Below are 57,671 nucleotides of genomic sequence, written 5' to 3'. Positions count from 1 at the left end.
GAGGTGGAGCGGTTATGTCGGTCAGAGCCGGAGCCAGGGCGACACGCACCTGCTCATTGACCAACTCAATGGCTGAGGTACTTGTGGCCCCTGTATTCAATATGGCTGTTGCAGCAATTTCGGTCAGTGTTGTGACCCCAACTTCAGACTGAAAAGCCCCCAGAACAGCACGTAGCGTGGCATCAGCCGGTAAAGCCAGAAAGGTACCTTTGGCCTCATCAAAGTATTCAGCGTTTCCTCCGCCAATTACCTCGACAATAAAGGGCTCGGTAATTGCTGACGAAAGCGATATGGTTGCAACGCCGGACTCTCCGGTGTTACCGGTAGCCCCTTCAATTGGCGTATTATTGGCAAGTAGAACAAGCCTGACTGTGGCATTTCGGGTTAGCCCCAAAGCCGGGCTCACTTTGATTTCTGTGGTTTGTGCAGTTGTGTCTGGCGTTTTAGTATTGTCGTCGTCATCGTCTCCCAGGCAGGAGGCAAGAATGAAAACTGACAATATAACAAGCCAGTTGCGCAGCTTGTATATCTTCATGGGTAATTCCTGGTTTCGACGGTTACTGATATTGCTATGCACAGAGCCTGACAATCGGTTCTCCGTGACACAGCAATGACAGTTTAGTTTAATGAAATAATTAACGCCTATTTTTTAACCAGAAAAATTCATTTTTTATTTGTCTCCCTCAAACGGATACTGATGATGAATTTGACTGTGGCAGATCATACCCAGGTATTCACAGGTTCTTTGGAATACCTCAATAAAGCACTTTGGTGCAGCTCCTTTAATCGAATTTGAAAGTATCGAAAACCTTTTATTACGCAGCTTTCTCAATTCTGGCTGCAGTGCTTCGTCATCCATAAACTCGGTGATACGGTCAAAGAATGCCTTCATTCTGGGCGTCATTGCATACCAGTAAACTGGCGACGCAAAAACAATATGATCATAGTTCAGTAAGCGACGAAACAAGGTGCGAAAACCATCATCACTATTGGTGTGATTATAGCAATAGTCATTAATTTCATAATCATCGAGATAAATACAATCAGCTTGTAATTCTGGTGCCAACGTTTGTACCGAATGCGCAGTATTCCCATATTTTTTTGAACTTGAGTATAAAATGACTGATTTCATAGTGGTTCTCCATTGTATTATTTGCTGTTAGTCTAAAACCTCAACCAAGATTCAGGTAAAGCAAAACAATGACGACAAACAATAAACCGGAGCGGGACGAACCTAGACTCAGTGTCGGACAGGTCGCGAAACGTGCAGACGTCGCAGTGTCAGCACTTCACTTCTATGAAAACAAAGGCCTGATCCGCAGCTGGCGTAATACCGGAAATCAAAGACGATACAAAAAAGATGTCTTACGCCGCATAGCCATTATTAAAGCGGGACAAAAAATGGGGATCACTCTGGCTGAAATCAAAGAGACGCTGATGGCATTGCCACACAGCGATACCCCAAGTAAACAAGACTGGGCAAATATGTCCAGACAATGGCAGGCAAAGTTGGATGAAAAAATCGCCTACATGCAACGTGTCCGTGACATGGTGGATGGCTGCATAGGGTGTGGCTGTTTATCCATGAGCCGCTGTCCCATGTACAACCCGGAAGATGTAATGGCTCAGGCAGGCACAGGAGCTGTCCTTATTGATAGCCCGGTGCAGGCAAAGGCAGTTAAATCTTGTTATGATAAGAAAAACCATATAAAAGGAACAAGCGAATGAAAAAAACGGTGATCAGCCTTTCTCTGGCGACCATCTTTACCCTTGCAGGCTGCGCTCAGACTCAAGACCAATCACAGACACAATCAATGGCCTCAGTAACCAGCCAACAGCAACAAGATGCCGCTTTTAAAACCTTTTCAGACCAGTTTATCGAACAATTATGGCAACAATATCCCGAGCTGTCCGTATATCGTGGATACGGCAAATACGATGATGTGATCACCATTCCCGATGCGGCAAATCGCGCAGCAAATCTAACTTTCATCGATGCCCAGCTGGCCAAGCTGCATTCATTTGATCCAGAAAAACTCAGCGACAATCTGAAAATTGATTATTACCTGATTGAAAACGAATTAAAAAGTACCCGCTGGGATCAGGAAAAATTCAAACGCTGGCAGTGGGATCCGAGCAGTTACAATGTGTCATACGGTTTTGCAAACATTCTAAACAGTCGCTTTAAATCCGAAGAACAAAAGCTCCGTCAGGTCCTTAATCGGCTACAATACGTCCCTGACTATTACCGTGCCGCACAGGCCAACATTGATGATCCGACGCAAGAATACACTCAACTAGGGATCCAGCAGAATAAAGGGGCATTTAGCGTACTAACCGATGATTTGCTCACTCGTGCAGATGCACTCTCTTCTTTCAGTGCACAGGAAAAAGCGCAGTTTAAACAGCGCTTTGCCAACGCTAAAACCGCAATTAACGGCTACATAGATTTCCTGTCAGGGCTTGAGCTGGAAATGCTGAAAACCGGTAAAGCACGCAGTTTTCGGATTGGTGAAGCGCTCTATGAAGAGAAGTTTGCTTTTGATATCCAGTCGGGCTACACCGCTAAACAGATGTATGAAAAAGCACTTGCCGACAAAGCACGGGTCACTGCGGAAATGGTCACGCTGACTAAGCAGCTTTGGCCGAAATACTTCCCGCAAACCGCACGCCCTGAAGATGACAGCCAAGCCATTGCGACACTGATAAAGCACCTGTCTCAGCGCCATGTCGATAAGTCTCAGTTTGTAGATGAAATCAAACGCCAGATCCCGGAACTGGAACGCTTTGTCATGGAGAAGGACTTGTTAACTTTAGATCCGGAAAAACCTCTGGTAGTTCGTCAGACTCCAGACTACATGCAGGGTTTTGCGCTGGCATCCATTTCGGCACCGGGTCCTTATGAGACAAAAGAAAACACGTATTACAACGTGGAGCCACTCGACGGTCTGACTGATGAGCAGGCTGGCTCTTTATTACGTGAATACAACCACTGGATATTGCAGATCCTCAACATTCATGAAGCAGTACCAGGCCACTACACTCAGCTTGTTTATTCCAATACCTCTCCATCTCTGGTCAAAAGTATCTTCGGTAACGGCGCCATGGTTGAAGGCTGGGCTGTGTATACAGAACGCATGATGCTTGAAGAGGGCTATGGTAATTTCGAGCCAGAAATGTGGCTGATGTACTATAAATGGAACCTTCGTGTGATCTGTAACACCATTTTGGATTACGGCATTCAGGTTAAAGGGATCAGCAAAGAACAGGGCTTAGATCTACTCATGAATGGGGCTTTCCAGGAGCAGGCAGAAGCAGAAGGCAAGTGGCGACGCGCAACACTGAGTCAGGTACAGTTAACCAGTTATTACAGTGGGTTTCGTGAAATTTACGACCTTCGCGAAGAGCAAAAGACAAAACTGCAGGACGACTTCAACCTCAAAGCATTCCATGAGCAATTTCTGAGCTATGGCAGCGCCCCGGTCAAATTCATCCGTCAGCTTATGAACTAACCAGACATATTGCACTATGCCGGGTGTATCACCCCGGCATAGCCTTCTGACATTACTCATTATATTTTCCTGTACCAGGTTAGTGTGCAAGCACTGGCAATCAAATTAGTAAAATCAATTGACCAAAAACACATCAAAAGCTACATTTTATTTTCATTAAAGCAACATGTAAGGTCACAGGAATGAAACCACTAAACTTACTCGCGAGGATCATCACGCCGTTGTGCATTTCAGCTTGCAGTGTTTCGGCACAGCAGCTAATTGCAGAGCACAATAATGAGGTTGAACTGAACAGTTATCACCAAATCATCGTCAACTGCCACAATGATCCACAGGCACTCAGGCGTATGCTTGATTATCTTCATTCATTATCGCTTGAGATGACTGTTGAGTTTTCCGGACAATGTGACGGACCGATCCTCATTGAGCGAGACGGAATCACGCTAACAGGCAGTGCTCAGGACAACGCAACCATCTCACTGCACGCTTCACATCAACAAAAAACAGCCATTGTCGTCAGTTCAGCTGTATCGTCACTCAGAAACTTTACTATTGATACGCCGGATAAGGCCCGGGTGCTGCGCATTGAAGCCAATGCCACTGTCACCATTGATGGCCTGAAAACAGCCTACGTGTTCAACCCAAAAGCACCGTTTTACCCCTTTGTTACTGATGATAATAGTACCCTGTTTGCCAGGAACCAAAACAGCTTTCAGCTTCGGGTCTCAGGGAGTTCAGTGGCAAATCTAATGGATTGAAATCAACAGGTTGCACTTAACGTCTTGGACACATCAATGGCCCGAACGACCAGCAGCAATCAGTTTAACGACGTCGAAGTCTCTGGTAACGGGTATTTTCTGGGCGACAATCAATCCAGTATTAAGTTGCTCAAAATCTGGAGCAAAGCCGTTGCAGAAGTTGACAACCAAAGTACCGTTAAGGAAATCATGATGGGCGGTCAGACCCTGTTTGCAGCTTACAATCAGTCCTCCATTACCGGTCCTTACTGGCTTTGGGGCAATGTGGTTTTTGAACTTAAAAACGCCTATGCAAGCGGGTGGCAATCTGTCGATAAACCCAACTCTATTATTTCTGGCCTCAATGCCACGGTAAATGGCACATTTTATCCCAACTGGGACTGGCACGGACAGGATGGGCAGTAGCACTCATACTGTTTGTCGCTTTGTATTGTGGTGCGCTCATCTGGCGCCACAATACGCCTAAAGACATGGAGATTTTTCTTCCCACTTGCTTGCCTAAAGTTCACACTATGTTACCATTCGCTCGCTTTATAATTAGTCTAAGTGGCTATTTAATATACATATAAAATTGCAATCTCCACCTTCTATTGAAACGCTAAAAGGTCACACTCAGCATTGTGATCATGTCAGCAGACAGGGACAGATATTCGGAGTAATAGCAATTTTCGCGATATACGACGAGTAATCAGGGAATCTAATGGAAGTCAAAACGTTCACTTCACGTCAGTTTGTGGGGATCACTACCCGCACCAATAATCATTATGAGCAAACAGAGGCAGACGGTAAAATTGCCCAGTTATGGCAGAAGTTTTACCACAATTATACTTCTCTGATAGAAGACCAAGCGACGCTCTACGGTATCTATTCACATTATGAGTCAGATCAACATGGTGACTATAACGTCACGGTGGCCTGTGATTCGCCCGGTCTACTAGAGCGAGTCGATAACGACAACGCACTACAGATTTGCCGTTTTTCTGGCGGGCGCTATTTAAGCTTCGCAGCACAAGGCGAAATGCCCCAGACGGCGATTCGACTTTGGGAGCTGGTCTGGCGTTACTTCGAACAAAGTGACTGCCCGCATCAACGTGCCTTTGGCCAGGACATAGAAATTTATCATCAGAGCAATGAAGTCGAAATCGCGATTTCTATTCTCTAATCATAGCACCCAGGTTGTCGGGGACAGGCCTTGCCGCGCGTACAAATAACGCGTACATCGTTGGCAATGCCCCGCTCTATCCAGTTGATATTGAGAATCTTAGCGACACTTTGCAGCTGCTTTTTCAAATGCCACGGCACCACACTTGCCCCCCCTTGTTTAATACACAGGGCCTGTAATTCCTGCACCACTTCATTGGCATCTAAGCCCTGCGCTGCAATCGCCGGATTTAAATCAATACCGGCACACAGCACATGTGGATTATCTGCTACATCGTTGACTTTAATGGATTCACAGCAATATAGCCTGGGTTGATTGTTGACATTAAGCACGGAAAGCTGCGCACTGGCTTGCATCGCCTGCTGCTGAAATTTTCTGAACACAGCCCAATGCTGGCAGGGATCCGCAACACTGCGCATATTGCCCCAGGGCAACGGAATACCATTGCCACGATATACGGCCTTGAGTTTACCAGGCAAATAAGCATCAAAGTAATGCCAGTGGGGATAAGGCGATGCAACCGTCATCCTGCGCATGGCAACCGAAGGCGAAATTCCAAGCGCCTGGTGGATATGTGTTTCATATCCATAGGAGTCCAGAAGCTGCCGATAAGCGACTTTGGGACACAATAACGCGCCAGCAAAAAAGCTGGATTCGAAATCATGCCAGGCCGACAAAATATCCTGTGCATTAGGTGCAGATTCATCGCCATTCGTTCCACCACTGACGCCCCCGGAACCGAGCACGCACTGAAGACCTTCTCTGTTGTGCAAAACAGCATGACCAAGGTGCACCGCTAAGTCATATTTCAGCCTGGGCTGATTGTGCTGTAGCATACGATTGACATGCACTTCATTTGGGGGCGCAAAATAGGAAGTGATCACACGCTGAAACATATGACCACTCTCATCAATCACCTCTCTGGGCGCCTCATCAAACCAGTGCACAACCAGGCCCTGTGCCTTTAACATGGATAACAGGGTTTCAGCGTTTAGATAAAGGTCTTTGCCACCAACCTCTTCGGCTGCACGCTCTAAGTCTGGAAAGTGATTCTGGTGATGTTCCTGGTGAGCACGGATCAATAGATGCGCAAACTGACGTCCACTAATCCCCGTTTGAGATAACATTTCAGGAATGGCAATCTGCAAAATCTCGTTATCAAACAAAAAATTGGGTTCCAGTGCCATTCCGCTGATCCCGCCATGGCGACCCTTTTGAGGTGTAATCTCATTCACTTCAGGCTCGTTATCCAAAAACCAGTCAACCGGTTTCTGAAACACCTCCGCAAGATTCTCTAGCATTTCACTGCTGGGCGTGCGCTTTCCCCGCTCAATCATTGACAAATAGGACACAGAAGGCGCTGAATGCGGGTCAACCCGGATGCATCGGGTGGACAGATCCTCGAGTGTTAAATGATTTCGCTTGCGTAAATTGCGAATTTTGGTGCCCAGAAAGTGTGACTTTCTCATGAGTTCTGAATTTTTTTTCACCGCTTCATTCCTGTTTACGTCTGTGAGGGCGCTAACCCGCGCCTCACTACTATGCCACAACACATGGTCAGACCAGTTTTTGTAAAATTTACACTGTAAAATTCTTTTTGTGAAATTTACCGGCTTTTTTTCATACACTGAATTTGTCAACAGAAGAACCTGCATGCCGACAGGACTGTGCAGGATGTCAATAATAGTAGCGATATTTAGACGTGTGACGACAACCGGTGATTTATGAGCCAATCCGCTCTCACCTCACACTGACAACAGGTATCGGGTAACAATGGTAACTGGGAATACACACATGAAAGCACAAATTCAGCAGACAGAACTAGAAAACACCAGCACAGAATGCCAAAAGCTGATCGTCGCAAAGCAATATCTGGATCAACACTGCCCTTTGGAGTTCGGATCTCATAAAGATGTAAGTTCTTACGTTGTTTATTACAACCATCTGATGGTGTTTTTCGCCGACGGACAGCACTGTGGCTTGAAAGACTGTAAGCAGTTTGTCGCTTTGTGTGGTCACCGCGAATCGCCTAGTGCGATCTTATTGAAAAAGGCCGATGCCATGCATATTGAACTGAGTTTTGATACCGCATGTGAGCCGGGCCGTCACGATCGCGCCCATTTAAATGATGTGCAATATGAAACGCCCCTCAGTCCGGTCACGGGTGAAGGGGAACAGGGCAGCCGTATGTGGATGAGCTTTGTATCTGGTGTACAGCATGCCCTGGTCACACAACAAGACCGTAAGTGCTATCGGGCAAAAAATGGTGATGATTACAGCCTGTAACAATATCTGCAAATGCGATACAAATTCGGTATGAAGCTTGTGCCCGTAATGATACAGGCACAAGCAAGCCAAAGGAAATGCATGAAACTTGCAGTGAAGAAAGAATATGAACAACCTGACTTGAAAGTACTTCTGCCGTTTTTAACGACTCCGCCACAGAACAGAGCTGTGTGAAAACGCGCCAAACACCAGGTTAAAAACACACAGTTTACCTCTCTTGAGCATTCAATACGCCTAGAAAAAACCACCAGGATTATCAACTTTTTTATAATAATTTAAAACAAAGGTTGATAATTTATTTATTTCTAGTATCTTCAGTTCTGCCCACAATACGTTGGGTGCTAAAAAATCAAAGGATCTAAATTATGAAGCTTGTTATCAATAAAAAGAAAATGAAAAACCTGTCTATCAATGCCTCAACTTTGGTAAATGACGCAACACCTCAGGTCGCTGGTGGCCTGCGTTACACAGCTATGGACTACTGTAACACCAACGCATGTACAGCCACTTGTACACCGAGTGTAGGCGCAACATGTGGTACATCTGCAATGTGCTAATCGCCCTACCGGCCAAATTACGAGTGATGTAATTTGGCCACTTAATTCAATCACTTTCCTCCTTCTTTACACTGCATTCAGATTAATTTCAGCTAACCTCAATATAATCTCGCTCTTTTTATTTCGCGCACTGGGATTATGAAACTAGTTATCGATTGGTTAAAACGCATCAATTGGATGCTGTGGGCACTGCTGTTAGGTATAGTGTGTGGCCTGGTTTTTGGTGAACGGGTTGCATTTTTAAAACCCCTTGGCGAAGGCTTTGTTAAGCTGATGCAAATCACCATTTTCCCTTATATTGTCGTTAGTCTGGTCGTTGGCCTGGGAAAATTTAATCCGGATCAGGTTAAGTCTATTCTAATTAAGGCAACCACAGTGATGATCAGCCTGTGGCTCGTTGGGCTGGCTGTAATCTGGGCTTTTTCCCTAACCTTACCCAGTCATGATGCCGGTACTTTTTTCTCGCCCGCATTAGTTGCCAGTGCACCCGAGGTCGATTTTGTCAGCCAGTATATTCCTGCCAACCCCTTTGCTTCGATGGCCGAAGGGAATGTACCCGCACTCGTTATCTTCTGTATTGCGCTGGGACTTTCCCTGATTTCAAATGGTCAAAAGAATAACCTGCTTGATGTGCTGGAAGTAGTCGGTCAGGGTTTATCTCTGATCTCTAAGAAAATTATCAAGCTCTTCCCTATCGGGATCTTCGCCATGACTGCAAGCACCGCAGGCACCATTAGCATGGAGGAGTTAAACAACCTGCAAATTTACCTGGTGTTGGTGGCATGTCTGGGCTTTTACCTGATGTTTGCGCTGCTTCCTATGCTGGTTGCAGCATTTACCCCAGTTAAATATCGAGACCTCATCATGGTCATGCGCAATGCCTGGATCACAGCATTCAGTACGGGCAATGTTTTTATCGTATTACCGGTAATAACGGAGGGAATTAAGGCCCACCTGGCAAAAATTAAGCGCAGCGATGAAGAGTCAGACCACATTGCAGAAGTGTTGGTACCCATCGCCTATACTTTCCCAAGCCTCGGAAAACTCACCACGCTGATGTTTGTGACCTTTGCAGCCTGGCTGACTGGTAGCCCGGTCACTCTGGAACAGATGCCAAATGTAACGCTATCGGCCATGTTGAGCTATTTTGCGAATGTACATATTGCTATTCCTTACTTGCTCGATAGCCTTAAAATCCCCGCAGACAGTTATCAGCTATATCTGTCTATGTCTGTGCTGACGGCTAAAATCGTCTCACCAACCACTGTGATTTATATTTTCTCGTTTGTGCTATTGAGTATTTTCTACACCAAACGCCAGCTACACTTAAAGCGGATCCGCTCGGTCTATTACGTGACCTTACTCAGCGCCCTACTCCCGGCTTTTATGCTGCTGAGTTATTCTGCCAACAACCATTTGGCCCGGAGTACACAGGCCGCAGATGAAGTCATTGCCAATATGGTTGTATCCGATAAAGTTCCGGCGGAAGTACTCAATCATGTACCTAAAGCCTATCAGAGTGGTGAACTCTCACTGACCAATATTGAAGTGATCAAGAAGCGGGAGCTGCTCAGAGTTGGCTATCTGGTAGACAACGTCCCTTTTAGCTACTTTAACCAAAAAGGGGAACTGGTGGGCTTTGATATCAGCCTGGCACATAAGCTGGCTGCGGATCTGGATGTTAAAGTCGAGTTTATTCCATTTAAAAAAGCACAACTGGCGGAATATCTGAACAAAGGTTTTTTTGATATCGCTATGTCAGGATTAGAAATTAATATTGCAGACCTCAGCCAAGTCAGATTCAGTGATCCGGTACTTGAGTTGCAATTAGCCCTAATAGCCAAAGATCATCGCTTAAAGGATTTTGCGACACGAGAGCAAGTACTGAACCATACTAACTTGCGTTTGGCTCATGTTGAATATACCCCACTGATGCAAGATCTGGCCAAAAAATATAAACATATTGATGTTTCAGCTCTTTCAAGCCATCAGGCATTTTTCGACGCAGATGAAAAATTTGATGCCATGGTCATAAGTGCTGAGGCAGGCTTTGCCTGGAGTATGTTCCACCCAGAGTTTGGCGTTGTCGTACCAAAAGGCGCCGAACTAAAATACCCAGTTGGATTTGCTGTCGCCAAGCGCAACCTGGATATATTGAGTTTTGTCGATGCCTGGTTAACAATTCAACACAGTCAGGGCCAAATAAACAAAAGCTATGACTACTGGATCCTTGGCAAAGGCACGCAAAACAAGCAACATCGCTGGTCTTTAATCGACGAGCTTGACTACGATTTTAAGCTAGAACTCAATTAGCATGTAGCGCGTCAGGCAGCGATCTGGCGCGCTACATGTACAGTCCTATTAGCATACTTACCAATCCTACAACTTGAAATAACAAGAGCATCAGTAGTTTTAAGAGGAATGATAGTTTAGCAGTTTTATGCTTTACAATTTGCATACAGAACAGGGTTGGAATATGCAATGAGCAGGCTGATACCAAGAGTAACTGTCGCTCAGAGATCCGCTCTGTCCCTTGCTTTGATAACCTTTTATCTTTTGCGTAAACACCAAATACAATGGCACTGGCTAGCAGCAGATAAGCCACTATTGACCAGTCAGGTATTGCGGCAGCAATCAGGCTGGGAATGAGTACAAATGTGAGTAGTACGGTGGACAATAACCACAGTACATCGAGTAAAGTGCTGATTAAGTATTTATTATACTGACCTTTGATTTTCGCCATTTATTTGTTATTTTCGGTACAGCCTATCAGGCAATTTTAAATCACAAAGGAAATGGAATTTACACTAAACAAGAAAAAACTAAAAACCTTACCTGCTCATCGAGCCGTTATTCTTGATTTTCCAGTCTGACTTGATTGATCAATATAAATAACTGTGCCGTGGCTTCTGCGTCGGCCATCGCTCTGTGGTGCTGAGTCAATGTAATTCCCAACTCTGCACAGATCTTGTTTAGCGCATAAGATTTCATACCTGGCAGCCATTTTCTGCCCAGCTGCACGGTACATAGCTTTGGCTTTTGAAAAACCTGGTCAATTCGGGCAAACTCGGCTTTGATAAACCCCATATCAAAGTTGACATTATGCGCGACAAAAATGGCATCCTGCATAAAGTCTTCGACTTGCTGAGCAACGTCAGAAAAGAGGGGCGCATCCGCCACCATTTCGTTGCTAATACCGGTTAACTCCGTGATATATTTTGGGATCCGCCGCAATGGGTTGATAAGGCTTTGCCAACGTTTGACCACTTTGCCATCAACTATCCTAACCATGGCAATTTCTGTAATACGATCAAACTCCTTCTTGCCCCCAGTGGTTTCCACATCAATGACGACATAGGCCTGTTGTGGCGCGATTTGCCAGCACACTTGCTGAATGTCGACCTTAAAGCCCGACTCAATCAGACGCCTTATTGTCACCAGCTGATTACGCCTCAGACTATCTCCTGGTGCTTTTATTTCAACAAATGACACATCGCTGTCATCAATGCATATCAAGTCAGGATAGCCATCTTTCAGCATTTTATAGTCTTTACACATGGCAACCAGGTGTGTTTTGAGGGCCGTGACGGATATCAGCCGAGCGACCACCAATAAAAGGTCCAATGTCGACCTGTGCCAGAAGACCAGTCGATTCGGTTTGCCAAAGTGGGCACTGGCCTGACGCAGCAGCCAGTCGAATAAACTTTGATTATCTGTAATTTTTCCAAGGATCTGTTCAATATGATCGCTATGTACTTCATAAAATTGATTATATTTCAGGCTTCGCGGAGTTAAATCAAATTCATTGCTGGGTGCACCAGTTGTCGATTCGTATAGTGCTGGCCAAAAAACCAAAACAAATAACATGCGCCAGAACTGATTTTCTCCATGATAGGCTTTGTTCCCCTGGCGGTGATACCAGGCAATTGCTCCCTGCTCGGGATAACCAACATAGGCTTCGTCCAGTGCGATAGGCGGGCCGCTTTGACGCAGTATGTCTGTCAATACGGAGGTACGCTTGGTAGTGAATTTCAGCGCTGAAAAATCCTCGGCGAATATCAATAACTCTTCGTTTTGTGGGCAGGCCAGCACCTCTTCCAGCTGGGCCAGGCAAGTATCATAGTCCCCTGCCGTGTACAGAGCACGAATGTATTTTTCCTGTGCCTTTGGATGGTTACTGACCTTAAGCATCACCGTCGCAAGTGCTGGTTCTTCCTGGTCCAACTGACAAGCCAGCTTATGCGTCAAATCATCACGCTTAGTCTGTGCCATCAGCCCCTCGGCAGCAGGTACTTGCTCTTGATAGATCTGTTTTGCTAACAACACTTTGTCGTCTAAGCTTAGATTATTCAGGTGCTTATTTTGGCTAACATAAAAATAGGCACTTTGCGCCTCAGCCAGCTCAGAGAAGTGCGCATTGCCCGACGATACCCCTTGGCGTGTTTGCATCACTCCCAAATCGCGCAATGAAAACTGCTGCAAAGTGCCGCCCAGTTTACCAAAGAATAAAAATAACCAATATTCAAAGTCCGCTTTGACAGGCGCAGACAAGTGGGCACGAAATACCGCAGTATCTGCCAGCGCAACGTTAGCGCACTGAGCGTAAACAAACTCACTCCATAACGCTTTTTTTGCAGATTTTGCCGGGGTTGTAGGAGACACTTTGCCTGACGCTATGAGCTCAGACGCTATCAACTGAAGCTGCTCCTTGGTCAATTCCCCTAGTAGTACATCAGCGTCCTTGTCATGCGCAGATTGCACCAACCCTTTGCTACGCAACTCATTCAGGGCGGCGTCTGTATCCTTGATTTCTGCGTAATTCAGCTGTGCTCTGGTGACATATACACGTTTGCGATTGATGATACGCAACAATAAACACAGGCACTCTTCATCTAGAGACCCGAGTTCTGCGAACAGAGCCTGCTGCGGTGGAGTAAGAAGATGAAAGCTGGTTTTTGCAATAAACCCCTGCAGTTCATGAAAGTGGGTGAGATAATATTTCTCTGGTAACGCTTTTAACATACACACTCTACAACGAATAATATCGGCCTGGAACCACCGCGTAAACGGACAACCAGCATTTCAAATCGAGGGAGCAACTATAACAGCTCGCTAAAAACATCCTCAAACTGTTCTCCATTATTCAATCTTTCCAGAGCAGTGTACATATTCTTTGGGTTCATCGGTTTAACTGCAATCAATGAAGCCTGATAGTACTTAACGTTAGTGTTTGGAAAGTCACTGAGATAAAACACCGACCTAATCTTAGTGACATCCTCATTTGTCACATCGATGTTTTCTAATAAAAACGGCGCCCGATAATCTACCTGGATCCCAGTTCCTTCAATAAACCAGGCTGGTAACTGAGTTAACTCCACCAGCAGATTTGTTCTGTGCCTAACTTCTGCATGAACAAGCTCGTGGGCGACAACATCGGTATTTAGCCCCTTAGGACCAAGAAATATACATTCTCTGAAAAACCCGGATGTCTGCATGCCCGTCGGGTTGAAGCCAAATTTTGCATATTTGGCTTCAGCAGTGGCAATAATTCTGGGGTTTGATGTAGGCGCACCGTAGACATCAGAGACTCTTTTTACAGCAGCCTCTATAGCGTTAGCTAGCTTACCTTGCTGCAAGTTATCAATACTTTTATCAACATATAGATTGGGCGACACTTCATAAAACTGAGCTACGCCTATCAATTCACAGGCAATTGCGTCTTTCTTGAAGTATCCAAAGGAAAGCATAAAAAACGCAAGAAAAACAAGGAGAATTATCTTATGTCTCTTCATCAATACTCCAAAGTTTATAGCACTAGCTCAACCCAATTATTATATTCTCGTTGCCATATTTGCCTACGTACCGCAATTTGACTATCAAGGTCGTCAGTGAAATTTTATTGCTCACTCACGCGCAGCAATGTACTGGCATTATTAGTCTTCGACTAAGATCGGCTCATAGTTTAGATGCTTTTTCAGGCAGCTTAGCAGCGCCTCAATGGACACAGGTTTGCTCAGATAGTCATTCATTCCAGCTTCAAGGCATTTTTTCTCATCGCCGACCATAGCATTAGCCGTAAGCGCCACTATGGTAATGTCCATATTTGATTTACCCGCCTGCCCTTTTCGAATGGCTTTGGTCGCATGAAAACCGTCCATTTCTGGCATCTGGCAATCCATCAGCACCAGTGAATACCCCTCCGAATGTTGGTATTCTCTCAGGTTGCGCAGTGCTTCATTGCCATCGCCTACAACATCAACATATTCAATGTCCAGCTTCTGCAGCATGCTTACCGTTACTATCTGATTGACCTGATTATCCTCGGCCAACAAGATACGCGGTTTTGGCGCCCATTTCACCCTTGTCGTATCCTGATGGGGATCTTTCATACTCTTCAGGTAATGCGTAGTTACCAGCGGTTTGGCATTTGCTAATGCCTCTCCGTCATCTGCAACCACAGAGAGGGCATTGAACAGATCTTCTGTCGTTGCAGGCTTGGGAAAGTAGCCCGAGAACCCTAAGTCTGCGAAGTAAGACGCATCGCCCTGATGACCAATTGAAGTCATCATAATGAGCTTAATTCCCTTGAAACGCTTGTCCTCTTTGATGGTTTTGCCCAACTGTGCACCATCCATATTGGGCATTTGCATATCCAGCAACGCAATATCAAACATTTTACGCTGTCCGTCATGGAAACGCTTCTCACACTCGGCTAACGCAGCAATACCAGATGAAGATTCAAAGACTTGTGCACCCCAATGCCGCAACTGTTGACCGAGTACAGTGCGATTAGTCTGATTGTCATCGACTACCAACAACTCAAGCTTTGACATATCCAAATCTGGCAATATTTGTTTTGACTGTGCACTTTTTTCTAGCATCAACTTAAACTTAAACGTGCTTCCTTCTCCCTCTACACTCTCGACCCAGACATCGCCCCCCATTAGCTGGCAAAGCTTCCTGACAATCGCAAGGCCCAGACCTGTCCCGCCGTACTTACGTGTTGTTGACGAGTCAACCTGAGAAAAAGAATCAAACAGAGCGGCACTCTTCGCTTTAGGGATCCCAATCCCCGTATCAGTGATTGCGCACTCCAGACACAAACCATTGTTGTCGAGCTCGGTCAGCTTGCCCTGAATGATCACTTCGCCCTGCTCTGTAAATTTAATTGCATTGCCTACCAGGTTGGCGAGAATTTGTCTGATCCGGCTTGGATCACCTTTGGCCATACTTTGTTCAATATCCAGGGTATCCAGCACGAGCTCAAGTCCTTTACACTGAGCTTGCAAGGCTGCCGACTCAGCGAAGTCTTCAAACATGCCGCGCAAATCAAAGTCGAGCATCTCCAGCTCCAGCTTACCGGCATCAACCTTTGAAAAATCGAGTATGTCATTGATCAGGTTAAGGAGTGAGTTTGCGCTACTCATGGCCAGTTTAACCCGGTGTGTTTGTTGCTCATCCAACTCGTTGCTCAGCAATAAATTGAGCATACCCAGGACACCGTTCATAGGGGTCCTGATCTCATGGCTCATAGATGCCAGGAACTCGCTTTTGGCCCGGCTTGCCTGCTCAGCCTGGCTTTTAGCATCCGCCAGCGCTCTCTCCTGAGCAATTTCCTCAGAAATATCCTGTATAATGCCAACATAGGCAACCAGCTCTCCCCTGTCATTACTCACAGGCGCAATATGTAGATTGTTCCAAAAAGGCTTGCCGAGTTTCGTGTAATTGAGGATCACGGTGCGGTGCGCTTTACGGCTCTTAATGGCCTCAACCATACTCCCTACCGCTTCTTGTGCCGTCTCTTTGCCCTGAAGGAACTTACAGTTGGTACCCAATACCTCTTCGCCATAACCCGTTATTGTAGTAAAGGCGCTGTTTATAAAGGTCAGCGGTAACCCGTGTACTTTCGCATCTGAAATGATAATACCCACATCGCATGCTTCAATCGCATAAGCCAGTAAATCATTGTGCTCCTTTGCCTGGCTTAATGCTTCCTGATACATTTTCTGATCTGTAATGTCAGTTAAAGAGCCAGACATGCGAATGGCTTTTCCTGAGTCATTACGAAGGGCAAGGCCCTTTGAGCGAAAATAGCGATAGTCGTTTTGTCGGGTACGCAAGCGAAACTCGACGTCGAACCCACCTTTATCATTCAAATGCTCTTGTAATGCGGCAAAAGTCACACTTCTGTCTTTTGGATGTAAGTGATGCTCCAGTGATTCAAAGCGATCTGGAAACCCCTTGTGATCAGAAGGGCTGTAGCCAAGCAATTCTCTGTACCTTGGCGAGTAGAACACGTCCCCACTTTCAATATCCCAATCCCAGATACCATCGTGGCTGCCTTCAATAGCCAATTTGAATCGCTCTTCGCTTTTCTTAATTCTTTGCTCAGAGGTTTGTAAACGTTTGAACGGGTTAAGGAGCAACTGGCGACCAAAAAATAGCAACAGCAAAAAGGACAATGACAGACCGATAAAAATAGCCTGGCCAAGCTCCACAATAAAAGTAAAGACACTGTCATCTATGGTTGACTGACTAATCATTAAACTGACATGGATGTCTGTGCCCGGCATCTGTGTATTGTGTAACACAACATACTCTGCATCAGGTGCCGCATTACTATAATCGACCCATTGCCCGGATAATTCGACTGCCAGCGCCTGATTACTCAAATCAAGTGCCAAAAGGTTTGCTAAATCTGTATCAAACTCAGCAACCAGGACGCCTTCAGTGAATCCGTTGTACTCAATGGGGACTGCGATCACAAAACTAAACAACTGAGCATTACGCTTTAAAATCACCGCATGCGGTAATCGCCCATCTAGCAGCAGTTCGAGCCAGTCATTTTCTTTGTCGGCTGCCAGTGACATCTGACCACTACGATATACCGGCTCGCCAAGCACATTGTACATAGACAATGGTTCCTTTTTCCCCAGGATCCGATATTCCCCCAGGAAATCAGACAAAGAAGCGCGGGATATATCTGACCCCATAACCCCGTTGGCCAGAACCGGATATTGCGCCAGATCTTTCAGTAGTACCAGCCGGGTGCGCAAAAACTGGCCCAGGTTGCTGACCCCCAAACGCGCTTCTGTTTGCCGCACTTCCGTTTGCACCTGCCGAATAGCGGTATCGGCATGATTGCTCAGCATCACCAGACTCAGAGAAACAGACAATATCAGGCTACATAATAAAAATGCGTAGAATGCTTTATCGGAGCTCATTTTAAATAGCGATTTCTCTGCGTTATTATTCATTGATTTTTTAGCACCTTGATACTGCCATCAGTGTTGTAGCTGGCCATACAGATGTCTTCCAGACCCAGTGCCTCATGAGCATCGGGCTGTGACTCTGACCAGGGCGAAAACGGTTGTTTGTAAACTTTGATCAAACCCTGAACTGGTTGTTTGAGGTTTTCAAGCGCGCTACGCAACGCGGCTCTGTCTTGTTTTACCTTGCCGCTCAAAGAGATTTGATCAAGCGCTCCAAGCAGGACCCGGCCCAAATCATAACCATGAATAAAACCGGCCGGTGACTGTATAAATCGTCCATCAACAACTTTGTCTGGGTATGCGGTTATTAATTGTTGCCACACTCGGGCTACAAATTCTGTATGTGGCCGTTGCTGAAATGAGAAACAACTTTGCAAAAAGTGCAAATCTATACCTGCACGCAATTGCTCAGCCACCTGAGCGAAGAAATTGCCACCTGTGATGCCCCAGTGACTGATAATGGCAGGGCGCTGTGCTTTCGGCGTCTGACCGACCGCCTTTACCAGCTGTTTGCCTTCCAATGCATTCCCCACAAAAATCACACAATCATGGCCATTACTGACAATTTCTCGCAGCATGATTTTGGTGGCATTCATTTTCATATTCCAGTTAAACCAGGTCACGGGGGCCTCAGGCTTGCTCAGTGCCCGAGTGATAGTCTGATAATTTGATTTCCCCCAGGGGGTACGCTCTAGTAGCATGTGCGGCGAACGGCATTGTTTTTGTCTGGCGAATTCCACCAGCCTCAACCCTGCTTTGGTGTCATCGATAGACAATCTGAACACCCAATTGTTAGTGTCCGGGTAGCGTGTTACCGGTCCACCGGCTGCCCAGGGTACTAACAGTAAAATCCCCTGCTGGTTAATATAATCACGGTGTTTTATATACGGAGGTGAATGTAACCCCCCCAGCATCAGTAACGCTCGCTCATCTTTCAAAAAACGCCGCATGGTCAGTAAACTGCGATTGCTGTTGCCCCTGTGGTCTTTTTCAAGAAGCTGCAGTCTGAAACCCTGAACCTCAAAATTGCGCTCTCTGAGTGCACTATTAAAGCCCATTTTCATGGCTTCAGCCGACTCACTATGACTGCTGTAATCAGAATCGTGATAGATATAGAGCACAGGCCGCTGTGCAGCGTTTGCAAGCACACTGAAAGTAATAAAGCATAAAAAAACTGCGACCAGCGTCCGTTCCATATTCATAAGCGCGTTAAGTACCTGATTATTTAAAGTTAGACTATTTCATAAAGATTGCTTAGCACAACACCCTGCTATCTTTTTAGTCAGGATAATGATACACCTCGATGGGCTTACTGCGCCCACTGAGTTCAACCATAGCAACACGCTTAAGTTGTGTCAGCTTTGATTGCAGAACGCTTTGTTCGCTGACCAAGATGGGGTGTTGCAGTTCCTTTGTTTTACTCTCTATGCGTGCTGCCACATTCACTGTGTCACCGATGACGGTATAGTCCATACAGCTGCTGCTCCCGACGTTGCCTGCGATTGCATCACCACTATGAATACCGATTCCAATCTTGATTTCCGGCAGGCCATCAGCAATAAACTCCAAGTTTAACTGCTCCAGTGCTTGTAACATTTCACGCGCCGCTTCTATTGCATTTCGCGCATTGTTTTCTTCTTTTTGAGGAGTACCGAATACAGCCATAATGGCGTCACCGATAAATTTATCTATCATCCCCTGATGAGAAAAAATAACGCTGCTCATGCGAGAAAAATAGCGATTCAGCAATCGCGTTATCACTTCAGGGTCATGCTGCTCGCACATTCTGGTGAACCCGCGAATATCGGCCATCAGCACAGTGACGTCCCGTTTTTCGCCTCCGGGCTCAATGTCCACCTCTCCGCGTTCAACCGCTTTTACCAATTGCTCAGGCAGGTAACGTAGCAGGCGTTCACGATGACGCAATTTGGTATAAGTGCCCGTAATATAGTTCGACAATGACCAGGCCAGAAACCCAGAACAAACGATAATAACTTGTTCGTGTATCTCGATGGCGCGTGCTGTGTGACTGTGTTCCAGCACCAAAGTCCCGGTTATCAGACAGCACAAGGTGGAAAAGTAGATGATTATTTTACCCTGACGAAACGCACTCATGATGTTAAACAACAGTAACACGCTCACCAGCATGAGCTCAAACTCGGTTTTATGAAGATCCTGCAGAAGGTGTTTGATCAAATCCAGCGATTCAATTTCGAAAGAAACAGCCAGAATGATCGCGTAGTCGAATAGAATAGAAACGTACTTAAGCCAGGGTTTGTAACTCTCCGACGTTGCCCAGCGCACCACTAACGCGCACCATAAGGCGACAATCGCCAATGTACCTAAATCAACAGCTATCAGCGTGCCATCCCACCCAATACTGTATATACCGATAACAAGCTCTGTGATAAACAAAGCCATTAATCCATAAAAACGGAGTTTGTTAACATGGAGTTCCATCTCCATTTCACGCCTTTGATAACAATCGGTCAGTAACTTGTCAAAACTGCTATCAATGTCCTTTAACCATTTCATTGTCGCTTCGCCAGATTATGGTGTTTCCACCAGTTTAGCCTCAAGCTGGTCGGTTATTTAGCTTTTGTAGCATTTTTTTGTACATGCCTGTGACAGCATCAGGGCCAAGTTTCGGGTTATCGATGATCAGATGGTTGAACTTAGGCGAGGAATTCAGCTCAATCAGATAAAAACGATCGTCCTGGCCTAGAATAATGTCAAAGCCAACAAACCCTATGGAGGCTAATTCAAAGACAGGTTTAACAAACTCAAACAAGGTGTTGAGCAGGGCCTTATCCTGCTCCAGTGTCGCGACTTCATTCTTTTCCCAGTACCGCACATTGAACGTCTGAGCCATCCCCCTTTTATACGCCAGTAAGGGTTCTCCAAATCCACAAACAAGGCGATATTCAGCTTTGTTTTTAACATAAGCCTGCGCCAGTGCCAGGTAGTCATAATGCTTTGACTGAGCGTTGAATATTTCATTGTAAGCAACTCTGAGTGATGCTCTGTCCTCACACAGGTGCACATTGATGCCCAATGCCCCGCTGTTGCTTTTCACAACCACTGGGTAGCCAAAGTGAGCCTCTGTGGCTGCAAGGATTTCGTCCATGCTTTGATATTCCAGATAATGCCTGTGCTCCTGAGGCACATTCGGGTCCAGAAAAGACAAGGTTTGCGGCATTGTGACAGCTTGATTAAAAGCCTGATAAGAGTGCATTTTGTCCCTGCATATGCCGTAAACAGACTCGGAGTTAAAGGGGGTTTTGTTTAGTTCAAAATACTCAACCCCATGATTAAAATAGACCCGCACCAGATTCTGCTCACGATCAATACACTCGTATTTCAGCCCTAACTGTTGGCATGCTTCAACCAAACAGGCGACCTGTCTTTCCATTATGTTTCTCCGTACCGGTGATCTTGCTAATACATGATGGCGGCAAGTATCTATGCGAATTATTGCTTTGGCAAGCCTGCAGACCCTGAGCGCATATATTAAAAAAGGAGGCGATGCCTCCTTTGGATTGGTTTACTATTATCTCATCAGGTTGGATCGCCACCAGACATCTGGCTCTGGATGTAGTTAGGCAGACCCACTAACTTAATAAGTCCCAGGTGCTGCTCCAGCCAATAAATGTGATCCATTTCTGTGTCATCAAGCAGCGCCTCCAGCATTTCGCGCGACACATAGTCTTGCTCTTCTTCACACACCGCAATGACCTTTTTCAAATGATCTTTAACGGTGATCTCTGCGGCAAGATCGTTTTCCAGCATTTCCTGTACGTTTTCACCTACTTTGATGGGGGCTCTGGATGCGGTATCTGGCGTGCCCTCTAAAAACAAAATGCGCTCTGTAATACGCTTGGCATGATCCAGCTCTTCCTCGTATTCATGCGCCAATTTGTGGTGTAACCTTGATAGTCCCCAATCTTCATACATTTTTGAATGAGCCAGGTACTGATCCATTGACGATAACTCTAAGGTCAGCTGTTTGTTGAGTAAATCGATTACTTTTTGAGAACCTTGCATGTTTTACTCCTCAATTTGTGATTGCAGATAGTTTTCTATACCGCAGTTTTTGATGAGGAATTGCTGAGTTTCCAGCCAGTCGACATACTCTTCCTCATATTCAAGGATATCCTCCAACAATTCGCGACTGACATAGTCTTGCTCTTGTTCACACAGCTCAATCGCACTGCGCAATACTGGCAGCTGCTCCATTTCAAACGCCATATCACAGCTGAGCATTTCTTCTGTGTGTTCACCAATGCGAAGCTTTTCGAGGTGTTGTAGATTTGGCAGGCCTTCCAAAAATAAGATCCGCTCGATTAAGTCATCGGCCTGCTTCATGTCTTTTATTGATTTTTTATAGGCTTTCTCGTTCAGCTCCTCAATGCCCCAGTTTTTCCACATACGTGCATGCAGAAAATACTGGTTAATGGACGTCAGCTCGTGTGTTAATACCTGATTTAATGCTGCTATTACTTGCTTGCTACCCTGCATAGGGCCCCCTCAATAAGGAATAGTTAGACGCCTTATAACCCTAGAACAAAATTACAACTTAGCAAGACCGATTAAAACTAATAAATTTCTTAATATATCCTTTTAAAATAAACAACTTATAAGCTTAGTAAGAACAATTTTCATTGCGAATAACAGTCTTCATTTGAATACTTCATTTTGACAAATCCCGGCTATTGTATTGTGATCAGGTAAGTTGCCATTCTCATTGCGAGCGCGCTGAACTGATTCGCATCGAGCAGCGCCACAACCTGTTAAAATTTAACAAGAAAAGCTTAGTTGAGCGTTTTCACCGTTTTGATGCCCAAACGTTTTGCAAGGCGCACCAGATTGGCCCGATCAACAGCTAAATCACGCGCCGTAGCAGCCCAGTTGAGGTCATTGGCTTGAAGTCTGGTTGTGATCAGCTGCTTCTGAAATGATTCGGTCGCCGCCTTTAACGTTTGTTGTTCGGACAGTTGCATAGATATTCGCTCTTTGCTGACGCTATCTGGGTCTGATGAGCCACTCTCCCGCTGTACACCATGCACGACATCGACCAACACGATATCCTGATCCCAGGCTGCATGCTTTGCCTTCAATGCAGCCCGGCTCAGTACATGCTCAAGCTCGCGCACATTTCCCGGCCAGTCATGTTGATTAAGTTGGTCCATAAAGGCGTCAGACAGTACCAGCTGGCGTACCCCCAGCTTTTTGCGCAATTGCTCAACAAAAAAACCGGCAAGCGACACAATATCCTGTGCCCGCTCTCTTAGTGGGGGAACTTGAATTGGAAACACGCTTAAGCGGTGATATAGATCGGCGCGAAAGCGTCCCATCTCCACTTCCTGGCGCAAGTTTCGGTTCGTGGCAGCTACGATCCTCACATCAACATATTGCGGCTTGTCTGTACCAACAGGCTGGATTTCCCCGCTTTGTAACGCCCTGAGTAATTTACTTTGCATACTCAAGGGGAGTTCGCCAATTTCATCGAGAAATAAGGTGCCGCCATGTGCAACCAGAAACTTACCTTCCCGGTGTCTGTCTGCGCCGGTAAATGCACCTTTACGATGGCCAAAGAACTCACTCTCTGCCAGGTTTTCGCTCAAGGAGGCACAGTTAACCTGTACAAATGGCCCCTGACTGCGCGACGAATGTTCATGAATACGCCGTGCAACCAACTCCTTTCCTGTGCCCGTTTCTCCCTGAATGAGTACGCTTAACTCTGAGTTGGCAACCAGATCGATGTCCTGTTTAAGTCGCTGCATAACGGCGCTCTCACCCACCATAGTGTAACTCTGATGGCTGATCTCTCTGAGCATAGCCATACCATGACGAGCCCGCTCGGCTAGCGTAGACAGAGTCAGTGCCGTTGCAAAATGTGCCGCCACTAAAGACTGCAACATACCCAACATAGGCACTGCGACTTGCTCAAATGCGTTCGGGGTGAGGCTGTCAAAGGTGACCATACCAAGCAAGGTCTCTCCCTGATAGAGTGAAAACCCCATACAGGCGTGTACAGGCAAAGTGCCAGCTCTGGCCATCAGTAAGCCATCGTAAGGATCTGGCAGCTGACAATCCGCTGCAAAAATCTGCGGTTGGTTAGCCGCTGCTATTGCAGCCAGCCTTGGGTGGTCTTCGATTACAAACCGCCTGCCCATGGCTTCGGGCGCGAGACCTGAGCACGCCAGTGGATAAGCCACTCCTTGCTCACATCGCAACACAGCGGTGGCATCTGCCGTAATGATACTCTGGAGCGCGAGGACTAGTGACTGACTAAATGCCCCTAAATCCCCTTCATCCAGCCTGGGAAGTTGGTGAGTCAGTTCAGTACTGATGCCGAGTAAATGTGATAGCGTTCTCTGATCCAAGTCAAAATGACCTATAAAAGTTTATTAGACCTTATTAGTGTAGGTCATTTTGACTCACCCATACAACAAAAAATACCTACCCCTTTGTTTTATAACAAAATTAATATTGGCACATTTTGTGCCCTTATAAGTACCTATGTATCAACTAGTTCGATCCACTGCGCTTACAAGGGTAATTATGAAACACTATCGCCGTGCACTTCCTTATGCCAACCAATGCCTGTTACTGAGCCTGATTGGCTTTATGTTTGCCATTTTAGCCAGTTATAGCTTTGACCAATACTTGTCCTTGTCGACACAAATTGTGGCACACATCAGCACCATTATTTTCGCAACAATCCTGAAAGTGAGTTATGTCGTTCGCTGTTTTTGCCAATACAACCTTGGCCAGGAGGTGCGCTGATGAACTTGCTTAACCTGGAAGAACCCGTGCAACATTCAGCAAAATGGTATCAACCAAAACATGCACCATTACTCATGCTGGCATTCAGACCGTTATTTTTGCTTGGCAGTCTGTGGGCCTGTGCGGCGATGATCGCCTGGTTTGCCATACTGAGCGGGTATCTGCGCTGGCCAGGCTCTTTCCCGGCGACGCTTTGGCACGCTCATGAGATGCTGTTCGGTTTTGCCAGTGCAATCGCCATCGGCTTTTTATTTACCGCCGCCAAGAACTGGACCGGGGTCAACACGCTAAATAGCTGGCCTTTACTTGGGTTATGCGTGGTTTGGGCCAGCGCCAGAGTAGCAGGGATCTGGTCTGCTCAACCACTATTGTGGCTGATTATCTTTCAGGGCTTATTTTGGTTGATCAGTATCTGTCACTTTACCTGGGTTGTTCTGCAGGTTCACAACAGTAAAAATTACTTGTTTGTACCCGTACTTGCACTTTTGGCAACCCTGAACATGGTGTTTATTGTGGTACTGGACCAGCGCGCTTTTGAACTGGCAGGCCTGCTTAGTCAGATGGCAGTACTAGGCTTTACGCTGCTGATCAGTATATTGGGCGGCCGCGTCGTACCTTTCTTTATTTCTCGCGGTCTGGGACTGTCGCATCAACAGCGCACTCCCCGGCTGGACAAGGTGCTACTGCTTGTTTCTGTACTTGGGATATGCGGCTTTTTTGCCCACCACTTTCTTGAACAGCCCATGGTCCCTGGATACCTTTTAATATTGGCAGGCGTACTGCATCTGTTGCGTGCAAGTTTTTGGTTTCAGATACGCGTGTTTACCGTGCCCTTGTTATGGTCTTTGTATTTAGCTTATCTGTCGATGGCAATAGGTCTGGTTGGTTTTGGTGCAGCCTATCTGGGTAGCGGCTGGCAGGCCAAAGATGCGCTACATCTGATCACCATAGGTGGTATGGGCATGATGATCCTGGCCATGATGGCACGGGTAGCACTGGGTCATACGGCCCGCCCTTTAACACCTCACCCACTGATTTCTGCCGCTTTTATCCTGTGCCTGATCAGCGCCCTGATCAGAAGCCTGTTACCTGTGTATATCGGCCCGCATCTGGCCTGGCAGATCAGTGCCCTAATTTGGTCTGCGGGCTTCGCACTGTTTGCCTTTATTTATGCCCCCATACTGGTGCGAAAACGCCTGGATGGGCGCCGCGGTTAATATCTCAAATTCTCGTGCTTTTCACGCCATAAGGCGTCACTTTTACCGCTCCTGTGTGGAGCGGAATCATTAGGAGTTTTTTATGCTTTCTCAACGAACAATTGCCCTGGTTAAACAATCTCTGCCACTACTGGCCGATGCCGGAGTCGAGGTCACTGAGCATTTTTATCAGCGTATGTTCGCTCATAACCCTGAGTTACTTGATGTCTTTAATCTCAGTAATCAACGCTCAGGCAAACAGCAGTTTGCCCTGTTCAATGCACTGGCTGCCTATGCAACCTATATCGATCAGCCCGAAGTACTGACCAGTGCAATAGCCCGGATCAATCACAAGCATGCCAGTCTGGGTATTGCGCCACATCACTATCCCATTGTCGGAGAACACCTGCTTGCAACCTTACGAGAAAAGTTCCCTGAGCAATTCAATACCGACATAGAAAAAGCCTGGGCTGAGGCCTACGCCTTCCTTGCCGATCTGTTTATTACACAAGAGGAAGGTATCTATCAACAGGCCGAGCAACTTCGCGGTGGCTGGCGGGGTACACGTCGTTTCTATATCAGCAAAATTGTAACGGAATCAGAGCTGGTAAAAAGCTTTTATCTGGCTCCGTGCGATGAGCGGGCAGTGATGCCCTATCAGGCAGGACAATACCTGGCTGTTTGCTGTTCTATTCCAACAGAGGACAATCAGCAGATCCGCCAGTATTCACTGTCTCACGCATCAAATAACCGCACTTATCGTATCAGTGTAAAACGAGACAACCTGGTATCAGGTTACCTACATTCTCTGCCTGAAGGCACTGAGCTCGACATTATGCCTGTGGCTGGAGATTTCGTACTTAAACACACAGAAGCACCTAAAGTACTTATCAGTGCCGGGGTGGGGATAACCCCTATGATGGCTATGCTGCATACGCTGGCTGAACGCAACTTCTCCGGGGAACTGCATTTCCTGCATGCTTGTCGCTCTCCCTCGCAACTGAGTTTTAGCACGGAACTTGCGCAGGCTGCCAGTAGTCTGCCGGCTCTGACAACCTGGACCTGGATTGAAGAGGGGGCCACCGGCACGAATTCAGAGAAATCCAGCACAGGACGCATGCTGTTAGCGCCATTAAGTACCTCTCTGCCGTTTGGAAATGGTGAGTTCTATCTATGCGGGCCAACGCCTTTTATGGCTGACATCAAGCAACAATTGCTCGCTCTTGGAGTCGACGAATCACGTATTTTGTATGAAGTATTCGGGCCTCATGAAACCCTGTAACATCGACCAAAAATCGACTTAAAAAGTCTGATAAGATGAGAGTCTCCTGAGGTTGCTTATATCAGGCAACCCTGACTTACAGCAAAAGGACCCCTCTATGAGAGACTCTCTAATTTTCAGTAAGCCTGCCAAAGTGTTAGTTGTTTGCATGGGCAACATTTGCCGCTCTCCTACCATGGAGGCAGTATTGGCACAGACTGCAGCCCAGCGAGGTTTGAGTCTGGAGGTCGACTCAGCGGGCACCATCGCCTATCATCAGGGCAATCCACCTGACAAACGCAGCGCAGCAGCCGCCCGTAAACGAGGGTATGACCTGTCATCTGTCAAAGCCAGACAAGTGCAGCCACAGGACTTTGAACACTTTGATTTAATCTTGTGCGCTGATGGGCAAAACCTGGCAGATCTTCAGTCCAGATGCCCCGAACAGTATCAGCATAAACTGGCGCTGTTTTTACGCTTTGGCGAGCAGCAACAAGACGAAGTGCCCGACCCATATTACGGTGGCACAGACGGGTTTGAACTGGTGTTAGATCTGGTTGAGCACGCCAGTGACATCATCATCACTAAACTAAGCAAACAGAATTAAAGCGCTATCAGCAAAGTCCTGTCCTCGGGGACTTTGCTGCTGACTTGGGCCATATCTGACCTAAAATCGTTGATTTAAATCAATGATTAAATTGATAATATTATTTCTCACCAAAAGTTTGCCACACGTCAAACAGAGTCCCGAATAGTCACAAAACCCCTCCACAAATTACCTCTTTTGAGTACACTGAGAACAACTCTTAGCGTTAACTCTTTACAAGGAAACCGCCATGAAATTTACCCTTTCAGCACTCACTTTTGGCATCATATCCGGCTTGTCGTTTTCTCATCAGGCTCTTGCTCAAAACACCGACGTTGAGGCCGTGCCTTTACCTTATGCTGACATCACTCACAATGCGCGGACGCAAAACTACGACTATTCAGATAATCAGCCCTGGAGTCAGATGCCACCTGCTGCCCTGCGTCCTGTTCAGGTGCCCCTTTTTGTGTCTATCGGTTTTGATGACAATGGTTCTAAAGAAGGAATGGACTGGATAACCGGCTATACGCGTCACTTACAAAATGCGCCAGGTAGTAATAACGCAGCCACCTTTGACGGTGCCCCTGTGCGCTTTAGCTTTTTTAACACGGCTGCATACATTCACTCTTCTGCCAATGACCCTGTGGGAATAAAACGTGCCTGGCGAAACGCCTGGCTGGATGGCCATGAAATTGGTAACCACACCTGGAGCCATCATGATGGCGGGCCAGACACAGGGAACTTTTCAGAGCAAATGTGGCAAGAAGAGATCCTGGTAACGCGCACCTGGCTGAACAAACCCTTTAATCCAAATGAGCAGGATAGCGCACCTGATGACACTGCCGGCCCTGGGATCCCTATCAGCGATATGGCGGGGTTCAGAACCCCCTATCTTAACCATAACAATGCCTTGTTTTCTGTCTTGAAAGCGAACCAATTTGTCTATGACACCAGTATCGAAGAGGGCTGGGGAGCGCAATACAACGGCACTAATAATCCGTGGCCGTACACTTTGGATAAAGGGACACCAACGAAACGGGTAGGTAAACCGGACGTAGGCCATTTCGCCGGACTCTGGCAACTGCCATCTAATGTGTTTGAAAAGCCACAAGGCGGTAAAATGGTGGCCTTTGATACCAATATGTGGGTTGGTGGTGCCATGAGCAAAGAACAGGTATTGGCAATACTTAAACACAACCTACACCTGCGCCTGCAAGGCAACCGGGCTCCATTGCTGTTTGGTGCGCATGCCGACATCTACGCCTCAGCCTATGATAGCGGCGACCGCGCGACCTTATACCGCGAGCGCCAGGAAGCCATAGAAGAGTTCATTCAGTATGCGCTGAATCTCAAGGTAAATGGTCAGCCCGTAGTACGGATAGTCCCATTTAACGACATTTTGCAGTGGATGAGAAACCCCACACCGCTGAATGATGGCAAAGTAGTGACCGTACAAAATATTGGAGCGAGCCCCACTTACAGCAATGGCACAATTTACTATAAGGGCGATCAGGTTTACCACAACGGACAATACTATGAAGCAAAATGGTACGCTGATAGTGTGCCCGGCACTCAGGAGCCGGATTATGACCCTTGGAAGCTCATTACCCGGGCTCAGGCAACGAAGGTTCAACACCTGGGGCAAGTGTCACCAGAGGGAGACACCTATGGCGATGTCCTGATTGGCTCTAATGCAGCTAAAACATTTTATTTTACCCCAGCGGTCGGCGCGCGTATCAACAAAGTGGTTATCAATGGCGTTGATGTCGGCCCGGTCAGTGAGTATACATTCCAAAATATCAGTGCAAATCAGACACTGCGTGTCGAATTTGCAAATGGCGAGTAAACGTATGAATTAAGCCGCCTGTCAGAAGGCGGCTTAGCAGCACCTCAGGCACAATTGGTAAGAATCGTGTCTGTCAGTGCCGACTGTGATATGGGCTTTGCTACCACCCCGTCAAAGCCCAACCTGATATACTGGGATATATCGCTCTCAAACACATTCGCCGTCACGGCAATCACGGGGACAACTGGCCACTGAGACCTAATCTCCTGAAAGGCCTCAACGCCTCCCATCACTGGCATTTGGATATCCATCAGCACTAATTGAATATCTGCGGTCATTTTATCAATTGCTTCCTGGCCGTTTACAGCCAGCGCCGTTTTAGCGCCCTGACTAACTAACATTTTCTGAAGGATAATCTGGTTTACTGCATTGTCTTCCACTATCAGAATGGACAAGCCTTGCAGCAAAGCGGCTTCAGATGTTTTTTGTGATTTTGAGTCAGCTTGTTCATCATGCTCCTTTACCGTCTCTTCAGGTAGTGCCAGGGGCAAGGACAGCTCTACACTTGTACCACTTCCTGGCTGGCTGGTGATATTAATTGTTCCTTGCATCGCATCTATCAGGGATTTGACAATAGCAAGACCCAGCCCAACCCCACGATAAAGCCGGGTCGCAGAGGCATCTCCCTGCTCAAAGTGCTTAAACAGCTTGCTGAGCACCTCTTCGTTGATTCCCGACCCGGTGTCACTTACCACAATGTCTAGCCACTGTGAATCTGACGCAGCAGTAAAAGAAAGAGAAATACGCCCCCGCTCTGTAAATTTAACAGCATTACTGAGGAGATTGACTAGTACCTGCTTAAGTCGTAATTCGTCGCCCAGTCTCAGCGGACTTTCGACGTTAAATGTACAATGAAATCTGAGCTTTTTTTGTTCGCATTCATGGCTAAAAATATGTTCAATGGTTTTACTCACCCTGCGCAAGTCAAACTCGCGCTTCTCAAGTTGCAACTTGCCCTTTTCCATGTGTGTAAAATCAAGAATATCGTTCACCAGAGTCGACAGCATCTCGCTGCACATGGTAGCCGTATCAATGAGCGATGCGCTTTCGTTTGACTGAGGTTCTTTTTTTAGTAGTTGCAGTGCACCGTACAAACCATTAATAGGCGTTCTAAGTTCATGAGACATATTTGCGAGTAACTGAGATTTTGCCTTGCTGGCCTGCTCCAAATCCTTAGACGTGGCGTTCAATTTGGCAATAGACTCATTGCGTGTTTTTAGTAATTCCTCCATATATTGGTCGGCCTGCTTGTTGTGGCGAAACAGATACGCGATAAAAGCAAAAAATAATACTGACAGACCAAGTAAAGATAAGATCAAAACATTGGTCTTGAACTGATTTTGCTGCACCATTTTGGTCTCGCTGAGGGCTCTGGTGTTATCAAGTGCTTTAAAAACCGTGGCCTGATACTGAGCTTTAAGTGCATAGTAGGCGTCATCCAGCAAGATGCTCTGGGCCTGCGCCAATTTTCCTGCACGCGCAAGCGCAAATGCCTTTGATTCAATTTCAATTAGTTTCGTGTTTACCTGAGCTGTCGCTGCAATTGCATCCGCTATGATAGGATCCAGAGCCTCGGCCTCCAGCAGAGTCTGATCCAACGTGTTGGCGATATTGAGGTAGCGCCTGGACCACTTGTCTTCTTGAGTGAAGGTAAACATACGCGTTGACATGGTTAGCACTTCATCGTAATAAATGATATCGCTGGTGATCTTTTTAATCGACTGTATATGTGTATTTAGCGCATTACGTTCATTTAAGCTGGAAATGACAAACGGTACCAAGGCAGCCAGTGCGATGAAAACAATGACTAACAATAGCAATAACTTAACTCTGAGTTGCTTTACCTGCCCTAGTGGATCGGCCATAATCAATTCTGAAAGTTTCCGAGACTATAATATCTTGAGTATGTGCATTTTTTTACCTAGTTCAAGCCCGCCAAGCAGATCCATACGCACTAAGGTGTGATAATAGTGATTACCAGGGGGCTTTATGAAAACTATCCCGGCCACAGTGTGCACAGTCGTGTTTGGCCTGCCGCTGTTGAGCGGATGCCTGTTTGCACCTCAGGAAGTTCAGTATTACGACCCGAAGTGCAAAATTATTCTCAAAAAAAAGACGCTCAGCAGTACACAGATACAGACTGTCAGTCAGTGTCGGGGTGAGGCATGTGCTGCGGTATTGGCCGGTGCCGGTTTTGTCAGTGCAGCCAGCCTGGTCGTATCCGGTACCATTGTAATTGCCTCCAACACCGTCTCCTGGCTGGAAACAGCTCAAGGCTGCCCGGCCCCTCGCTCAAACGGTCGTGAGCGGCAACCGGATCTCAACACTTAGTCCCCCTTGTGGACGATTTTTCAGGTGAATATCGCCATGATGTGCTTCAACGATTTCACGGCACAACGCGAGCCCAAGCCCGGAACCACTAGGTTTAGTGGAGTAAAATGGGATCAAGGCATTCGCCATGATATGCTCGCTCATTCCCAGCCCTGCATCGACCACACTCAGCAAAACGTGGTTCACCTGATAAGTCACTTCAATCTTTATTGCAGCCGGATCTCCACCCGACTCATGGGCGTTTTTAAGCAGGTTGATCAGCAGCTGCTCTAGTTGAGGGGCATCTGCGAGTAGCTGCTTGTGCGCCGGTAGTGCACCCGATTGAGTATGGTTAAATTGCCATTGAGTCTGCAGCTGTGTGAGCAGTTCAGGCAACACAACTGGCTGTAACCTGGGTGCAGGCAGTTTGGCAAACCGACCATACCCTTGCACAAATTCAGTCAAATGACGGATCCGTTCATCTATAGTCGAAAACACCCGCTCCAGCCTGGCGTCTTCGAGTTTGTTCGCGACAATTTTGCCACTGTGAAGCATAGAGGAAATCGGCCCCAGTGAGTTGTTTAGCTCGTGGCTGATAATGCGAATGACTTTTTTCCATACAGCCACTTCCTGGCGGTTCAGCTCTCGGGTCAGTTGTTTAAAAATATACAGGCGGTGGAACTGGTTATTGAGTAAAAGTTCCCCATTGGATAAATGCCAGGTCTGCTTATCTTCCCCCTCACCAGGTAGTTCAAACAGTCCATCCATTTCACCTGACAGCGCATTATACAAGGCCGGGCTGGCTTGCTGTGCCAGGCTGTCGAGCTCCATCCCTTCCAGGTTGTGCTCACATTTTAATAATGTTTTTGCGCTGTGATTTGAAAACACGACTATACCCTTGTCATCGGTCAGTAGCAGTGCCTGAGGCGCACTATGCAATACCTTATCCAGCATCAGCTCGCGCTGGTAAATCCACTGTTTCTCATCTCTGAGTTGTTGCGCCGCCTCATTATACAAACGACACAACCTGCCCAACTCATCCTCCTTCTGATAAGCGAGTAAAGTTGAGAAATCGCTGTCTTTAAAGTTGAGTAAACCACTCTCAAGCGCCTGTAGTCCTGCAAATAATTTTCTCGTCAGCATACGCAGTACAACCACACCAACACAGATTGCAGACAGAGCAACCGGTAACCCGGTTTGCCACTGTACAAAGAAAAACACTGGCAGACAGGCAGTTGCAACAGCTATAACTAGCGTCAAATGGAGCTTTTGAGCAATCGACAATCCGGGAATTTTCATTTAGTAATCAATACCGTATTTTTGCAACCTTCGATAAAGTGCCTGACGACTCATGCCAAAGTGCCGGGCTACTTTCGCTATGACACCGTGAAATTGCCGCATAGCCGCTTCAAGTTCAGCCTTATCCGGCTCTTTCCTGTCCTGAGCGGGAGTCAGTTTTACGCCAGGCTGTATGCCCGCTTGTAGACCAAAATCTTCTGCCTCAATCGTGCCAGAGGGATTCAGCACCGCGGCACGCTTACAGGCATTTTCTAATTCGCGAACATTCCCTGGCCAGTCATAACCTAGTAGTGAATTTTCTGCATTCAAGGCCAGCTCTCTGCCCGGCAGAAAGTGGGCAATCAGGGGCAAGATATCATCACTACGCGCCTGAAGCGGTGGTAAATTGAGCTCAATCACGTTGAGACGATAGTATAAATCCTGCCGAAAACGACCGCACCGAATGTCTTCCAGCAGATCCGCATTGGTGGCTGAAATAACGCGGACATTTACCCGTCTTGTTTCGACTGAACCAAGGCGCTCGAACTCCCCGGTTTGCAACACCCTCAGTAGTTTCATTTGTCCGGATAAAGGCAGGTTTCCTATCTCGTCAAGGAACAAAGTTCCGCCATGAGCAGCCTCAAAGCGTCCAATACGCTGTTTATTTGCACCCGTGTAAGCCCCCGCTTCAGCACCAAATAGCTCAGCTTCAATTAACTCCTGTGGCAGTGCCCCCGCATTGACCTTTATAAAAGGCGCATCTCTGAGCGGGGAATTTGCCTGTATGATCTCGGCAATTTTTTCTTTGCCACTGCCATTGTCTCCGGTTATCAGCACTGCAACATCCGACCTGGCAACCTGCACAGCCATGTCCACAACCCGTTGCATCGCGCCGCTGCGATAAACCAGACCTCGCAGATCCGCGCCAGCGTTCAGAGCCTCACGCTGCTGGGCAATACGCTCATGTTGTTCATTTTGTTCCTTTGCTTGTCCAAGCGCAATCAGGTTGGCAACAGAGGTGAGCAATTTCTGATCGTCCCAGGGTTTGGCCAGATAGTCCGCGGCCCCCGCTTTGACCAGCTCAATGGCCATTTCCAGCTCGGTCCAGGCGGTGATCAGGATCACCGGTAAGTGAGGATTAATGGTTCGTAATTCCTGAAACAAAGCTTTACCTTCTTCACCTGAGGTCGTATCAGCAGTAAAGTTCATGTCCTGGATCACCAGTGAAATACGCTGATAACGCACGATTTGCAGTGCTTCAAAGGGTGTTAAAGCCGTTTCAACCTGATAGTCATGGAGCTCAAGCAGTAGTGAAAGTGCATCCAGCACAGCCTGGTTGTCATCGACGACGAGAATCTTATTCATCATTATTATTGTGCTCGTGTTATGTGCGGGGCCTGTCATGCCCTTATTTTCGACCCTGTCCCTCTGAGTCTAACATATTTCCCTTTATTATCAGCCAGTCATGGCTATACAAATAGCATGGCGCCTTTTTCAAAGAAGTCCCGGCAACAAGATTGCCATTGCCGGGACCTTGGTTGGTCATAGGAAGGCCAGGTTTACACGCTGCGTGTCGCAATACTGGGAGAGATATTGGCCGCTCGTAACGCAGGCATCAGCACCGAGAGTAAACTCATTAACAGCAGCAGCCCGGCTGTCGTTGCAATAAAGTGATAGCCCAGGGCAGGCACCGAATACCAGTTCATCAGCTTTTGTCCAAGCAGAACCGCTGCAGCGCCACCCAATACCAATCCAACACTGCATATGAGTGCGTTCTCGACTACGAAATAGCGTACAATGGCAGATTTTCTGGCGCCCAGAGCGCGACGGGTGCCTATTTGTTTGGTGCGCTTACTGATATTAAAGGTAGATAATCCAAACACCCCCAGTGCGGTCACGACAACCAACACCACAATCAGCGTCATCAGCATACGCATCATCAGCACATCCTTAGCATCATAACGGGCTTTTTTCTGATCCAAGCCGGTCACATCGCTAATTACTCGCTCACGGTGGTTGGCAAGCATGAGTTCTTCAATCTGACGCATTACTTGTGCCCTAGCTTGTGGCTCAGTACGAACCAGAAACTTCTGAAAATTACCGATCCTGACCATTGGGACAAGCGCTGTTTTTGTTCCAAAGCTGCTTTTTGGCCATTGGTTTGCCATAGTGTCAACAATCCCTACGATTGTCAGAGGATCAGCCCCCCAATAGAGCGTCTCTCCCAGCCCATTACCTTGGCCAAACATGTCATCAGATAATGCGCGACTGACAATAACGACGGACGGTTGTGTATCACTTTCGTCAATCACCACAACATCCGCCGCGGTAAAATCGCGCCCTTCGGACACTTTGACACCTAACGTGCTAAGTAGATGTTCATCACCGGAAATATAGCCCATATTGACGCTCTTACTTTCTTGCGGTTCAGGTTTGAGCCGCAAACCGCCAGAACTACCACTGCCCGATAGTACAACCGAGCTCACTGCCGCCGCATCTATAACCCCATCGAGGCCTCGCAATGTTTGCTCATCTAGTTCAACTTGTTGAAGTAAGTCCAATTTCTTATCAAAATTCAGCGAATTAAATTTAAAAATCTCAGCTTCCGGGTAACCTGTGTCTTTATTCAGATAGGTCAACCTGTCCTGGATTATAGAGACGGCATTACTGACGATGGCCAGCGTAATTGCAAGCTGAAGGATCAGCAATATAGCCCCTAATTTCGACCGCATAAGCGCATTAATAGTTGGTTTTAATTCAAACATATGGCGTTCCTTCTATTGCACTTTCAAGTGTGTGGCTGGGGTGGTTCGACAAACGAGCCATGCGGGATAAAGTCCGGCCAAAATACAGGCTGAAATTGCAAGCGCAGGTGCGCTCAGTAGCATCATCCAATCCATATTGGCTAACCCGGCGTAATAATTGTAAGTCTGGCGTACCCCGAGCAAGCCAAGTTGTGAAAACAACACGCCCAAACTGCCTCCTAACAAACCCAGTACGCCAACCTCTACCAGGTGCTGATAGAATACCTGTCGCTTGCTGGCGCCCAGTGCCCTTCTGACACCCACATCGGGGGCACGACGCATAAACTTGGCCAGTAATAGTCCCAGAATATTGGCAACACACACAGCCAGGAACATAAAGCTCAACCCGACCAGTATTTTATTATCTTCACTGATAACATCGTTATAGCTCATCCAGTCATTAACATCTTGCAACGAGTACTGAAGTGATTCTCGGTTAAAGCGACCCAGCTTTTGTTGCTGTTGCATATAGGCCATCAGCATATCGCGCCAGGCCTGGCGCTGTTGTGGGGTATCCAGCTGCACCCAAAATTGGACCCAGACCATCTCGGAGTTCATTTTGTCATTAAAGTCTCGGGTTTCCTCAAACTTCCAGGCGTTAGTATTGCCCCAGGTATCCACGTCATAGGCTTTAACATGACTAAACGGCACAAACATTCGCTCTGCCTTGCCAAAACTGCCATTGTTTAAATCGTAGAATTTGATTGTGGGTCGCCATTTTTTCGTAACCCCCACTATCTCCTGGCGACGTTCGCCAAGAAAAACCGATTCGCCCACAACATCGGTCTTACCAAACAGCTGCTTAGCCAGCTCTTCATCGATCACGACAACCGGCGCGGCATCACGCTCTTGCTCTTCTGTCCAGACATTGCCATGCAAAAAGCTCAGATCAAACATGGTAAAAAAGTCACGTCCGGTTACCCGCGTATCTTCAATAAAGGGCTTGCTGGCCGCCGTATTGAGGTGCACCGAAAAGCCAGAACGCAGCATAGGAGCACGAAGATAATCTCCGGGCAAGCTGTCAAGGTTGATGGCATCCGTATAGGTCAGCTGATATGGGATATCATCTGGTGTGAGCCAGGTTTCTCCGTCATCCATCGTTTGTAGTTGTACCGAAAACAAACGTTCACTTTTGTGCGGGATAGGGTCCATAGACATCATGTGATAGACAGACAAAGTTGTCATAGTCACCCCAATGCCGATGGCAATGGCCAGAATCATCAAAAACGTCACCAAGGGTGTCTGGCGCAGACTGCGCCAGGCTAAGTCAATATAATGTATAAACATATTAGCCTCCTGCTGCTAACGGCGTTTCAGTCGAGCGACCCTGATACAAGGTGAAATCGGTAACCCTGCCGTCGACAATCTGAATGTTACGTGGCGCACGGCGTGCCAGTTCGGGATCATGGGTTACCATCACAATGGTTGCGCCTTCACGGTTTATCTGCTCCAGCAACTCCATCACCTGACGTGCCATCAGACTATCCAGGTTACCAGTGGGCTCATCCGCCAGTAAAAAGCGCGGACGCCCGGCAAGTGCTCTGGCAATAGCAACGCGCTGTTGCTGGCCCCCTGACAATTGCTGAGGTAAGTGCTTTGCCCGTCCAGCCAGACCAACCAGTTCAAGGCACTCTTCAACCCGACGTTTACGCTCTGCCGACTTAATGCCTCGATAACGTAACGGAACCTCCACATTCTCATACAAGTTTAAATCCGGAATAAGATTGAACCCCTGGAAAATAAAACCAATTTTCTGGTTTCTCAGATCGGCTCTGGCGTTGTCGTTAAGCTTGCCAATATCAACCCCATCCAGGCAGTATTGCCCGCCGCTAAAGGGTTCCAGCATACCCGCAATATTCAAAAAGGTGGTTTTACCCGAGCCGGAGGGGCCTGTAACAGCCACGAACTCTCCTTCGGCCACATGGAGGTTAAAATCCCGCAGTGCGTGAGTCTGTACCATTTCAGTCTGATAGACTTTACTGATTGCTTTCATATCTAGCATTGTTGTTATCCTTTTTATCTCAGTTGCACTAGGGGTGCATTTTCAAATTGTTCATAATTAGACACGATGATCTGATCGCCAGGAGACAAACCATCCAAAATTTCGACTTCGTTGACACTGGATGCACCGGTACGGATATCCATCCGCGTAGCAACTTCACCCTGTATTCGATAAACCACTGAACCACCGGCGTTCATAAAAGATCCGCGTCGAACCTTTACCACATTCTCTTTTTGATCCAACAGGATGCGGGCAGATAACCGCTGGTTTTGTCGAATGCCATCAATATCACTGTGTTCAAAACGTACCCTTGCTGTGACCTCCCGGTTGCTGACCTCAGGAGAAATCGCAGAGAGCTTACCATAAAGCTCACTGGCCCCGACCTTAAGCACAACTTGCATGCCCAGGCCGAGTTCATTGGCGTAACTTTCGGGCACTTGCAGCTGTGCTTCATACGCTGATAAATCAACCAGCGTCATCAGTGCCTGTTGAGCAACCACAGCAGCCTTCGTTTGCACCATCAGATTGCCAACCAGCCCACTCACAGGCGCATTAATTTCAAGCGCATTCACCTTACGTTGCAGCTCATCAACAACCAATTGCTGTCGTTCAACCAGGTTACTCGCAGCAGCCAATTCAAATGCTAAGGTATCTTTACCCAATGCCACTTCTTGCTGGGCGTGGCGATAGTTCAGCTTGGCACGGGCTAAATCGTCTACGGCTTCTTCCAGGTCTATCTGACTGATCAGATTTTTCTTGATAGAAAGTTGTGCCCGACGGTTTTCTCGCTCTGCGGCATCTAATGTCACCTTGGCCAGCTCCAGGCTGCGGTTGAGTGTCAGAGTTTCGCGCCTGACTTCAAGCTGCTCCCGGGCTAACCCATCTTGCAAACGGGCAAGCTCTGCTTGTTGCTGTTTAAGTTCATTGGTGAGCGCCGGGCTGACGACTCTTGCAATCACGTCGCCCGCATCCACTGTGTCTCCAGCCTTGACCAGCAGATCAACAAATCCAGCTTCCGGGCTGTATACCTGAGGCGCATTTGCCGCAACTATCCGGCCACTGGCAAGAATATCGCGGACAAAATCGCCGCGGGATACAGTTGCAAATTGCAGTGCATCACGTTCAAAAGAGCGACCTGTGTTGTCGGCTACGGAGATTACTTGCGCAGTAATCGCCAGCGTGCCACATATGGCAATCACACCTACTGCCTTCTTCCAGCTCAATGTCCGGGATTTAACGACCGAATCCTGCTTACTGGTGTCTTTAATCATGAGTACTCCTATCTATTGGATTCCATCTCATTCATCACTTCATAGTGTTTAATCACCACCCCGGCCAATAGCATCAGACAAGGTGAGATGACAAAGCCGCAAAACATCAACATATTGAAGTGTCCTGGTACCTGTTTGACAGAATGAATACCAGACTCATGCCAACATTTAGTCCTTTGTTTTATATGTGCTTTTTGTTTTTATGATAAGTAGAAAAGTGTCCGCGGACAGAAAAAGTGTCCGCTCACCTTGTCGTGCCGGACAGGTTGTACGCGCTTGTACAGTGCTTTTTGTTTTGTGTAACTGATAGTGGTGGCGAGCTGTTGCTTCGAGACAAGTGAGCTATCTCGATACACTCGGTATCGAGATAGCTTGAATTCCATGCCAAGTTTAGACACACTGCCGTTTTAAATCATAATGATAATAAACAAGATGAAATCAATTACTCTGATGTTGCTGACCCTGGTGTCTCTTTCTTCTTATGCATTACCTGAGCGTATTGTGCTGGTCCGTCACGCAGAAAAAATGACCGGGCCGGACCCAGAGTTAACCGAGCAAGGACACAACCGAGCGCAGCGCCTCGTCACGCTGCTTACGCCCTACAAACCAACAGGCTTATTTTCAACAAACTACAATCGTACTAAGCAAACACTGGCCCCACTGAGTAGAGCGACCTCAGTGTCTGTGGAGTTGTATGATCCAAGTGAGCTGGCTCATTTTGCCCAGCAGCTAAAAGGCTACTCGGGTACCTTGGTTGTTGCAGGCCACAGTAATACTACACCTGAGCTGGTAAAGCACCTGAGCGGACAAGCTGTCAGCATCAGTGAGAAGGAGTTTCATAAGGTCTTTATCGTAAGCTGGCAAAATGGCAAGGCGTCTGTTCTAGAGTTGGATTCAGACTAAAACAATTCCCTTTAATTTGAGTTAGCGAAGAGACTTAGCAATAACGGGCCTGCATGATGGCAGGCCCGTGAGTCGCAAGTTAATGACCCGTTTCGTATTCTGCATGTGCAGTATTGGTTCTTTCCCAAGTGCCGTCTTTATAGAGAATTAACGCAGACGCTTTATTGTTTGGCGAGTATGCACGGATCGTCACACCACAACTTGTGCCACCGCTACAGTTGGCAATACCGCTCCAACGCACTTCCTCAACCGGCTTGGTGATATTATTAATGTAGAATCGTCCACTTGTAGAGTTACCAAATGAGAAGTCTATTGCACCACAATAGGCAGTGCCATTACCCCAGCTTTGACCACCGCTTTTGGGGTAGATATCGCAGACCATTTGCGCAGAAAATGCAGAGCCAGCGAATAGTGTACCGGTTACCAGAGTCAGTGCTTTTAGTGTTTTCATCGTTATAATCCTTATCACTCTTTTCAGAGAAATTTTCAATAAAAGGCCGCATATTAATCTTGTTAAGGTTAAATATGCCGGTGTTTAGTACTTGGCTTTAAAAAGACTTTGACTGCTCACTAGTGACCAGTTTCGTATTCAGCATTTGCTGTGTTCGTCCTTTCCCACGTTCCGTCTTTATATAGGATCAGCGCAGACGCAGAATTTGTTGTGTAAGCTCTGATTGTGACACTGCAGCTGGTCCCACCTGAGCAATTCGCACCACTCCAGTGAACTTCCTGGATTGGCTTGCTAACATTTTTCAGGTAGAAACGTCCGCTCGTAGAGCGCCCGAATGAGAAGTCAAAGCCCATACAGTTGGCTGTACCGTTCCCCCAGCTAGAGCCGTTACTTTTGGGATAAACATCACATACCATCTCAGCAGAAAATGCAGATCCCGCGAAAAAAGTGCCCGCGATTAGAGCAAAAGCTTTTAAAGTAGTTTTCATCGTTATTATCCTTAAACATACAAAAATGTAAAAAAACCAACAATCAAATGATGCTATCAATGCAACATTTGTTAAATAAACTACCCAGTTAAAAAGTTCAATGTCAACACTAAAGAAACAAAAAAACACAAATAAAAAACCAAAAAGTCACAAATTATTTTTTTTATGAGGCATCTTCATTTCGCACAACAGACTGAAAAACATACCAAAAAAACCATAGGAAAAAGCTAACATACTGTAAGAAATAGCAATATTTCGCATCTCAGGATTTTGGATGTTTACTCGGCCTTAGACACCTAAAAAAGAACATTCAGGGTCAAAAATGGTTACAGAAGTGACATAATTATTGCCAACCCTTCGCGCATTTTTTCTTCACATTGTCCTGCAAAGCCAAGACGAATATGTGTGTAGTGAGATTGCGGAAAACGCCAAAAAACATTTTCTGTTTGAATGTACACGCCCTGCGCGGCGGCCTGAGCGCTAAGATCAGATACATCCCTATGCGTATTAACCCAAAAAGCCATTCCACCATCGGGTACATTAAATGTCAGATGATGCCCTGCACTCTGATAATGCGTGAGCGCATCTGCCATAGCATCGCAGCGCAAATGATAGCGCTTTGTCATGCGCCTTAAGTGACGCTCAAACTCACCGGATCCCATCCAGCCAGCCAACGCCAGTTGCAACACAATGTCATTCTTGTAGTTTATCAGCTGTTTCAGCGCACTCAGCTGAGCAAGCACATCTGCTCTGGCAACCAGATATCCCATCCGGGCACCAGCAAACATGATTTTTGAAAAAGTAGAAACATAGATCACAATACCATGCGGATCACTGGCGGCCATTGGTTGGAGCGCAGGGCAGGAATAGTGAAACTCATGGTCATAATCGTCTTCAACAATAAACACACCATGCTCAGCACACAATTGATATATTGCCATGCGCCGTGCAACAGACAGAGTAACCGTTGTGGGGTACTGATGAAGCGGTGTTAAATAAAGCAATTTAATATGAGTTTGCTGCAGGCGTTCACGCAGGCTGTCAATGCTCAGTCCCTCTTCATCCTGGGCGATACCGTAGAGCGTTGCACCACATGCCTCAAACGCTCGGTGTGCCGGTGGATAACCCAGAGATTCAACGGCAATGCCTTCTCCTGGCCTGATAAACGCTTTGGCGATTAAAAACAATGCTTCCTGAGACCCATTGCACACCAGCAAATCATCACATTCCAGAGCACGGGCGCGGCGCAGATAGCGCTGTAGCTGTTTTTTTAAAGCCGGCTCCCCGGTGCTGTGGCTATAGTGCAAGCTTGGTATATTAACGGTACGGCAGGCCTGACTGAGATGGCGACGAAACTCATCGTAGGGGAAATCGGACAGGTCCGCCAGTCCACCAGCAAAGCTATATTGATAACTGACAGCTCCCTTAATGTCAGGTTCCGGCAAGGTCAGAGATAACGCAAAGTCTGGCTCGATATGCATGCTATGCTGAGCGGGCAGAGCAACATGCTGACTGGACTCAATTGGCAGTGCCTGATTGACCCGATACCCCCGCCTTTGCTCTGAACATAACCACCCCTGAGCAACCAAATTCTGTAAAGCGGTCATCACTGTATGACGATTTATACCATATAGCTGAGCGAGTTTTCTGGCTGATGGCAGAGGATCATCCGGTTGCAACTGGCCCTGCCTGATGGCTACCCTGATCTGCTCAGCCAATTGTAAATGCTTGGGTCTATCCTGAGCCAACGGCTGTCCGGTCAACATAGTCATACTCCCCACCAGGTATGAGAAATCCCATCTGGTCTAATCAAAAATAAAATTCTGGTTGTTTATAACCTACCAGAAAACACTACTCTGATCACATATAGTTAGCAGTGAATATAGGAAAAAGCGGATGTTGAAATCGATAACTCTGTCATCAGAAAAAGTACGTCTGGAACCGCTCACCCGGGCTCACCTGTCACACTTGCGTGATTTTGGCGAACAAACCGCGCTCTGGACTTGGGTGCTGGATAATTATTGTCAGTCAAATGAAAAGCTTACACAGTGGTTTGAACAGTCTGCTCAGTTTGATCCCGATACTCAGTTACCTTTGGTGATTGTCGACAGAGCAACCAACAGTATTGCGGGCAGCACACGTTTATTCAGACTGCACCAGACGAACCTAAGTGCCGAAATTGGCCATACTTTTATTGGCGAACAGTGGCAGCGCAGCCACATAAATACGCATACGAAGTACTTACTACTCAAGCATGCTTTTGAAACTCTGGGCCTGGTGCGCGTGCAGCTGCGTACGCATGAGCACAATCAAAAGTCACGGTCGGCTATCGCCCGTTTGGGTGCGCAATTTGAAGGTTTAATCATGAAGGATCAACGTATTGCAGCTGATGCATTTCGCAATACCGCCCAGTTCGTTATCACCGATGACATGTGGCCTCAGATAAAAAACCAACTGGAGGGCTGGTTATGAGTTATCCACGTACCGCATTTTCTGAACACAACTCAGAGCGCCTGTGGCAACTGATTACAGAGCATCCACTTGCGACTTTAGTTGTTGGGGAGTCTGACACGCCTTTTGTGCATATGTCTTTAAGCCTGAACAATGAAAAAACCCACCTACTGGGGCATGCCAACCCGGCGAATCCACTTACCAGACTGGACAAAACACACTTGCATGTTTTGTTCAGAGGACCGGATGCTTATTTATCCCCTGCTCAGGTACCCGGGCTGCCGCTGCCAACCTGGGATTACGCCACAGTTCATGTCCACGGACAACTCTCGGAAATCACACATCCAGAGGAAAAACGTTCTGCGTTACTGCACCAGCTAAAGCAATTTGAGTCGCCCGTTAATTCCTGGGATATGTCGGTACTCAGTGAAAGTCAGATTGCCAAGTTATTTTCTCAGCTGTTCTTTTTCAAAATGGAGATAGAGTCAATAACAGGCACTTTTAAACTGAGCCAGAATAAAAATAGCGACGTCCGCCAAGCTATAGCGCACCTGCTTGAAGCTCAGGGCAATCCACTTAGTCGCTATTATTAGCAGCAAAATGTGCGATCAGTGTTTGTGTCAGTGCCATAACCGGTTCATCACACTCATCCTGAGCCCCACAATTGGCGATCAACCCGATCGCCACATCCTGCTCGGCCAGATAGACACTTTGTGTAATATAGCCAAACTCATTGCCGCCATGATGATACAAGACACCGTCATCGTGCTTTTCAATCATCACCCCTAAGCCATAATACAGCTCCCCGTACAAAAAACTCGGCAACCAATGAGCTGTTTGTAAATGTGCATCGTCGACCATATTGCGATAAATGCGCTCATTAACAGGGGGCTTTTTAACAACGATGGCTTTGAGTAGCTTTGCCATATCCTGTGCGCTTGATGCAACCGGCGCATCTGCTAATGCCGTATTCACAATCAGCTGTTTTGTGTTGTAACGCTGACGGTATGGCAGCACAAAGTCGGGCTCCTCCATGTTAAAGAAATAGCCAGATGCCACTTCATCTGCCGCGACGTCATACCCTTTTACGAAGGTCTCTGTTAATGCCAGAGGCTCAAGGACATGCTCGTGTATTAACTGACCAAGCGATTGTTTTAACTTGTTTTCTATAACCACGCCCGCCAGTACATACCCCGAATTCGAATAGGCGAACCCACGGCCTGGTTCAAAATAAGCAGGCTGTCCCAGAACAAACTGCAATGCAAAACGGTTGCCCTTGCGGTACGCCTCGTCTGCCAGTTGCGCTCGAATAAAATCCAGCTCACCCACATCATTGTATTCAACGATCCCGGCGCTGTGATTTAGCAGCTGGCGCAATGTCATAACTTCAAGATGCTGAATGCGACCTGCTATATCTTCGGGCACCCAGGGCAATACCGGCTCATCGAGACTTAGTAACTGTTTATCGTCCAGTATAGCCACCAGCAAGCCAATCAGCTTTTTGCCTGCACTGCCATTGGGGATCCGGGTCTGGCTGGTCATGGGAATCTGAGTCTGGAGGTTGGCATATCCGGCGCTACCATAATAGCGCTCACCTGATGTTTCAATATACACGCTTACACCCGGGATAAAGTCCGATACTAAATCTACCAGCAAGGGGTCTATCTGCCTGTGAAGACGGTTTTCAGGCTGCCTGACTTCACCATATGCAGCGCGTTGCGTCCCACCACAACTGCTGACTAACCAGATCAGCATGGCAAGCCACACACCTGGTTTCCCCGTTTTAATACCCATCAGTTGATTTCCTTGTCTATTATTGTGCCTACAAACTACTTTAAATTTCGGTACAAATACATACACTAGGCATTATATCTATATGAATATTATTGCACTGGTTGGCTTATTACTGGCGGTAGCCGTATTGCAACCTGTGATTTTGTTTGAAGCATTTAATCCACTGACCACCAACCTTCCCCTGATAGTGCTAAGCGCTTTATTATTGCCCAAAGTGCCGTTTAAAAAAGACAACTTCTCATGACTAAAAATAACCAACACAATTATGAGATCCGACATGCAAAACCCCAGGACTGTCAAAGCCTCGCTTTACTGGCTGCTCGGGTCTGGCTGGACACTTATGCCAGAGACCAGGTTAAGCCTGAATATATCGAGTATGCGAACAACACCTTCACCTCTGACTATTTTCGGTCTTTGCTTGAACGGCCTGACTACCGGCTACTTGTCAGTGAGCAGGCTGGCGTGTTACAAGGCTTTGTACTACTCAATCTTAGTGCTCACTATCAGACACCAGACAATGGCTATGAAGTCGAAAAACTTTACGTAGACAAGCCATTTCAGGGCGCAGGGCTGGGTCGCGCTTTGCTAAAGCAGGTCGCGCGGCAGTTTGGCAAGCCCATGTGGCTTTACACCTGGACAGAAAATGCAGCCAACCAGTTTTATCGTCGGCTGGGTGCTCAACAAATAGGTACTCTTAGCTTTGAGGCATTTGGTAGTACAATCAATAATAACGTTTATAAAATCTCCCTATAAGGAACATATAATGAAGTACATACTCCTGATTTTCTTTTTTGCGTTGCTAAGCGGCTGTCAGACCACATCACCAGAGCCTGGTATTACAGGCGACACTGAATATACTTCAAGCGACCCTGAGTATGGTTTTGTGCCACACAAACCTATCAAACTGGGCGGCTTTTTGCGCGGCTCCAAGTATGAAGGCAGCCATATTGACTACTTTCAGAGCCTGACCGGTCCTAATGGCGAGCCCGTCGAGGTAAAACGACTTGGCAGCTGCTGCCCGTTCGAAGATAAATCTATGCTATTTGGCGGTGGTATGCTGGATCAGTATGAACTTAGCTATGAGGGTCAGAAAAAGCCCGTCACGATTTATGTAAACTTGTATCAATTTGAAGCACCTAAAGCACCACAAGGCTTCACTTTGCTATAGCAAAAAGGAGGGCATAAGCCCTCCTGCCGTATCACGAGGATAAGTTACTCCTGATGCGCCACACCGGCACGATAGAATGCAGCCAGGTGTGTTTGTAAACGCTGCATGTTTGACCCATTACCCAAGGTACCATCCTCTGCATTGGCAAGTGCAACTATGCCCGTCTTAGTGTAGGGGTTGTAGCTCATAATGGTATGGGTGCCAGGATCTCCGCCATCATGACCCACAAATGGGCCTTGCCAGAACCAGAACAGCCCTTGTGTGTCCATCCAGTAGGTGGGCACATCGGTTTGCACAGACAACATAGTCGCAATACTTTGCTCACTCAATACGCTGGCATTGTCCAGTGTGCCTCCCTCACTGATGGCAATTAAAAAACGAGCCAGATCGTGCGCGGTGGAATTCAGGTCTCCGTCAAAAAAAGTCGGGTAGCTGAATTCAGGCACATAATGCGCAACACCTTCGTTATCTATGGTGTATTGAGGTGATTTTGGGTTTTCTTCTGACAACTGAGTATAATCCCAGTGGGTATTATTCATTCCCAGCGGGGCAAACAGGTTCTGCTGCATATGCTCTACCAAACTGATATTAAGTAGCTTCTCAACGGCATACCCCGCCAGGCCAGCGCCCACATTGCTGTAATTATGAATACTACCTGCTGGCACACTGCCTTCACCTATATAAACATCCTCACTATAGTACTGACCATCTGGTAATAAATAAGCCTGATAGAACTCTGTCGAATCTGTCAGTGTGGTCTCTTCACAACTTTCATGACCTCCCTGAGCATATAAAGACAAGTTGGTACCGTGAATATAGTAGCTGCAGTTGTATTGCGACGTATCCCGGATGCCTGAGGTATGTGTCACCAAATGTCTCAGCGTGATATCGCGCTCTGAGTTTGGATGGCCTACCTCAAACGGCAAATTCATTTGAGACAGCGGAGTGTCCAAATTGAGTTGACCTTGCTCTATCAACTGCATCAAGCCAGTGCCCATTACCGCTTTACTGGTTGAACCAACATTCATTGGCGCATGAGCTGTCATGGGTTGATTGGTCTCAAGGTTCGACACACCATAACCCTTTTCGAAAATGACCTGGCCATCTTTGATCACAGCCACAGCCACACCCGGAATGTCCATCTCAGTAAGGCTCTGAGTGAAGGTCTGGTCTACGCCGGTAAAGTCAAAGCCGCGACTCGGTACCACACCCGAGGTTTGCATTGCATAATCAAGCACGTTATCAGACATCCATTCGACTTCTTTAGTTGCATAAACGGGCACAGAGATATCAGGCGTTACACCCGTGACTTCGAGCACCTGATCGTTAAGGTCTGAATAGGTTTGATGGCTCAATGAACCCGTCCAGCCATTGGGGAGCTTAAAGTCCAGTGCATCTGACACAGCGCCATTAGTCGCACCGCCGATCAAAGTCACATGTGGCAGGGATTTGAGGGTTTGAGTCAGCACTTCACCTGCGCTGTAGGCCAGCTCGCCGGTCAGCACATACACAGGTTTAGTATAAGCCTGGTCGGGCGCCGCTTTGAGTGTTAACGCCTGCTTATCCTGCTGATAATCGGCATTAAGGATCTGCTTGTATGCCACCGTCTGTGCTTTGTCATTAAAGAATCGCGCAATTTCGAATGACACACCATCAAATCCGCCATCATTTACTCGCAGATCAATGATGATCCCATCGCTGTCAGCTAAGTCTTTCATCACTTCGGTCATTAAAGTGCGGGTATCTTCGATATCTTGCTTCGCATGCGGAATAACCGCAAAGAACTCATCAACCTCAGTCTCTTCGTTCGCCAGCATCGCAGCCTCACGGTCTATCCGAATATAACCTAAATTGCCTTCCAGTATGCCCCACCCCAGCGCATTACTGTCTTTGTATCGGGTCAGCTTTTTATCTAGAAGATACAAGCCAGTCATTCTGGCAAATGCACTCAGCTGTCCGTCATAAGCTTCGTCGATATGATCTTCCCACTCATCGCCATGGCGTTGCTGCATAAGCCAGGCTAAATCTTCATACAACTCGGTGCCACCTTCACCCGAGATCTCAAAACGTTTGTCATCTGTGAGTGACACATGCGTGTCGTCAAAATCTTCAAGCATGGCCTCAAACACGTTCGCAAGCTGCTCCGCTGATGTGTCGGCACTGATCTGTGGTCGATACGCCGTATAGGCTGCCTGCCAGTTAATGTCTCTGAGCTCAAAAAACGCATAATAGTCGTTAAATGTGTGCCAGAAATACTCAAAGTTTGCCACCGGATCATCACCGCTGAGACGCTGCTTAGGTTTACATTGCTCGCGCATTTCGGGCTGCTTTTCAAACACCCAGTCGTTGGTCGCATAAGTGGTTAGCGTCAATGTTGTTTTGTCACTTTTGAGATGCTGATCCAGCTCGTCCAGTTCTTTATAAGGATGCTCTTCAACCAGTACACATCCAAAACTGTTGTACTGAAAACGTCGTAAATTGTCGGTATCAAACTGCCATAAGTTGCCAGTGCCCTGTTGCACCCAGATTCCCTTGTGCTTTGTAAGCGCATGATCATCATTACTGTTACCACATCCTGCCAATAGTAACGCTGCACTTACCAGACTAAGTGGCATCCACCCCTTCGCTTTTTTACCCATCAAGTCAAACATACCTTCGTCCTTTTCCATTTAATTACAATCCAGCTCAGAGTGTCTGAGCTGCTCCTAATGAGGAGACTTAAGGCTAAATGAACGAGGTGCACAATTCTGTAGAATGCTTAGCTAAGGTTGTTCAACTCTGTAGCGAACTGTCAACAAGTGTACCTTAATGTGGTATTTACCGCTTTAAAGTTGGTATTTCATATAAACTTTCTCACTCTGTTCATTGTCGTTTAAACTGCCCGTCATGCTCTTGTAAATAAAGCGCAAAGTCTAACTCAAGCGTTCTATTGGACATCAGGGACAACACACTGCCAAGTCCAACTGATGCACTGACACTGTAAAGATCTGGACGCCCGTCACCATTAAAGTCTCCATAGCCAAAATCCAGTAGCTCATCGTCCAGCTGTAAAATTGCAGAGGGCGTGTCTGAGACTTGCCAAACACGGGTTGCCGGGTTCAAAAACCCGGGGAATACCAAAAGCCGGTGGGAGTCACCTTCGCCCGACTCTTTAACGAGTGCATCAATAACCCCGTCACCAGTGGCATCCACCAGAGCACCAAACTGACGCGAATTATCTTCATCTGCAGCAGCAAATGACCAGCTCAGCAAGCTGTCCGAAAATCCGGTCTCGGTGCGCCTGAGCGCAAATATTTGCTCGTCGATGGCAAACGTCAGATCCGCCAGCTTATCCTGATTGATATCCAGGAGGGCAAAGTGCCCTGGCAACGAAATCGTCAGCGCGTAGTTTTCAGATTGATGTGTACTCAACGCGTAGGTGTGATCAAGCTTCACCTGCTGGTGATGAAAACGGCCATTGTGTTGTTGCAGTAACAGAGTTAACTGACCGAAATGCGGCAGGATAAAATCACTCAGGCCGTTTTCATCCAGATCCATACTGAAACGAATATCTCGCAGTGTACTCAACAACCAGTGAGGACTTTGCTGATATAAGTGTGGTGCTGTTACAAGCGGCGTTAATCCGGTTTTTGTATATCGATATATGCCATCTTCTGCCAGCACCACAGGAACAGGCGCAGATTCACCGGCCAACACCGCTAAGTCCATCGCTACGGCCCTAATATCGGATGTCCCGAGTGTTTTCACAAATTGATACCCTACTTTGTCATATCGATAGGTTTCAACCTCACCCGCTTCCCCAGCTAACCACAAATGCCGGGCCTCTCCCTGCTGCCACTGTAACGGCAATGCACTGCCCAACATGTGTGCCTGTGCCAGACATGGAAACCCCAGCACCCCTGCAAGCAATAACAATAACCAGTAAAACCAAAGTGGTAAATTCATTTTCATTGTCCTTCTTTGAGTAATCCAATAGGGCTGCGGCATAGTTGTTTGCGACTTAGCAAGATACCGCTGGCAGCAATGGCCAGTGCGATGGAGAGCGCTTCCACCAGCATCATCAATACGCTGCCCTGATAGGACATCGCCAGATTCTGCTGATAAAATGCATCAACAAAGCTGTATATGGCTGCAACAGCACACAAGGTGGGGATCAAAGTGACCGTTAGCCACTCAATCAATAGGATCCTGAAGCCCTGGTTTTGTGATAAGCCAAAGCTCAATAACAGTCCGTTACGGGTTTGATCTTTTTCCATATGAGTCCGAATTGCCGCAACCATCAGAAGATTACTAAGCAAGGCAATAAAGACGCTGTAACTCATGACCAGTGCAATCAGTGCCCTGACCTGACTACGTATTTTACCCAGTAACGCATCCAGTGTGACAAGACGGAGTTGGGGATGTTCACGCCATAGCCCCCCAATCGCCGAAGTACCCGCTGCGTTGAGCTCGATGCTACCCATATGATAAACAGGCCCATTCAAAAGAGGTGTCCTGCTTTGTTGCAACACAAACCAAAAGGTCACCGAGCTTCCTCCTGGTTTAAATTGATGAACAGAGTTAATTGTGGCTGAAACCCGCTCACCAGCGACATCAAAATGGACTGTGTCACCAAGCGACAGGGCTAATTCAATGAATACCTCGTGATCGACAGAGACACCCGCCTGTGAAGGGCTCGTATCCCAGCTTCCCTCTGTCAGTCTGATGTTTTCAGGCATCTCAGCATGCCAGTGTAAGTTAACTGGCTGTTCCAGACGCCGCTGAGTATCACTGGGCTGCACACCCCGTTCAGACAGCGCAATGTCGTTAAAGTGGGTTACCTGAGCCAGCTGAAAGGGCTGCATTTCTTTGATACTGCCCTGATACCGATCAACAAACGCTTCGAGCGCTGTTTTTTGTTCCTCATTGGCACGACTGACAAACACATTGCCCTGATTCTGATAAAGGTAGAGCTCCAGCATATTAGTCACATCCCGACCCATATTGATACACAGCAGCAGTAAAGTCACACTTAAGCCCAACGCCGTGATTTGTACCAATTTGACCAACATCCGCTTACGCAAAAGCAGCATACTAAAATGCGCCAATACCCAGCGTTTTGGCATCAGATAGCCACTGAACTTCAGCACCAGCCAGGTGACAAACAAGACCAATACCACACACAAACCCAGTCCACCCAACAGCATGCCACTGAGTAGCCAGTTGTCGGTATAAATCAGGATCAGCGCAACCAGCAGCCCTACCGGGCTTAAAATCGCAAACCAGCGCATATGCGTCTTTTCGGTGCACTGCTCAATCAGCAATCGAATATCACCTCTGAGTAACACCAGCCACATAGGCAATGCTATAAAAAAGTACACAGCGGTCGCCAAAGCAACGGCACCCAATAGATCTTGCCAGTGCCAGTAAAGCGTAAACCCATCCACATAGTATTGCGCCAGATGACTGACACCATAACTTGCCAGCAAGGCGAGTAAGAGTGCGGGGATCAAACTGAGTATAAGAATAATTGCACCTGCGCTGATTGCTAAAGCAGGCAACATACGACGCTCCATACCACAGGCAAGCAGTACAGAGACGCTTTTTTTGAGTGGCTGGATCTGTACCTGACTACACAACCACAGGATCAGCACAGTCAAAAGCACAATAAGCAAACTGAGTAACCCGAGGAAGTTCTGCACTCGCTCCCAGACTTTGGCAAGTGGATAATTGTTCAGGGATTTACTGATCACCTGAACGCCAGGTGCACTAGACTGAAATTGTCTGATGGCGGCACTCAGTCCGGTGTCATGCAGCATCAGAGATCTGTTTAGATGCGGCGTCAGTTCACCGTCGGACAGACTCAACTGAGACACCATGGCGCGCATATCACTGCCAAGGCCTTCAAGGATCCTGTCAGGTTCAAGCAACAGCAACGCGGAGACACGCAATGGCGCTCCGTTTAGTTCTAGTGTATCTCCCAGCTCCAACGCCAACGCAGCAGCTAACCTTGGCTCAAGCCAGATCTCCCCCAGCCCGGGGCCTTGCTGCATAAGCCGCGCATCGAGCCCATGACTATCACTGATGTGAATGTCTCCCTGAATCGGGTAGCTGCTGTCCACGGCCTTTAGAATGGCGCTTTGATGCTGCGCGTGATTGCTGAGCGTTACACGATACTGAGACTGCAGGCTGGATTTAGTCGCATGTGTTGTTATCCAGTCCAGCTCTGCCTGTTGCCAAGGCCGCCTTACAGTCACTTGCGTGTCTGCACCGAGCGTCGATTGCAGATTTTGCACCAAAAACCGCTCTACGCCTTGTCCCAGCAAGCTGCTCAGTAGCAAATAAACAAATAACACACACAGGGCAGCAAGCGTTAGCCAGTATTTACCCTGCAGAATCTGTCTCCAGAGCAAGGAGTTGAACACCCTGAGCGCATGTATTGGCGACATTGCCTGGTGGCGAGCAACGGGATCAGATGTCATCGTCTGTGCTAGTGACATGGTGTCAGCCTCCCGTGGCTGAGACGATAAGCTCTGTCCATACGCCTTGCCAGAGCCATATCATGGGTCACTAAAATCAATGACGCGCCGCTTTGCCTGGCGCCTGCCAGCATGAGCGTGATCACCTGTTCTGCGGTTGTCTCATCCAGATTACCGGTTGGCTCGTCTGCAAATAGTATTCGCGGCTGGACACACAGAGCGCGGGCAATCGCGACCCTTTGCTGCTCTCCCCCGCTTAACTGAGTCACCCCCTGGCGCTGCCGCTTTGCCAGGCCCATCTGCGTTAACCAATGAGCGGCCTGCATGGTGGCATCTTTATGGCCTCTGAGCTGTAGCGGTAATGCGACATTATCGAGGGCATTTAACTCGGGCAATAAATGAAATTGCTGGAACACAAAGCCACACTGGGACAGTATCTCGGAGGCTTTAAAAGTCTGATTTTCAAAGCGGTAGCATACGTGGCCCGATTGCGTTGCTTGCAGACCCGCAAGCAACGACAACAAAGTTGATTTGCCGCATCCGGAAGCACCAACAATAGCAATATGCTCTGCAGCTTCAACGCGCAGTGACAAAGCATTGATCAGGGGTAGTTGAGTACCGTTATGTAACTGTATGGTGTGGGTTAGGTCGCTGACCTCGAGTGACAGAGCCATGCCTGAATCCTTGAATCAATAATCGTGGATCCAGCATGCGCTCTTAGGTGTGAAAGGAACGTGAAATAACAACCGCGCTTTGTTGTGTAGTCACGCAGCAGCGCATTATACCTATTCGGCAATCAATAGCTTTATTTTACACTCTTTAGAAGACAACCCTGTCCAGTCATTGTTTTCATCACCGTAAATTAGTACTTTAGTACCTGCGTGATAAGCCGAAAGCGCAGCACTATAGACATTACTATTGGTACTGGATGCTTTATCCAGCCAATAGCCGAATGGACAATTTTCTAACCCTGCGCCAATTTGCGATTCCAGTCTGATTAAAAAGACGTTATCGGTATAGTCCGCCCAAGTGTATAGCTTATCAATTTTATAATACCCACCACTTGTAACATCCGCCTGAGCACCCAGTGAAAAAAGTGCCATAACACTGGCAAAGAAAACCTTTTTTTTCATCATTTACAACTCTATCTGTCTGTATAATAAAGGTAACGGGCGGCCATTTTAGCATTGCCAAATGACAATCTAACTTTATTAGATATTATCGGCTTGGTTTAGCCAAATGTACTATCGCCCCTAGACTGTATCCTTATTAAGTCACTAAAAGCGGTTTTCCTGTAAAGATATCAGGCTTACTTCACAATCATTAGTGGCTGATGTCAGGCGTACTTTTTTGCCCGACATATAGGCTGCCAATGCCAGACTCAAAAAGTGATCAACCTTATCTGTACTATGTTTGCTGTAGGTAATCGTCGCCGTTTTATTGCAACCCGCCAGCTCATATTGCACATCATTATTGAAATAGAGACGAATCGTTTTGTCGTTAGAAAAGTCGTATACTTTCACCCCTTTCAGCGTACCCAATCCAATATCAGTTACTGCTAAAGTCGTGGTAGAAGCGAGTGCTATAATCGATCCCAGTAGGTATTTTTTCATCGTCATTTCCTTTTGCATTAATTTGGGAACACAGGGTAGCTCAAAATAGGTTTGACGACAATCTGACAGCTCACTGAACGGCAAGATGCGGTGTTAAACCTGAATTTCATTGAGCAAAGGGCTGAGCTCAACTTTCGCCTTGAGTCTCGAGGCTATCAAATATAATCCAGCCAGCTTGCGATGAATAAACATGGCATCTACCGGTGGGGTATGCCACTGCCGGGACTGAGTGCTCAACGCTCTGCCCTGTTCACTGATCTGCTTTGCCAGGCCACTGGAGGCAAAATCAAAGGGTCCACTTGCTCTGAGCGGTGAAATAGCCAGCTCAAACAAAGACAACACGGCATTTTGGTAGTGTGGATCTATATCATCAGAAAAATAGCCTATCTCACAAGCGGCCTCTTTTAGTTTCTGTCGGTTCTGCGCAGCGCCGGCCTGAAGGAGCTTTTTGTAACCCAGGCACAGTGAAGGAGAAATGATCCTGGTGGCACCAAAGTCGAGCAGTACAATCTGATCTTTGTCACGGTTGTACTGGTAATTGGCCAGGTTAGGATCTGTCTGGACCATTCTTAACTCAAACAGTTCGGTGAAAAACAAGGCTATCAAGCGATAAGCTAATTGGTCGCGCTTTGCCTGCGGTAAAGACGTCATAGCTTCAAGCGGCTCACCCTGAACAAACTCCATCGTTAACAGGTGTTTTGAACTCAGCGCAGGATAGCTCTTCGGTACCTTAAAATGTGGATTATGCGCAAGCGCCTGCTCAAATGCACTCAGCGCTTTTGCCTCCTGATGATAGTCGGTCTCCACCAGCAGCTGCTGCTTTGCCTCTTCAACCAGCGGCGTTATGTTCAGAGTTTTTGGCAACAAACCTGAGAGCTTGATCAGGCTAACCACATTGTCTACATCACTGTGGATACTGTCGGCGACACCCGGATATTGTACTTTAATCGCTAGCGGCAAACCCTGTTCAGAAGTTGCCTTATGGACCTGACCAATTGACGCACGGGCAAAACTATTTAACTCAATATGGCTAAACTTATCCAGCCAGTCGGGGCCAAGCTCTTTTTCCAGGGTCGCAACCAATTGCTTGTGTGGCATCGGGGCCGCATCAGAGCGAAGTCGTTCAAGTAACACAGACAGCTCAGCAGGTAACAGCTCACCGGCATCCATAGACAATAACTGGCCTAATTTCATAGCCGCACCACGCAGGTGAGATAACTTCTCGGCTACCGCATGGATATTGCCAGGCTGTAGCAATAACTCAGAGCGGCTTGCTTTTTGACCGCTTAATGCCTGCTTGGCACCTGCAATCATCACATTAGAAGCAACTTTACCCGCCAGACCGCCAAAATGTGCGAGCCTGCTTAGCCTGCCCGATGGAACGCGCCGCGATTTGTTATTCAAATTTCCACTCCTGTGTCTTGATGTAACTCTTTTTACGTACGATCCCGACATTTTGTTCAGATGGTGCAACTAAAGAGTATATCGCCTGGCGTTATTTCCTAACTCATTGAACTCATTGAACTCATTGAACTCATTGAACTCATTTAGCCTTGTCTGATTAGATCGCAAAAGACTGAACTTTGAAAGAAAAGCGTATCATTAACTGGCGTGATTACAACAAAGCCCTTATCGCCAGAGGCACATCCTGCTGTGGTTTTACGAGGATCCGATTGTGCAGTGGAACAACAGGCGGAAAAGGGCGATCTAGCCATTCCTCTAAGCTGTTGGTTGAGGCCAGCCTGACCTTACGGGCTGTAAGTCGCTAAACAAGACTCAGGCGTTGTATTGATTGTTAAGAAAAGCACTAAATAGCGATACTAACGTAGAATTGAAAAACCTTCGAAGACAAGAAGCTTGATATTAAAGTCTGGATAACCAATGCATCAGATCACCAGACACCTAAAGAATTTATGTGATGTTATCCACCGTTTTTGTGACTTTGCTGTGAGTAAATCCGCCCTACACTAGGCCAAGCAGCTATTATACTTGCGTTATGGTAACCAATATGTAAAATTTCATAATTCGTATTTTAGGGAAAAGCAAATAAATGAAACGTACGATTTTAGCTATTGCTGCTTCAGTTATGATCACCCCAGCAGTTGCAACAACAGGCGGAGGCGATCAAGGCGGCCCTCCAGTGCTTATCGCAACGGGTGGGGTTATCATTAAACCTGATACACACTTAATAGCCACAACTGGCGGTGGAAACCAAGGCGGCGATCCTGCATCAAATATGGTTGCATCGACTGGTAGCAAGGGCTCTGGCCCTCGCCTAACTGACACAGGCGGCATTATTATCATTGACCCGGCATCACAGGTACTCGCAACAACGGGTAACGGTGATAGAGGCGGAAAACCCATCTTCGCTTAATGACTTATCAAGCGCTCATCACTGGGCGCTTGCTTAGCTCAGCTGCCAGCGCTTCGGTCGAAATCACCCAATACTTTTCCACGACCTCTTTAAAGCCCAACCTGCTTGCGAAAGCACTGGAGTTAATGTTTGTTTGCTCCAAGGCAATACTGCGAATGCCGTACCTGCCTGACACTGTGCACAAAAATCTGAGTAGATCTGAGCCATGCCCCTGTCTTTGCTCCTTAAATGCGAGCCGAGCAATAACCAGTTGGCTTTCATTGTGATAACCCGACTTATACCTCAGGTACATTGAAACGCGACTTCTGTCTATGGATATGGTTTTGTGATTCAAGGCGTTCACTTTACCCATTGCCTTTTTGTAACGAAATCTCGCTTTAAGGTACGCATGAAGTTCATCAAAGAACAAATCCACTTCTAGTGCCTGTTCCTGCATTATCTTCACTCCCTTATATTCCAATTTAGTTTGATGCGTAAAATAAACCTATCCTTCATCAACACAATTAGAAGCAATAATTTTCACATGTGTGACTCTATCTCGAGCAAAGGTAAGTTCGACTCCAGATAAATTGGGGCAGTTGGTTAGTTCTCTTATTTTATCAGCATCAGAATTGCTAATTAATTTTTTGATAGCTAGGGAACCTACATCTAACGCAATCGGAATCATACCTACATTAGATACATCTCTTTGTGCAGCCTTTTGAATAACCGACATCAGCTCTGTGTTATCTATCAAATCATCGACACTAGGTGAGTCTGTGCATGCTAATAAAAGTAAAAGGGCAAACCCCGATATAAATACATTTTTCATTTTTCGCCTCCACATTTAACGTTTTCCAACTATTACGCTTTTAATGGGCTGTGATTAAAAAACGGCTTCAACTCTTCAAACTCCATTAAGGCATAGTACTCTTCTGGTTTTATACCTATTGCCACAAAAGAAGCGTCAAGGCCTGGAATACTTGATGTAATATAAGCGCGACCGATCCCCCTGTATGCTTTAGCCCCCTGGCTGATTTCAACCTCATCACATGAGCCTTCGATTTTAAACCACTCCTGGGTGTACTGGTCAAGTCCAACC

At 47.0% G+C, this 57,671-nt stretch carries 54 protein-coding genes (1 of these 54 running past the window's edge); 21 read left to right on the top strand and 33 right to left on the bottom strand.

Translation table 11 applies throughout. From position 1 onward, the window contains the following. Both CWB99_RS13705 and CWB99_RS13700 read right to left on the bottom strand, forming a co-directional pair. Nucleotides 1–535, bottom strand: partial view of a hypothetical protein gene (locus tag CWB99_RS13705; protein ID WP_138551656.1) — the 5' end (the start) only. It extends 1,400 nt beyond the left edge of the window; only the first 535 of its 1,935 coding nucleotides appear in the window; the start codon lies at nucleotides 533–535; its stop codon lies beyond the left edge, outside the window. 135 nt (nucleotides 536–670) lie between these two features. After that, entirely contained in the window at nucleotides 671–1,132 is a 462-nt protein-coding gene (locus CWB99_RS13700; RefSeq protein ID WP_138551655.1) for a flavodoxin family protein, read from the bottom strand. A 68-nt stretch (nucleotides 1,133–1,200) separates the two neighbouring features. Between CWB99_RS13700 and soxR the strand changes: the two genes are divergently transcribed. The 5 genes from soxR to CWB99_RS13675 all read left to right on the top strand — a co-directional run bounded on the left by soxR (nucleotide 1,201) and on the right by CWB99_RS13675 (nucleotide 5,432). After that, nucleotides 1,201–1,728: a redox-sensitive transcriptional activator SoxR gene (soxR, locus tag CWB99_RS13695; protein ID WP_138551654.1), complete on the top strand. Its 528-nt coding sequence runs from the start codon at nucleotides 1,201–1,203 to the stop codon at nucleotides 1,726–1,728. Then, nucleotides 1,725–3,512, top strand: a complete 1,788-nt coding sequence (locus tag CWB99_RS13690; protein ID WP_138551653.1) for a DUF885 domain-containing protein — start codon at nucleotides 1,725–1,727, stop codon at nucleotides 3,510–3,512. Before soxR ends, CWB99_RS13690 begins: the two co-directional genes overlap by 4 nt. Nucleotides 3,513–3,694: 182 nt before the next feature. Continuing rightward, nucleotides 3,695–4,270, top strand: coding sequence for a hypothetical protein (locus tag CWB99_RS13685; protein WP_138551652.1), 576 nt, complete (start codon nucleotides 3,695–3,697; stop codon nucleotides 4,268–4,270). Between the two features lie 36 nt (nucleotides 4,271–4,306). After that, nucleotides 4,307–4,675, top strand: a complete 369-nt coding sequence (locus CWB99_RS13680) for a hypothetical protein (protein WP_138551651.1) — start codon at nucleotides 4,307–4,309, stop codon at nucleotides 4,673–4,675. A 295-nt stretch (nucleotides 4,676–4,970) separates the two neighbouring features. Beyond that, entirely contained in the window at nucleotides 4,971–5,432 is a 462-nt protein-coding gene (locus CWB99_RS13675) for a GyrI-like domain-containing protein (RefSeq protein WP_138551650.1), read from the top strand. On the opposite strand, the gene CWB99_RS13670 is transcribed toward CWB99_RS13675, so the two are convergent. Further along, complete coding sequence (locus tag CWB99_RS13670) at nucleotides 5,429–6,922, bottom strand: DUF3612 domain-containing protein (RefSeq protein WP_138551649.1); 1,494 nt, start codon at nucleotides 6,920–6,922, stop codon at nucleotides 5,429–5,431. The genes CWB99_RS13675 and CWB99_RS13670 overlap by 4 nt on opposite strands. Nucleotides 6,923–7,226: 304 nt before the next feature. Here CWB99_RS13670 and CWB99_RS13665 point away from each other — a divergent pair, with 304 nt between their 5' ends. The 3 genes from CWB99_RS13665 (at nucleotide 7,227) to CWB99_RS13655 (ending at nucleotide 10,588) form a co-directional block, all read left to right on the top strand. Continuing rightward, complete coding sequence (locus tag CWB99_RS13665) at nucleotides 7,227–7,718, top strand: malate synthase (RefSeq protein WP_138551648.1); 492 nt, start codon at nucleotides 7,227–7,229, stop codon at nucleotides 7,716–7,718. A gap of 365 nt (nucleotides 7,719–8,083) precedes the next feature. Then, nucleotides 8,084–8,275 carry a hypothetical protein gene (locus CWB99_RS13660; protein WP_138551647.1) on the top strand — a complete coding sequence of 64 codons (192 nt, stop codon included), beginning with the start codon at nucleotides 8,084–8,086 and terminating at the stop codon, nucleotides 8,273–8,275. Between the two features lie 177 nt (nucleotides 8,276–8,452). After that, entirely contained in the window at nucleotides 8,453–10,588 is a 2,136-nt protein-coding gene (locus tag CWB99_RS13655; protein WP_171045343.1) for a cation:dicarboxylate symporter family transporter, read from the top strand. Nucleotides 10,589–10,619: 31 nt separating this feature from the next. Here CWB99_RS13655 and CWB99_RS13650 read toward each other — a convergent pair whose 3' ends face one another. The 10 genes from CWB99_RS13650 to norR all read right to left on the bottom strand — a co-directional run bounded on the left by CWB99_RS13650 (nucleotide 10,620) and on the right by norR (nucleotide 23,933). Further along, the gene (locus CWB99_RS13650; protein ID WP_138551645.1) at nucleotides 10,620–11,018 is read right to left on the bottom strand and encodes a DUF1294 domain-containing protein; all 399 of its coding nucleotides are present in this window, start codon (nucleotides 11,016–11,018) and stop codon (nucleotides 10,620–10,622) included. Between the two features lie 107 nt (nucleotides 11,019–11,125). Beyond that, nucleotides 11,126–13,297: an exonuclease domain-containing protein gene (locus CWB99_RS13645; protein WP_138551644.1), complete on the bottom strand. Its 2,172-nt coding sequence runs from the start codon at nucleotides 13,295–13,297 to the stop codon at nucleotides 11,126–11,128. A gap of 77 nt (nucleotides 13,298–13,374) precedes the next feature. Continuing rightward, nucleotides 13,375–14,067 carry a hypothetical protein gene (locus CWB99_RS13640; protein ID WP_138551643.1) on the bottom strand — a complete coding sequence of 231 codons (693 nt, stop codon included), beginning with the start codon at nucleotides 14,065–14,067 and terminating at the stop codon, nucleotides 13,375–13,377. Nucleotides 14,068–14,208: 141 nt separating this feature from the next. Continuing rightward, nucleotides 14,209–17,532 (bottom strand): response regulator, encoded by a 3,324-nt coding sequence (locus CWB99_RS13635; protein ID WP_138551642.1) that lies wholly within the window; start codon nucleotides 17,530–17,532, stop codon nucleotides 14,209–14,211. Beyond that, complete coding sequence (locus tag CWB99_RS13630; protein ID WP_249331898.1) at nucleotides 17,529–18,749, bottom strand: ABC transporter substrate-binding protein; 1,221 nt, start codon at nucleotides 18,747–18,749, stop codon at nucleotides 17,529–17,531. Before CWB99_RS13630 ends, CWB99_RS13635 begins: the two co-directional genes overlap by 4 nt. A gap of 76 nt (nucleotides 18,750–18,825) precedes the next feature. Then, nucleotides 18,826–20,082, bottom strand: coding sequence for an adenylate/guanylate cyclase domain-containing protein (locus tag CWB99_RS13625; protein ID WP_138551641.1), 1,257 nt, complete (start codon nucleotides 20,080–20,082; stop codon nucleotides 18,826–18,828). A 40-nt stretch (nucleotides 20,083–20,122) separates the two neighbouring features. Further along, nucleotides 20,123–20,959, bottom strand: coding sequence for an ATP-grasp domain-containing protein (locus tag CWB99_RS13620; protein ID WP_138551640.1), 837 nt, complete (start codon nucleotides 20,957–20,959; stop codon nucleotides 20,123–20,125). Nucleotides 20,960–21,105: 146 nt separating this feature from the next. After that, nucleotides 21,106–21,591: a bacterioferritin gene (gene bfr, locus CWB99_RS13615; protein ID WP_138543541.1), complete on the bottom strand. Its 486-nt coding sequence runs from the start codon at nucleotides 21,589–21,591 to the stop codon at nucleotides 21,106–21,108. 3 nt (nucleotides 21,592–21,594) lie between these two features. Then, entirely contained in the window at nucleotides 21,595–22,065 is a 471-nt protein-coding gene (bfr, locus tag CWB99_RS13610) for a bacterioferritin (protein WP_138551639.1), read from the bottom strand. Nucleotides 22,066–22,358: 293 nt separating this feature from the next. Beyond that, entirely contained in the window at nucleotides 22,359–23,933 is a 1,575-nt protein-coding gene (norR, locus tag CWB99_RS13605; RefSeq protein WP_138551638.1) for a nitric oxide reductase transcriptional regulator NorR, read from the bottom strand. 178 nt (nucleotides 23,934–24,111) lie between these two features. On the opposite strand from norR, the gene CWB99_RS13600 reads away from it, so the two are divergent. The 5 genes from CWB99_RS13600 (at nucleotide 24,112) to CWB99_RS13580 (ending at nucleotide 29,225) form a co-directional block, all read left to right on the top strand. Next, nucleotides 24,112–24,336, top strand: coding sequence for a hypothetical protein (locus CWB99_RS13600; RefSeq protein ID WP_138551637.1), 225 nt, complete (start codon nucleotides 24,112–24,114; stop codon nucleotides 24,334–24,336). Beyond that, entirely contained in the window at nucleotides 24,336–25,553 is a 1,218-nt protein-coding gene (locus CWB99_RS13595; protein WP_138551636.1) for an NnrS family protein, read from the top strand. The genes CWB99_RS13600 and CWB99_RS13595 overlap by 1 nt, the downstream gene beginning before the upstream one ends. An 82-nt stretch (nucleotides 25,554–25,635) precedes the next feature. Continuing rightward, entirely contained in the window at nucleotides 25,636–26,814 is a 1,179-nt protein-coding gene (hmpA, locus tag CWB99_RS13590) for an NO-inducible flavohemoprotein (RefSeq protein ID WP_138551635.1), read from the top strand. Between the two features lie 97 nt (nucleotides 26,815–26,911). Then, complete coding sequence (locus tag CWB99_RS13585; protein ID WP_138551634.1) at nucleotides 26,912–27,400, top strand: low molecular weight protein-tyrosine-phosphatase; 489 nt, start codon at nucleotides 26,912–26,914, stop codon at nucleotides 27,398–27,400. A gap of 229 nt (nucleotides 27,401–27,629) precedes the next feature. Further along, nucleotides 27,630–29,225 carry a hypothetical protein gene (locus CWB99_RS13580; protein ID WP_138551633.1) on the top strand — a complete coding sequence of 532 codons (1,596 nt, stop codon included), beginning with the start codon at nucleotides 27,630–27,632 and terminating at the stop codon, nucleotides 29,223–29,225. A 44-nt stretch (nucleotides 29,226–29,269) separates the two neighbouring features. Here CWB99_RS13580 and CWB99_RS13575 read toward each other — a convergent pair whose 3' ends face one another. Then, entirely contained in the window at nucleotides 29,270–31,090 is a 1,821-nt protein-coding gene (locus tag CWB99_RS13575; protein WP_138551632.1) for an ATP-binding protein, read from the bottom strand. Nucleotides 31,091–31,214: 124 nt separating this feature from the next. Here CWB99_RS13575 and CWB99_RS13570 point away from each other — a divergent pair, with 124 nt between their 5' ends. After that, nucleotides 31,215–31,556, top strand: coding sequence for a hypothetical protein (locus tag CWB99_RS13570; RefSeq protein ID WP_138551631.1), 342 nt, complete (start codon nucleotides 31,215–31,217; stop codon nucleotides 31,554–31,556). On the opposite strand, the gene CWB99_RS13565 is transcribed toward CWB99_RS13570, so the two are convergent. The 6 genes from CWB99_RS13565 to CWB99_RS13540 all read right to left on the bottom strand — a co-directional run bounded on the left by CWB99_RS13565 (nucleotide 31,518) and on the right by CWB99_RS13540 (nucleotide 38,890). Then, nucleotides 31,518–32,834, bottom strand: a complete 1,317-nt coding sequence (locus CWB99_RS13565; RefSeq protein WP_138551630.1) for a sensor histidine kinase — start codon at nucleotides 32,832–32,834, stop codon at nucleotides 31,518–31,520. The two genes, CWB99_RS13570 and CWB99_RS13565, sit on opposite strands and share 39 nt — an antisense overlap. Beyond that, nucleotides 32,835–34,178, bottom strand: coding sequence for a sigma-54-dependent transcriptional regulator (locus tag CWB99_RS13560; RefSeq protein WP_138551692.1), 1,344 nt, complete (start codon nucleotides 34,176–34,178; stop codon nucleotides 32,835–32,837). A 194-nt stretch (nucleotides 34,179–34,372) separates the two neighbouring features. Further along, the gene (locus CWB99_RS13555; protein ID WP_138551629.1) at nucleotides 34,373–35,578 is read right to left on the bottom strand and encodes an ABC transporter permease; all 1,206 of its coding nucleotides are present in this window, start codon (nucleotides 35,576–35,578) and stop codon (nucleotides 34,373–34,375) included. 12 nt (nucleotides 35,579–35,590) lie between these two features. After that, nucleotides 35,591–36,904 carry an ABC transporter permease gene (locus CWB99_RS13550; RefSeq protein WP_138551628.1) on the bottom strand — a complete coding sequence of 438 codons (1,314 nt, stop codon included), beginning with the start codon at nucleotides 36,902–36,904 and terminating at the stop codon, nucleotides 35,591–35,593. Nucleotide 36,905: 1 nt separating this feature from the next. Then, nucleotides 36,906–37,619: an ABC transporter ATP-binding protein gene (locus tag CWB99_RS13545; protein WP_054013325.1), complete on the bottom strand. Its 714-nt coding sequence runs from the start codon at nucleotides 37,617–37,619 to the stop codon at nucleotides 36,906–36,908. Nucleotides 37,620–37,633: 14 nt separating this feature from the next. After that, nucleotides 37,634–38,890 carry an efflux RND transporter periplasmic adaptor subunit gene (locus CWB99_RS13540; RefSeq protein ID WP_138551627.1) on the bottom strand — a complete coding sequence of 419 codons (1,257 nt, stop codon included), beginning with the start codon at nucleotides 38,888–38,890 and terminating at the stop codon, nucleotides 37,634–37,636. Between the two features lie 432 nt (nucleotides 38,891–39,322). Between CWB99_RS13540 and CWB99_RS13535 the strand changes: the two genes are divergently transcribed. After that, nucleotides 39,323–39,793, top strand: coding sequence for a SixA phosphatase family protein (locus tag CWB99_RS13535; protein ID WP_138551626.1), 471 nt, complete (start codon nucleotides 39,323–39,325; stop codon nucleotides 39,791–39,793). A 79-nt stretch (nucleotides 39,794–39,872) separates the two neighbouring features. On the opposite strand, the gene CWB99_RS13530 is transcribed toward CWB99_RS13535, so the two are convergent. Beyond that, nucleotides 39,873–40,244: a hypothetical protein gene (locus CWB99_RS13530; protein ID WP_138551625.1), complete on the bottom strand. Its 372-nt coding sequence runs from the start codon at nucleotides 40,242–40,244 to the stop codon at nucleotides 39,873–39,875. A gap of 814 nt (nucleotides 40,245–41,058) precedes the next feature. Then, nucleotides 41,059–42,498 (bottom strand): PLP-dependent aminotransferase family protein, encoded by a 1,440-nt coding sequence (locus CWB99_RS13520; RefSeq protein ID WP_138551623.1) that lies wholly within the window; start codon nucleotides 42,496–42,498, stop codon nucleotides 41,059–41,061. Nucleotides 42,499–42,628: 130 nt separating this feature from the next. Between CWB99_RS13520 and CWB99_RS13515 the strand changes: the two genes are divergently transcribed. After that, complete coding sequence (locus CWB99_RS13515) at nucleotides 42,629–43,204, top strand: GNAT family N-acetyltransferase (RefSeq protein WP_138551622.1); 576 nt, start codon at nucleotides 42,629–42,631, stop codon at nucleotides 43,202–43,204. Then, nucleotides 43,201–43,776, top strand: coding sequence for an FMN-binding negative transcriptional regulator (locus tag CWB99_RS13510; protein WP_138551621.1), 576 nt, complete (start codon nucleotides 43,201–43,203; stop codon nucleotides 43,774–43,776). Before CWB99_RS13515 ends, CWB99_RS13510 begins: the two co-directional genes overlap by 4 nt. On the opposite strand, the gene CWB99_RS13505 is transcribed toward CWB99_RS13510, so the two are convergent. Continuing rightward, complete coding sequence (locus CWB99_RS13505; protein ID WP_138551620.1) at nucleotides 43,760–44,977, bottom strand: serine hydrolase domain-containing protein; 1,218 nt, start codon at nucleotides 44,975–44,977, stop codon at nucleotides 43,760–43,762. The genes CWB99_RS13510 and CWB99_RS13505 overlap by 17 nt on opposite strands. 22 nt (nucleotides 44,978–44,999) lie before the next feature. Here CWB99_RS13505 and CWB99_RS13500 point away from each other — a divergent pair, with 22 nt between their 5' ends. The 3 genes from CWB99_RS13500 to CWB99_RS13490 are packed head-to-tail and all read left to right on the top strand — an operon-like array spanning nucleotide 45,000 to nucleotide 46,145. Beyond that, nucleotides 45,000–45,221, top strand: a complete 222-nt coding sequence (locus tag CWB99_RS13500; RefSeq protein WP_283235362.1) for a DoxX-like family protein — start codon at nucleotides 45,000–45,002, stop codon at nucleotides 45,219–45,221. Further along, nucleotides 45,218–45,730, top strand: a complete 513-nt coding sequence (locus CWB99_RS13495) for a GNAT family N-acetyltransferase (protein WP_138551618.1) — start codon at nucleotides 45,218–45,220, stop codon at nucleotides 45,728–45,730. The genes CWB99_RS13500 and CWB99_RS13495 overlap by 4 nt, the downstream gene beginning before the upstream one ends. 10 nt (nucleotides 45,731–45,740) lie before the next feature. Beyond that, nucleotides 45,741–46,145, top strand: coding sequence for a hypothetical protein (locus CWB99_RS13490; protein ID WP_138551617.1), 405 nt, complete (start codon nucleotides 45,741–45,743; stop codon nucleotides 46,143–46,145). A gap of 44 nt (nucleotides 46,146–46,189) precedes the next feature. Here CWB99_RS13490 and CWB99_RS13485 read toward each other — a convergent pair whose 3' ends face one another. From CWB99_RS13485 to CWB99_RS13455, 7 genes are all read right to left on the bottom strand, one after another. Beyond that, nucleotides 46,190–48,796, bottom strand: a complete 2,607-nt coding sequence (locus CWB99_RS13485; protein ID WP_171045338.1) for a serine hydrolase — start codon at nucleotides 48,794–48,796, stop codon at nucleotides 46,190–46,192. A gap of 211 nt (nucleotides 48,797–49,007) precedes the next feature. Continuing rightward, nucleotides 49,008–50,090, bottom strand: a complete 1,083-nt coding sequence (locus CWB99_RS13480) for a hypothetical protein (protein ID WP_138551615.1) — start codon at nucleotides 50,088–50,090, stop codon at nucleotides 49,008–49,010. 2 nt (nucleotides 50,091–50,092) lie between these two features. Then, nucleotides 50,093–52,624 (bottom strand): ABC transporter permease, encoded by a 2,532-nt coding sequence (locus tag CWB99_RS13475; RefSeq protein WP_138551614.1) that lies wholly within the window; start codon nucleotides 52,622–52,624, stop codon nucleotides 50,093–50,095. Beyond that, nucleotides 52,615–53,277 carry an ABC transporter ATP-binding protein gene (locus tag CWB99_RS13470; RefSeq protein ID WP_138551613.1) on the bottom strand — a complete coding sequence of 221 codons (663 nt, stop codon included), beginning with the start codon at nucleotides 53,275–53,277 and terminating at the stop codon, nucleotides 52,615–52,617. The genes CWB99_RS13475 and CWB99_RS13470 overlap by 10 nt, the downstream gene beginning before the upstream one ends. A gap of 111 nt (nucleotides 53,278–53,388) precedes the next feature. Then, nucleotides 53,389–53,739: a hypothetical protein gene (locus CWB99_RS13465; RefSeq protein ID WP_138551612.1), complete on the bottom strand. Its 351-nt coding sequence runs from the start codon at nucleotides 53,737–53,739 to the stop codon at nucleotides 53,389–53,391. 141 nt (nucleotides 53,740–53,880) lie between these two features. Beyond that, a complete protein-coding gene (locus CWB99_RS13460; protein WP_138551611.1) occupies nucleotides 53,881–54,216 on the bottom strand; it encodes a hypothetical protein in 336 nt (111 codons plus the stop codon). A gap of 93 nt (nucleotides 54,217–54,309) precedes the next feature. Continuing rightward, nucleotides 54,310–55,620 carry an ABC1 kinase family protein gene (locus tag CWB99_RS13455; RefSeq protein WP_249331894.1) on the bottom strand — a complete coding sequence of 437 codons (1,311 nt, stop codon included), beginning with the start codon at nucleotides 55,618–55,620 and terminating at the stop codon, nucleotides 54,310–54,312. Nucleotides 55,621–56,266: 646 nt separating this feature from the next. Between CWB99_RS13455 and CWB99_RS13450 the strand changes: the two genes are divergently transcribed. Next, the gene (locus tag CWB99_RS13450) at nucleotides 56,267–56,590 is read left to right on the top strand and encodes a hypothetical protein (protein WP_138551609.1); all 324 of its coding nucleotides are present in this window, start codon (nucleotides 56,267–56,269) and stop codon (nucleotides 56,588–56,590) included. Between the two features lie 7 nt (nucleotides 56,591–56,597). Here the strand turns inward: CWB99_RS13450 and CWB99_RS13445 are convergent, their stop codons facing one another. From CWB99_RS13445 to CWB99_RS24055, 3 genes are all read right to left on the bottom strand, one after another. Further along, a complete protein-coding gene (locus CWB99_RS13445) occupies nucleotides 56,598–57,026 on the bottom strand; it encodes a hypothetical protein (protein WP_138551608.1) in 429 nt (142 codons plus the stop codon). A 48-nt stretch (nucleotides 57,027–57,074) separates the two neighbouring features. After that, a complete protein-coding gene (locus tag CWB99_RS13440) occupies nucleotides 57,075–57,401 on the bottom strand; it encodes a hypothetical protein (RefSeq protein WP_138551607.1) in 327 nt (108 codons plus the stop codon). Nucleotides 57,402–57,433: 32 nt separating this feature from the next. Beyond that, nucleotides 57,434–57,671, bottom strand: a 238-nt coding sequence (locus CWB99_RS24055; RefSeq protein WP_171045337.1) for a hypothetical protein, incomplete at its 5' end; no start/stop codon positions are given.

The organism is Pseudoalteromonas rubra, from assembly GCF_005887095.1.
GTDB classification, from domain to species: domain Bacteria; phylum Pseudomonadota; class Gammaproteobacteria; order Enterobacterales; family Alteromonadaceae; genus Pseudoalteromonas; species Pseudoalteromonas rubra_E.
The sequence above is the reverse complement of the archived record's forward strand: the minus strand, read 5'-3'. Positions and strand labels throughout refer to the sequence as shown.

Coding starts and splice junctions, on each gene's coding strand:
- CWB99_RS13460 (WP_138551611.1), bottom strand. CDS start 54,216: ATGAAAAAATACCTACTGGGATCGATTATAGCACTCGCTTCTACCACG.
- CWB99_RS13550 (WP_138551628.1), bottom strand. CDS start 36,904: ATGTTTATACATTATATTGACTTAGCCTGGCGCAGTCTGCGCCAGACA.
- CWB99_RS13505 (WP_138551620.1), bottom strand. CDS start 44,977: ATGGGTATTAAAACGGGGAAACCAGGTGTGTGGCTTGCCATGCTGATC.
- CWB99_RS13535 (WP_138551626.1), top strand. CDS start 39,323: ATGAAATCAATTACTCTGATGTTGCTGACCCTGGTGTCTCTTTCTTCT.
- CWB99_RS13445 (WP_138551608.1), bottom strand. CDS start 57,026: ATGCAGGAACAGGCACTAGAAGTGGATTTGTTCTTTGATGAACTTCAT.
- soxR (WP_138551654.1), top strand. CDS start 1,201: ATGACGACAAACAATAAACCGGAGCGGGACGAACCTAGACTCAGTGTC.
- CWB99_RS13680 (WP_138551651.1), top strand. CDS start 4,307: ATGGCCCGAACGACCAGCAGCAATCAGTTTAACGACGTCGAAGTCTCT.
- CWB99_RS13450 (WP_138551609.1), top strand. CDS start 56,267: ATGAAACGTACGATTTTAGCTATTGCTGCTTCAGTTATGATCACCCCA.
- bfr (WP_138551639.1), bottom strand. CDS start 22,065: ATGCAGGGTAGCAAGCAAGTAATAGCAGCATTAAATCAGGTATTAACA.
- CWB99_RS13570 (WP_138551631.1), top strand. CDS start 31,215: ATGAAAACTATCCCGGCCACAGTGTGCACAGTCGTGTTTGGCCTGCCG.
- CWB99_RS13660 (WP_138551647.1), top strand. CDS start 8,084: ATGAAGCTTGTTATCAATAAAAAGAAAATGAAAAACCTGTCTATCAAT.
- CWB99_RS13520 (WP_138551623.1), bottom strand. CDS start 42,498: ATGTTGACCGGACAGCCGTTGGCTCAGGATAGACCCAAGCATTTACAA.
- CWB99_RS13585 (WP_138551634.1), top strand. CDS start 26,912: ATGAGAGACTCTCTAATTTTCAGTAAGCCTGCCAAAGTGTTAGTTGTT.
- CWB99_RS13655 (WP_171045343.1), top strand. CDS start 8,453: ATGCTGTGGGCACTGCTGTTAGGTATAGTGTGTGGCCTGGTTTTTGGT.
- CWB99_RS13495 (WP_138551618.1), top strand. CDS start 45,218: ATGACTAAAAATAACCAACACAATTATGAGATCCGACATGCAAAACCC.
- CWB99_RS13480 (WP_138551615.1), bottom strand. CDS start 50,090: ATGAATTTACCACTTTGGTTTTACTGGTTATTGTTATTGCTTGCAGGG.
- CWB99_RS13470 (WP_138551613.1), bottom strand. CDS start 53,277: ATGGCTCTGTCACTCGAGGTCAGCGACCTAACCCACACCATACAGTTA.
- CWB99_RS13440 (WP_138551607.1), bottom strand. CDS start 57,401: ATGAAAAATGTATTTATATCGGGGTTTGCCCTTTTACTTTTATTAGCA.
- CWB99_RS13685 (WP_138551652.1), top strand. CDS start 3,695: ATGAAACCACTAAACTTACTCGCGAGGATCATCACGCCGTTGTGCATT.
- CWB99_RS13600 (WP_138551637.1), top strand. CDS start 24,112: ATGAAACACTATCGCCGTGCACTTCCTTATGCCAACCAATGCCTGTTA.
- CWB99_RS13540 (WP_138551627.1), bottom strand. CDS start 38,890: ATGATTAAAGACACCAGTAAGCAGGATTCGGTCGTTAAATCCCGGACA.
- CWB99_RS13565 (WP_138551630.1), bottom strand. CDS start 32,834: ATGAAAATTCCCGGATTGTCGATTGCTCAAAAGCTCCATTTGACGCTA.
- CWB99_RS13560 (WP_138551692.1), bottom strand. CDS start 34,178: ATGAATAAGATTCTCGTCGTCGATGACAACCAGGCTGTGCTGGATGCA.
- CWB99_RS13465 (WP_138551612.1), bottom strand. CDS start 53,739: ATGATGAAAAAAAAGGTTTTCTTTGCCAGTGTTATGGCACTTTTTTCA.
- CWB99_RS13635 (WP_138551642.1), bottom strand. CDS start 17,532: ATGAATAATAACGCAGAGAAATCGCTATTTAAAATGAGCTCCGATAAA.
- CWB99_RS13650 (WP_138551645.1), bottom strand. CDS start 11,018: ATGGCGAAAATCAAAGGTCAGTATAATAAATACTTAATCAGCACTTTA.
- CWB99_RS13630 (WP_249331898.1), bottom strand. CDS start 18,749: ATGAATATGGAACGGACGCTGGTCGCAGTTTTTTTATGCTTTATTACT.
- bfr (WP_138543541.1), bottom strand. CDS start 21,591: ATGCAAGGTTCTCAAAAAGTAATCGATTTACTCAACAAACAGCTGACC.
- CWB99_RS13645 (WP_138551644.1), bottom strand. CDS start 13,297: ATGTTAAAAGCGTTACCAGAGAAATATTATCTCACCCACTTTCATGAA.
- CWB99_RS13595 (WP_138551636.1), top strand. CDS start 24,336: ATGAACTTGCTTAACCTGGAAGAACCCGTGCAACATTCAGCAAAATGG.
- CWB99_RS13555 (WP_138551629.1), bottom strand. CDS start 35,578: ATGTTTGAATTAAAACCAACTATTAATGCGCTTATGCGGTCGAAATTA.
- CWB99_RS13625 (WP_138551641.1), bottom strand. CDS start 20,082: ATGAAATGGTTAAAGGACATTGATAGCAGTTTTGACAAGTTACTGACC.
- CWB99_RS13665 (WP_138551648.1), top strand. CDS start 7,227: ATGAAAGCACAAATTCAGCAGACAGAACTAGAAAACACCAGCACAGAA.
- hmpA (WP_138551635.1), top strand. CDS start 25,636: ATGCTTTCTCAACGAACAATTGCCCTGGTTAAACAATCTCTGCCACTA.
- CWB99_RS13490 (WP_138551617.1), top strand. CDS start 45,741: ATGAAGTACATACTCCTGATTTTCTTTTTTGCGTTGCTAAGCGGCTGT.
- CWB99_RS13475 (WP_138551614.1), bottom strand. CDS start 52,624: ATGTCACTAGCACAGACGATGACATCTGATCCCGTTGCTCGCCACCAG.
- CWB99_RS13510 (WP_138551621.1), top strand. CDS start 43,201: ATGAGTTATCCACGTACCGCATTTTCTGAACACAACTCAGAGCGCCTG.
- CWB99_RS13620 (WP_138551640.1), bottom strand. CDS start 20,959: ATGGAAAGACAGGTCGCCTGTTTGGTTGAAGCATGCCAACAGTTAGGG.
- CWB99_RS13700 (WP_138551655.1), bottom strand. CDS start 1,132: ATGAAATCAGTCATTTTATACTCAAGTTCAAAAAAATATGGGAATACT.
- CWB99_RS13515 (WP_138551622.1), top strand. CDS start 42,629: ATGTTGAAATCGATAACTCTGTCATCAGAAAAAGTACGTCTGGAACCG.
- CWB99_RS13575 (WP_138551632.1), bottom strand. CDS start 31,090: ATGGCCGATCCACTAGGGCAGGTAAAGCAACTCAGAGTTAAGTTATTG.
- CWB99_RS13640 (WP_138551643.1), bottom strand. CDS start 14,067: ATGAAGAGACATAAGATAATTCTCCTTGTTTTTCTTGCGTTTTTTATG.
- CWB99_RS13485 (WP_171045338.1), bottom strand. CDS start 48,796: ATGTTTGACTTGATGGGTAAAAAAGCGAAGGGGTGGATGCCACTTAGT.
- CWB99_RS13530 (WP_138551625.1), bottom strand. CDS start 40,244: ATGAAAACACTAAAAGCACTGACTCTGGTAACCGGTACACTATTCGCT.
- CWB99_RS13580 (WP_138551633.1), top strand. CDS start 27,630: ATGAAATTTACCCTTTCAGCACTCACTTTTGGCATCATATCCGGCTTG.
- CWB99_RS13545 (WP_054013325.1), bottom strand. CDS start 37,619: ATGCTAGATATGAAAGCAATCAGTAAAGTCTATCAGACTGAAATGGTA.
- CWB99_RS13690 (WP_138551653.1), top strand. CDS start 1,725: ATGAAAAAAACGGTGATCAGCCTTTCTCTGGCGACCATCTTTACCCTT.
- CWB99_RS13675 (WP_138551650.1), top strand. CDS start 4,971: ATGGAAGTCAAAACGTTCACTTCACGTCAGTTTGTGGGGATCACTACC.